General features: G+C 63.3%; 50 protein-coding genes, 1 tRNA gene and 1 riboswitch (2 of these 52 running past the window's edge). Of the genes, 23 read left to right on the top strand and 28 right to left on the bottom strand.

The features are described 5' to 3' along the window. Together HMPREF3166_RS09850 and HMPREF3166_RS09845 are read right to left on the bottom strand one after the other, a co-directional pair. Positions 1 to 236: the beginning of a hypothetical protein gene (locus tag HMPREF3166_RS09850; RefSeq protein WP_070489170.1), read on the bottom strand. 379 nt of this gene lie to the left of the window's left edge; 236 of the gene's 615 nt are visible here — the first part of the coding sequence; the start codon lies at positions 234 to 236; its stop codon lies beyond the left edge, outside the window. A 33-nt stretch (positions 237 to 269) separates the two neighbouring features. Continuing rightward, positions 270 to 1,844 (bottom strand): VWA domain-containing protein, encoded by a 1,575-nt coding sequence (locus HMPREF3166_RS09845; protein ID WP_246816989.1) that lies wholly within the window; start codon positions 1,842 to 1,844, stop codon positions 270 to 272. Between the two features lie 191 nt (positions 1,845 to 2,035). Continuing rightward, positions 2,036 to 2,149: riboswitch (TPP riboswitch) on the top strand. Here HMPREF3166_RS09845 and thiC point away from each other — a divergent pair. The 6 genes from thiC (at position 2,149) to HMPREF3166_RS09815 (ending at position 8,218) form a co-directional block, all read left to right on the top strand. Then, positions 2,149 to 4,074: a phosphomethylpyrimidine synthase ThiC gene (gene thiC / locus HMPREF3166_RS09840; protein WP_070489164.1), complete on the top strand. Its 1,926-nt coding sequence runs from the start codon at positions 2,149 to 2,151 to the stop codon at positions 4,072 to 4,074. It overlaps the preceding riboswitch by 1 nt. Then, the gene (locus HMPREF3166_RS09835; protein ID WP_070489161.1) at positions 4,064 to 4,708 is read left to right on the top strand and encodes a thiamine phosphate synthase; all 645 of its coding nucleotides are present in this window, start codon (positions 4,064 to 4,066) and stop codon (positions 4,706 to 4,708) included. Before thiC ends, HMPREF3166_RS09835 begins: the two co-directional genes overlap by 11 nt. Before the next feature lie 40 nt (positions 4,709 to 4,748). Further along, on the top strand, positions 4,749 to 5,921 hold the full coding sequence (gene thiO / locus HMPREF3166_RS09830; RefSeq protein ID WP_083293869.1) for a glycine oxidase ThiO: 1,173 nt from the start codon (positions 4,749 to 4,751) through the stop codon (positions 5,919 to 5,921). Positions 5,922 to 5,960: 39 nt separating this feature from the next. Further along, entirely contained in the window at positions 5,961 to 6,179 is a 219-nt protein-coding gene (gene thiS / locus HMPREF3166_RS09825) for a sulfur carrier protein ThiS (protein ID WP_035005721.1), read from the top strand. 21 nt (positions 6,180 to 6,200) lie between these two features. Next, a complete protein-coding gene (locus HMPREF3166_RS09820) occupies positions 6,201 to 7,004 on the top strand; it encodes a thiazole synthase (RefSeq protein WP_070489158.1) in 804 nt (267 codons plus the stop codon). Beyond that, a complete protein-coding gene (locus HMPREF3166_RS09815; protein ID WP_070489155.1) occupies positions 7,004 to 8,218 on the top strand; it encodes a ThiF family adenylyltransferase in 1,215 nt (404 codons plus the stop codon). The genes HMPREF3166_RS09820 and HMPREF3166_RS09815 overlap by 1 nt, the downstream gene beginning before the upstream one ends. Before the next feature lie 12 nt (positions 8,219 to 8,230). Here the strand turns inward: HMPREF3166_RS09815 and argH are convergent, their stop codons facing one another. The 15 genes from argH to infC form a co-directional block, all read right to left on the bottom strand. Beyond that, positions 8,231 to 9,670 carry an argininosuccinate lyase gene (gene argH / locus HMPREF3166_RS09810; protein ID WP_070489152.1) on the bottom strand — a complete coding sequence of 480 codons (1,440 nt, stop codon included), beginning with the start codon at positions 9,668 to 9,670 and terminating at the stop codon, positions 8,231 to 8,233. Between the two features lie 53 nt (positions 9,671 to 9,723). Beyond that, positions 9,724 to 10,920, bottom strand: a complete 1,197-nt coding sequence (locus HMPREF3166_RS09805; protein WP_049049364.1) for an argininosuccinate synthase — start codon at positions 10,918 to 10,920, stop codon at positions 9,724 to 9,726. Between the two features lie 60 nt (positions 10,921 to 10,980). Beyond that, positions 10,981 to 11,445, bottom strand: coding sequence for an arginine repressor (argR, locus tag HMPREF3166_RS09800; protein ID WP_011273446.1), 465 nt, complete (start codon positions 11,443 to 11,445; stop codon positions 10,981 to 10,983). After that, the gene (gene argF / locus HMPREF3166_RS09795; protein WP_370642215.1) at positions 11,430 to 12,356 is read right to left on the bottom strand and encodes an ornithine carbamoyltransferase; all 927 of its coding nucleotides are present in this window, start codon (positions 12,354 to 12,356) and stop codon (positions 11,430 to 11,432) included. The genes argR and argF overlap by 16 nt, the downstream gene beginning before the upstream one ends. A gap of 43 nt (positions 12,357 to 12,399) precedes the next feature. Beyond that, positions 12,400 to 13,611: an acetylornithine transaminase gene (locus tag HMPREF3166_RS09790; protein ID WP_070489149.1), complete on the bottom strand. Its 1,212-nt coding sequence runs from the start codon at positions 13,609 to 13,611 to the stop codon at positions 12,400 to 12,402. Further along, positions 13,608 to 14,561, bottom strand: a complete 954-nt coding sequence (argB, locus tag HMPREF3166_RS09785; protein ID WP_035005705.1) for an acetylglutamate kinase — start codon at positions 14,559 to 14,561, stop codon at positions 13,608 to 13,610. The genes HMPREF3166_RS09790 and argB overlap by 4 nt, the downstream gene beginning before the upstream one ends. 65 nt (positions 14,562 to 14,626) lie before the next feature. Then, a complete protein-coding gene (gene argJ, locus HMPREF3166_RS09780) occupies positions 14,627 to 15,844 on the bottom strand; it encodes a bifunctional glutamate N-acetyltransferase/amino-acid acetyltransferase ArgJ (protein WP_070489146.1) in 1,218 nt (405 codons plus the stop codon). A gap of 9 nt (positions 15,845 to 15,853) precedes the next feature. Continuing rightward, entirely contained in the window at positions 15,854 to 16,879 is a 1,026-nt protein-coding gene (gene argC / locus HMPREF3166_RS09775) for an N-acetyl-gamma-glutamyl-phosphate reductase (protein WP_070489143.1), read from the bottom strand. A 63-nt stretch (positions 16,880 to 16,942) separates the two neighbouring features. Next, the gene (pheT, locus tag HMPREF3166_RS09770) at positions 16,943 to 19,501 is read right to left on the bottom strand and encodes a phenylalanine--tRNA ligase subunit beta (protein ID WP_070489141.1); all 2,559 of its coding nucleotides are present in this window, start codon (positions 19,499 to 19,501) and stop codon (positions 16,943 to 16,945) included. 75 nt (positions 19,502 to 19,576) lie between these two features. Next, positions 19,577 to 20,632, bottom strand: a complete 1,056-nt coding sequence (gene pheS, locus HMPREF3166_RS09765) for a phenylalanine--tRNA ligase subunit alpha (RefSeq protein WP_011273440.1) — start codon at positions 20,630 to 20,632, stop codon at positions 19,577 to 19,579. 84 nt (positions 20,633 to 20,716) lie between these two features. Continuing rightward, positions 20,717 to 21,562: a TrmH family RNA methyltransferase gene (locus tag HMPREF3166_RS09760; protein ID WP_070489138.1), complete on the bottom strand. Its 846-nt coding sequence runs from the start codon at positions 21,560 to 21,562 to the stop codon at positions 20,717 to 20,719. Between the two features lie 19 nt (positions 21,563 to 21,581). Next, complete coding sequence (locus tag HMPREF3166_RS09755) at positions 21,582 to 22,283, bottom strand: hypothetical protein (protein ID WP_070489202.1); 702 nt, start codon at positions 22,281 to 22,283, stop codon at positions 21,582 to 21,584. Between the two features lie 231 nt (positions 22,284 to 22,514). Next, positions 22,515 to 22,898 (bottom strand): 50S ribosomal protein L20, encoded by a 384-nt coding sequence (gene rplT, locus HMPREF3166_RS09750; protein ID WP_011273437.1) that lies wholly within the window; start codon positions 22,896 to 22,898, stop codon positions 22,515 to 22,517. Between the two features lie 112 nt (positions 22,899 to 23,010). Then, on the bottom strand, positions 23,011 to 23,205 hold the full coding sequence (gene rpmI / locus HMPREF3166_RS09745; RefSeq protein ID WP_005295736.1) for a 50S ribosomal protein L35: 195 nt from the start codon (positions 23,203 to 23,205) through the stop codon (positions 23,011 to 23,013). A 32-nt stretch (positions 23,206 to 23,237) separates the two neighbouring features. After that, positions 23,238 to 23,759: a translation initiation factor IF-3 gene (gene infC, locus HMPREF3166_RS09740; RefSeq protein WP_077536299.1), complete on the bottom strand. Its 522-nt coding sequence runs from the start codon at positions 23,757 to 23,759 to the stop codon at positions 23,238 to 23,240. Between the two features lie 380 nt (positions 23,760 to 24,139). Between infC and HMPREF3166_RS09735 the strand changes: the two genes are divergently transcribed. Then, on the top strand, positions 24,140 to 26,521 hold the full coding sequence (locus HMPREF3166_RS09735; protein WP_070489135.1) for a hypothetical protein: 2,382 nt from the start codon (positions 24,140 to 24,142) through the stop codon (positions 26,519 to 26,521). Here HMPREF3166_RS09735 and uvrA read toward each other — a convergent pair. Beyond that, positions 26,500 to 29,346, bottom strand: a complete 2,847-nt coding sequence (gene uvrA / locus HMPREF3166_RS09730) for an excinuclease ABC subunit UvrA (RefSeq protein WP_070489132.1) — start codon at positions 29,344 to 29,346, stop codon at positions 26,500 to 26,502. The genes HMPREF3166_RS09735 and uvrA overlap by 22 nt on opposite strands. Before the next feature lie 74 nt (positions 29,347 to 29,420). Between uvrA and HMPREF3166_RS09725 the strand changes: the two genes are divergently transcribed. The 3 genes from HMPREF3166_RS09725 to HMPREF3166_RS09715 all read left to right on the top strand — a co-directional run bounded on the left by HMPREF3166_RS09725 (position 29,421) and on the right by HMPREF3166_RS09715 (position 33,526). After that, positions 29,421 to 30,107, top strand: coding sequence for an MBL fold metallo-hydrolase (locus HMPREF3166_RS09725; protein ID WP_070489130.1), 687 nt, complete (start codon positions 29,421 to 29,423; stop codon positions 30,105 to 30,107). A 118-nt stretch (positions 30,108 to 30,225) separates the two neighbouring features. Further along, complete coding sequence (locus HMPREF3166_RS09720) at positions 30,226 to 31,077, top strand: DoxX family protein (protein WP_070489128.1); 852 nt, start codon at positions 30,226 to 30,228, stop codon at positions 31,075 to 31,077. 133 nt (positions 31,078 to 31,210) lie between these two features. Continuing rightward, positions 31,211 to 33,526, top strand: a complete 2,316-nt coding sequence (locus HMPREF3166_RS09715; RefSeq protein ID WP_070489125.1) for a HelD family protein — start codon at positions 31,211 to 31,213, stop codon at positions 33,524 to 33,526. A 26-nt stretch (positions 33,527 to 33,552) separates the two neighbouring features. Here the strand turns inward: HMPREF3166_RS09715 and HMPREF3166_RS09710 are convergent, their stop codons facing one another. Beyond that, positions 33,553 to 33,987 carry a universal stress protein gene (locus tag HMPREF3166_RS09710; RefSeq protein ID WP_070489122.1) on the bottom strand — a complete coding sequence of 145 codons (435 nt, stop codon included), beginning with the start codon at positions 33,985 to 33,987 and terminating at the stop codon, positions 33,553 to 33,555. Positions 33,988 to 33,997: 10 nt separating this feature from the next. Further along, a complete protein-coding gene (gene uvrB, locus HMPREF3166_RS09705; RefSeq protein ID WP_070489119.1) occupies positions 33,998 to 36,145 on the bottom strand; it encodes an excinuclease ABC subunit UvrB in 2,148 nt (715 codons plus the stop codon). Positions 36,146 to 36,232: 87 nt separating this feature from the next. Between uvrB and HMPREF3166_RS09700 the strand changes: the two genes are divergently transcribed. Then, complete coding sequence (locus HMPREF3166_RS09700) at positions 36,233 to 37,177, top strand: YdcF family protein (protein WP_070489116.1); 945 nt, start codon at positions 36,233 to 36,235, stop codon at positions 37,175 to 37,177. Between the two features lie 4 nt (positions 37,178 to 37,181). Here the strand turns inward: HMPREF3166_RS09700 and coaE are convergent, their stop codons facing one another. Continuing rightward, positions 37,182 to 37,766 carry a dephospho-CoA kinase gene (gene coaE / locus HMPREF3166_RS09695; RefSeq protein ID WP_070489113.1) on the bottom strand — a complete coding sequence of 195 codons (585 nt, stop codon included), beginning with the start codon at positions 37,764 to 37,766 and terminating at the stop codon, positions 37,182 to 37,184. Positions 37,767 to 37,782: 16 nt separating this feature from the next. Continuing rightward, the gene (locus HMPREF3166_RS10225) at positions 37,783 to 38,139 is read right to left on the bottom strand and encodes a hypothetical protein (RefSeq protein ID WP_070489111.1); all 357 of its coding nucleotides are present in this window, start codon (positions 38,137 to 38,139) and stop codon (positions 37,783 to 37,785) included. A 61-nt stretch (positions 38,140 to 38,200) separates the two neighbouring features. On the opposite strand from HMPREF3166_RS10225, the gene HMPREF3166_RS09685 reads away from it, so the two are divergent. Then, complete coding sequence (locus tag HMPREF3166_RS09685; RefSeq protein ID WP_070489108.1) at positions 38,201 to 39,457, top strand: DUF4185 domain-containing protein; 1,257 nt, start codon at positions 38,201 to 38,203, stop codon at positions 39,455 to 39,457. A 70-nt stretch (positions 39,458 to 39,527) separates the two neighbouring features. Here the strand turns inward: HMPREF3166_RS09685 and HMPREF3166_RS09680 are convergent, their stop codons facing one another. After that, on the bottom strand, positions 39,528 to 40,844 hold the full coding sequence (locus HMPREF3166_RS09680; protein ID WP_005295762.1) for an acetyl-CoA C-acetyltransferase: 1,317 nt from the start codon (positions 40,842 to 40,844) through the stop codon (positions 39,528 to 39,530). Positions 40,845 to 41,044: 200 nt separating this feature from the next. On the opposite strand from HMPREF3166_RS09680, the gene HMPREF3166_RS09675 reads away from it, so the two are divergent. Both HMPREF3166_RS09675 and HMPREF3166_RS09670 read left to right on the top strand, forming a co-directional pair. Beyond that, a complete protein-coding gene (locus HMPREF3166_RS09675; RefSeq protein ID WP_005295764.1) occupies positions 41,045 to 42,391 on the top strand; it encodes a 3-oxoacyl-ACP reductase in 1,347 nt (448 codons plus the stop codon). A 44-nt stretch (positions 42,392 to 42,435) separates the two neighbouring features. Beyond that, on the top strand, positions 42,436 to 43,365 hold the full coding sequence (locus tag HMPREF3166_RS09670) for a MaoC family dehydratase (RefSeq protein ID WP_005295766.1): 930 nt from the start codon (positions 42,436 to 42,438) through the stop codon (positions 43,363 to 43,365). Positions 43,366 to 43,537: 172 nt separating this feature from the next. Here HMPREF3166_RS09670 and rpsA read toward each other — a convergent pair whose 3' ends face one another. Then, complete coding sequence (gene rpsA / locus HMPREF3166_RS09665) at positions 43,538 to 45,004, bottom strand: 30S ribosomal protein S1 (RefSeq protein WP_005295768.1); 1,467 nt, start codon at positions 45,002 to 45,004, stop codon at positions 43,538 to 43,540. 262 nt (positions 45,005 to 45,266) lie between these two features. On the opposite strand from rpsA, the gene HMPREF3166_RS09660 reads away from it, so the two are divergent. Then, the gene (locus HMPREF3166_RS09660) at positions 45,267 to 46,172 is read left to right on the top strand and encodes a DUF368 domain-containing protein (protein ID WP_070489105.1); all 906 of its coding nucleotides are present in this window, start codon (positions 45,267 to 45,269) and stop codon (positions 46,170 to 46,172) included. A gap of 18 nt (positions 46,173 to 46,190) precedes the next feature. Here the strand turns inward: HMPREF3166_RS09660 and polA are convergent, their stop codons facing one another. Continuing rightward, on the bottom strand, positions 46,191 to 48,770 hold the full coding sequence (gene polA / locus HMPREF3166_RS09655) for a DNA polymerase I (protein ID WP_070489102.1): 2,580 nt from the start codon (positions 48,768 to 48,770) through the stop codon (positions 46,191 to 46,193). A gap of 75 nt (positions 48,771 to 48,845) precedes the next feature. Between polA and HMPREF3166_RS09650 the strand changes: the two genes are divergently transcribed. Next, positions 48,846 to 48,919, top strand: a tRNA-Leu gene (locus HMPREF3166_RS09650). Positions 48,920 to 49,301: 382 nt separating this feature from the next. Here HMPREF3166_RS09650 and HMPREF3166_RS09645 read toward each other — a convergent pair. From HMPREF3166_RS09645 to HMPREF3166_RS09635, 3 genes are all read right to left on the bottom strand, one after another. Then, the gene (locus HMPREF3166_RS09645) at positions 49,302 to 49,625 is read right to left on the bottom strand and encodes a hypothetical protein (protein WP_070489099.1); all 324 of its coding nucleotides are present in this window, start codon (positions 49,623 to 49,625) and stop codon (positions 49,302 to 49,304) included. A 79-nt stretch (positions 49,626 to 49,704) separates the two neighbouring features. Further along, a complete protein-coding gene (locus HMPREF3166_RS09640) occupies positions 49,705 to 50,319 on the bottom strand; it encodes a DUF4230 domain-containing protein (protein WP_070489096.1) in 615 nt (204 codons plus the stop codon). An 82-nt stretch (positions 50,320 to 50,401) separates the two neighbouring features. Next, positions 50,402 to 50,623, bottom strand: a complete 222-nt coding sequence (locus HMPREF3166_RS09635) for a hypothetical protein (RefSeq protein ID WP_035005506.1) — start codon at positions 50,621 to 50,623, stop codon at positions 50,402 to 50,404. Positions 50,624 to 50,902: 279 nt separating this feature from the next. On the opposite strand from HMPREF3166_RS09635, the gene HMPREF3166_RS09630 reads away from it, so the two are divergent. The 7 genes from HMPREF3166_RS09630 to HMPREF3166_RS09600 all read left to right on the top strand — a co-directional run. After that, positions 50,903 to 51,802, top strand: a complete 900-nt coding sequence (locus HMPREF3166_RS09630) for a hypothetical protein (RefSeq protein ID WP_070489093.1) — start codon at positions 50,903 to 50,905, stop codon at positions 51,800 to 51,802. Positions 51,803 to 51,928: 126 nt separating this feature from the next. Further along, positions 51,929 to 52,540 carry a TetR/AcrR family transcriptional regulator gene (locus tag HMPREF3166_RS09625; protein WP_070489090.1) on the top strand — a complete coding sequence of 204 codons (612 nt, stop codon included), beginning with the start codon at positions 51,929 to 51,931 and terminating at the stop codon, positions 52,538 to 52,540. Between the two features lie 69 nt (positions 52,541 to 52,609). Then, positions 52,610 to 54,004 carry a PepSY-associated TM helix domain-containing protein gene (locus HMPREF3166_RS09620; RefSeq protein WP_070489087.1) on the top strand — a complete coding sequence of 465 codons (1,395 nt, stop codon included), beginning with the start codon at positions 52,610 to 52,612 and terminating at the stop codon, positions 54,002 to 54,004. Between the two features lie 8 nt (positions 54,005 to 54,012). Beyond that, positions 54,013 to 54,969 (top strand): ABC transporter substrate-binding protein, encoded by a 957-nt coding sequence (locus HMPREF3166_RS09615; protein ID WP_035005407.1) that lies wholly within the window; start codon positions 54,013 to 54,015, stop codon positions 54,967 to 54,969. Next, positions 54,966 to 55,913 (top strand): amino acid ABC transporter permease, encoded by a 948-nt coding sequence (locus tag HMPREF3166_RS09610; protein WP_049049419.1) that lies wholly within the window; start codon positions 54,966 to 54,968, stop codon positions 55,911 to 55,913. Before HMPREF3166_RS09615 ends, HMPREF3166_RS09610 begins: the two co-directional genes overlap by 4 nt. Positions 55,914 to 55,921: 8 nt before the next feature. Further along, positions 55,922 to 56,695: an amino acid ABC transporter ATP-binding protein gene (locus tag HMPREF3166_RS09605; protein WP_070489085.1), complete on the top strand. Its 774-nt coding sequence runs from the start codon at positions 55,922 to 55,924 to the stop codon at positions 56,693 to 56,695. A 116-nt stretch (positions 56,696 to 56,811) separates the two neighbouring features. After that, a protein-coding gene (locus tag HMPREF3166_RS09600; protein WP_246816988.1) for an HNH endonuclease signature motif containing protein crosses the window boundary here: on the top strand, positions 56,812 to 56,937 show its beginning. The gene runs 972 nt beyond the window's last position; only the first 126 of its 1,098 coding nucleotides appear in the window; the start codon lies at positions 56,812 to 56,814; its stop codon lies off the right edge, out of view.

Here is a 56,937-nt window from a genome sequence, read left to right as displayed (position 1 = left end):
ATCCGGGTGCGCATTTCCTGCAGGGACTCGACAGGAGAAACAACGGCGCTGGGTTTCGGCGGCGCCTCCAGCGCCTCTTGCGGTTGCCGCTCGGGCGTCAGAACACCGGCGACACCGGCGAGGGCTCCCGCCGTGATTAGCCATAAAGAACCCAGACCCACCGCAGCGTGGGCGGCCACTACGGCGACGAACACGACAAGCGCGACGATGATCTTCAGGGAGTACTTAGAGTTCACGGCTTCTTTCTGCCTAGCGGCCTGTCTTCGTTTCTATTGGTAGCTGCGGATCTCTTCGAACGCCTTGGCGAGGTCACCGCCGCGGGCGTTGAAGACCTTGCCACCGGTGAAGTTCGCCAAGAAGTTCATCTCCTCCTCGCTGGCCTCACCGTACAGGATCACAAACACCGGGATCTTGTGGTTAGTCTCGGCCATCTTGTGAGTCATCTTTGTAATAAAGTCCTGGCGACTCGTGCCAGAGTTCGACTCGCCATCGGTCATCAGCACAATCGAATTCAGGGTACCGCCCTCGCCCGCACGATCGTAGGCGCGCAACACGGCGTCATAAATCGCGGTTTCACCGCGCGGCTGCAGGCCGTTCACGTAACCCCGCAGGTTCTGCTTCTGCTGTGCATTGTCCGGGTCGTAGTTCTCCTGCGTGTACCCGTCCGCAACCTTGCTACTGAAGGGCATGAGGGTAATCGTCTCTCGGCGGGTGAACCCCTTCGGGTTATTGCCTTCGCCGGCGGTGCCGTCGATGAGCTTATTCAAAATGTTCTTTAGATCCGCCAAACGGTTGCCCCGCATCGAACCAGAAGTATCTAGCAGGAAGTTACTATCCGCTGGTCGGCGCAGTTGATCCCGATACAGGCTAACGAGGGAGACAAGCTGGTCCTCGGACTTCGGGTATTCGTAGTAGCGCTGTATGCCCTTGTTCTCTGCATCCTCGCCCCAGACGTTCAGGTGGGTCTTCTCCCCTACCTCCACGCTGTGCTCCCTAAACCAATCTGCCAGGGCCTCGACTTTCGCCTGAGCATCCTCATCGGCCTTCTGATCTCCGGGGTTCCGAAGTGCCGAGATGGGGTAATCCGCAGCACCCGCGGCATTACCGGGGACGAATACCTCGATGTCGACGTTGTCGCTTTCTTTCATCGACTGCAGAACTGCCTGATAGTTGAAGATGCCGTCGGCCTTACCCGGGTTCTTCACGAAAGTGTCCCGTAGCCAGCCGGAAGACCCGGAGGTGATCGTCTGGCCGGAGAAAAAGTCCTCCATACGGCGCTCGTCCATGCTCACCTTCGAGGAATCGAAAGCCTGCCCAGGAGTGAAGTCGCTGAATTCCGCGGCTACCGAAAGGAGGGCAAGGAAACCGGAGTTGGATTCCTGCGGATCCGTCATGCCGAAGGTCAGGTCGCCACGGGCTGCGGCATCCGCGATGTCCGCCCACCTAATGTCTTTATTGCGCCACCCCAGGCGATCCACCACGTCCTGCTTGAGCCCCAGAGCTACCGGCGAACGGGCAATGCTGTGATCTTCACCCTGCGATTTTATGCCCTGGGCTTTGGCAAAGGCGTTGGTTGCAAACCAAGTGGCGTCATACTTATCCCTATATGCACCATCATTCAGGTTACGAGTGTTGACGAGTGTGCCGCTGTCGTACTCCATTTCAATGTCGAACCCCAGGTCCGCGGAGGCCTGATGGACAAACGGCTCCATGTCCGTCAGCTCCGTGGCAGCGACGATCTTCAGTGGCTTGCTGGTATCGAAGGACTTCCCGCCCAGCTTTTTGAAGCTGTCGAGGAAATCCCCCGAGCCGACTACGTATGCACCCGCTGCAATCAACAGCAAGATGACAACAAGAAGGAACTTTATGGGGCTCTTTTTCTTACCAGTGCTGTTCAAGCTACTGGGATACGGGGTCGCCATAGGGCTGATCATATTGCACACACAGCTGCTTTTCAGGGCAAATCCAATAAGTGAAGCGGAAACTATTCAGGGCAGAACTACACGGTTGTGAGAGGTGCGTTACAGTGGGGAGCACAACCGAACACGGGCACCCGAGGTATCGGGCTGAGATCGCGCTGCATCCCGCGCGAGTACCGCTAGAACCTGTCTGGTTAGAACCAGCGAAGGAAGAATCAGGAGAGTTTTTATGACGGATACGTCTACCCAAAACACCGCCACCCCTACCGACGAGTACGGCGCGGAGATCCACCCGAAGCACAGCTTCTCCCCCATCGAGAAGACCGTGGAATCCTTCGGCAAGACCTTCACACTGCAGGTGCCGGAGACGGAGATCCAGCTGGACGACTCCCCGACCGGCCCGAACGAGCCGGTGCGCATCTACCGCACTCGTGGCCCGTGGGCCGAGCCGACCAAGGGGCTGGAGGGCCTGCGCAGCGAGTGGATCGAAGCCCGCGACGACGTAGAGGCTTACGAAGGCCGCCGCCGTAACCTGCTGGACGACGGCAACCGCGCGGTCAAGCGCGGCGAGGCCAGTGAGGAGTGGAAGGGTTCCACCCGCCCGACTCTGCGCGCCAAGGAGGGCAAACGCGTCACCCAGATGCACTATGCCCGCCAGGGCGTCATCACTCCGGAGATGGAGTACGTAGCACTGCGCGAGCACTGCGACGTGGAGAAGGTTCGCGAGCAGGTAGCCTCCGGCAAGGCCATCATCCCGAACAACATCAACCACCCGGAGTCCGAGCCGATGATCATCGGCAACGCCTTCACCACGAAGATCAACGCCAACATCGGTAACTCCGCCGTCACTTCCTCCATCCGCGAGGAAGTGGACAAGCTGCGCTGGGCTACCCGCTGGGGCGCGGACACCGTGATGGATCTGTCCACCGGTAACGACATTCACACCACCCGCGAGTGGATCCTGCGCAACTCTCCGGTGCCAATCGGCACTGTGCCGATCTACCAGGCTCTGGAGAAGGTCGATGGTGTGGCCGAGGACCTGACCTGGGAGATCTTCCGCGATACCGTTATTGAGCAGTGCGAGCAGGGCGTGGACTACATGACCATCCACGCAGGCGTGCGCCTGCCTTTCGTGCCGCTGACCACCAAGCGCGTCACCGGCATCGTCTCCCGCGGCGGCTCCATCATGGCCGGCTGGTGCCTGGCGCACCACAAGGAATCCTTCCTCTACGAGAACTTCGACGAACTGTGCGAGATCTTCACCAAGTACGACGTCGCGTTCTCCCTGGGCGACGGCCTGCGCCCCGGCTCCATCGCGGACGCCAACGACGCAGCCCAGTTCGCAGAGCTGAAGACCATCGGCGAGCTGACCCACCGGGCCTGGGAGTACGACGTGCAGGTCATGGTGGAAGGCCCTGGCCACGTGCCGCTGAACATGGTGCAGGTCAACAACGAAAAGGAGCAGGAATGGTGCGGCGGTGCACCGTTCTACACGCTGGGGCCGCTGGTCACGGACATCGCTCCGGGCTACGACCACATCACCTCCGCCATCGGTGCGGCGAACATCGCCATGGGCGGCACCGCAATGCTGTGCTACGTCACCCCGAAGGAGCACCTGGGTTTGCCGAACAAGGACGACGTGAAGACCGGTGTGATCACTTACAAGGTCTCCGCCCACGCCGCCGATGTTGCCAAGGGCCACCCGGGCGCCCACGAATGGGACGACGCCATGAGTAAGGCCCGCTTCGAGTTCCGCTGGCACGATCAGTTCGCCCTCTCCCTGGACCCGGACACCGCGCAGGCGTATCACGACGAAACGCTGCCTGCGGAGCCCGCGAAGACCGCGCACTTCTGCTCCATGTGTGGCCCGAAGTTCTGCTCCATGCGCATCAGCCAGGACATCCGCGATGCCTTCGGCGACGAGATCGACGAGGCGCTGGCCACCGACCAGAAGCAGTCGCTGGTCAAGGACCTGGGCTTGCCGGGCTTCGGCCGACAGAGTGTAGACGGCGTAGACGGCCTCAACGCTGCGGGCGAGGAGGAAATGGCTGAGGAGTTCCGCCGCGCGGGCTCCCAGCTGTACCTGAACCGCGACGAGGCGAAGGAAGTCGCCGAGGATCTGCAGAAGGAGGCGGCAGCGCACAGTGAGCGCTAACTTGGATCTGCGCTGCTACCTGGTCACGGGCGCCCCTCACGAGAAGGTCGTGGACGTGGCCGCAGCCGCGGCCGCCGGGGGTGCGGGCGTGGTACAGGTGCGCAGCAAACCGATCAGCGTGCGCGACCTCACGGCACTGGCCATCGAGGTCGCCGCCGCGGTGCAGCAGGCCAACCCGGCTACCAAGGTGTTGATTGACGACCGCGTGGACGTTGCCGCCGCCCTCATGCCGGAGCACAACATCCACGGCGTGCACATCGGCCAGGACGACCTGGACCCACGCTTGGCTCGTCAGGTTTTGGGCAAGGATGCCATTATCGGGCTGACCACCGGCACTCTGCCCCTGGTGCAGCAGGCCAACGAGTATGCGGATGTGATCGACTACATCGGCGCCGGGCCTTTCCGCCCCACCCCCACCAAGGATTCCGGCCGCGAGCCGCTGGGGCTAGAGGGTTATCCCGCGCTGGTAGAGGCCTCGCGCGTGCCGGTGGTCGCTATCGGCGACGTGCGCGCGGAAGATGCCGCCGACCTGGCCGCCACGGGAGTCGCGGGAGTTGCGATCGTTCGCGGGTTCATGAACTCGGCCGACCCGCGCGCCACGGCTCGGCAGGTGCTCACTGGTTTTTCTTCGTGACGCCCACCGCTTGCAACCCGCCCAAAGGAAGTGAATAAAAGTGACTAATCCCAACCCCGCAAATTCCCAGCACTATGACCACATTGTGGTGGGCGCGGGGATCGTGGGCCTATCCACCGCCTTTAAGCTGGTGGATCTCGGGGCGGATCCGGCCACCGTGGCGGTGATCGACCCCGCCCCGGTGAGCGGAGCCTCCTTCGTCGCGGGCGGCATGCTGGCCCCGGTCGCAGAGGTGCAGTATAAGCAGGAGCCTTTGTACCCGCTGATGGTGGCGTCCAAAAACTTGTACGACGACCTGCTGCAACGGCTGGGCGAAAAAACCTCCCTCAGCACCGGCCATAGAACAGAATCGACCTTCGTGGTGGGGGCGGACCGGGCGGACGCGCGGCACCTCACCGAGCTGACCGAGCACCAGCACGGCCACGGTATGGAGGTGCAGCGACTACCGCTGCGCCAAGCGCGCAAGGCCGAGTGGGGGCTCAGTCCGCAGCTATCCGGCGTGGTCGAAATCCCCGGCGACCACCAGGTGAACCCTCGTATGTACTGCGCGGCGCTGCTAGATGCGCTGCGGAACATGGGGGTGGCGATCATCGACGAACGGGTGAACCGCATCGAGGATGGCGCGGTGACGACCGACGCGGCGACGCACACGGGCGACATGGTGTACCTGTGCAACGGGCTGGGCGCCGGGCAGGTACGCGGCTGGTACGAGGGCGAGCAGTCACCGCTGAAGCTGCGCCCCGTGCGCGGCGATATGCTGCGGCTACGAGTGCCGGAGGGGATGGAGGCGCCCGTGGGGCGCGTCATCCGGGCGTTTGTGGAGGACCGGCCGGTGTACATCATCCCGCGTACCGACGGCACGATCGCCGTGGGCGCGACCAGCCGCGAGGACTCGCGACGCGGCCCCGCCGTGGATGGGGTGTACACGCTGCTGCGCGACGCGATCCGGATTGTGCCGGGCATCCAGGAGTGCGAATTTATCGAGGCGATCACCGGCGAGCGGCCTGGCACGCCGGATGATCTCCCCTACCTGGGGAAAGTCGGCGAGAAGCTGGTGGTTTCCACGGGCTACTTCCGCCACGGGATTTTGCTGTCTGCGCTGGGGGCTACAGTGGGGGCAGCGCTGGGAATGGGCAAGCCGGTGTCTGCGTTGGAAGCGGAGATAGACCCAGAGATGAACCTAGCCAGCTGCGCGCCACTGCGGCATGCCTAAAGCTGCGGGGCATACGCACAAACGATCTAAGGAGGATCGATGAACTACACGGTGAATGAAGAGCCACGGTCGGCTGACAAGGCACCGAGCGTGGCGGAGGTCGTGGCTGCGGAGACGGGCCGCGAGGTTTCCGAGAACGAGGGCGCGAAGGGAGTCGCGGTGGCGGTGAACCGCTCTGTGGTGCCGGCAAGCGACTGGGGGCGTGCGCTGGAGGACGGCGACGCGGTGGACATCCTGATCGCCGTCCAGGGCGGCTAAAGACGGCTAGAGGACAAGATCATGCTGAAGATCGCGGATAAGGAATTCGATTCACACCTGGTCATGGGCACCGGCGGAGCCAGCAGCCAATCGCTGCTGGAGGACGCGCTGGTGGCCAGCGGCACGCAGCTGACCACGGTGGCGATGCGCCGCCACAGCGCCAAGACCACCGGCGGCGGCGAGAGCGTGTTCGAGCTGCTGAACCGCCTGGGCGTCGACGTGCTGCCGAACACCGCCGGGTGCCAAACCGCCCGCGATGCGATGCTGACGGCTCAGCTGGCGCGCGAGGCGCTGGGAACCAACTGGGTGAAGGTGGAGGTCATCGCCGACGACCACACGCTACTGCCCGACGTGGTGGAGCTGGTGGATGCCTGCGAGATGCTGGTGGCCGAGGGCTTCGTAGTGTTGGCCTACACCAGCGACGACCCGGTTGTCGCCCGCCGGCTGGAGGACGTGGGCGTGCACGCGGTCATGCCGCTGGGCTCCCCCATCGGCACGGGCCTAGGGATCCTGAACCCGCACAACATCGAGCTGATCTGCTCGCGCGCCCAGGTTCCGGTGCTGCTGGACGCAGGCGTGGGTACGGCCTCCGACGCGGCACTGGCGATGGAGCTGGGCTGCGACGGCGTGCTACTGGCCAGCGCGGTGAACCGCTGCCAGGACCCGGTGGCGATGGCGCACGCCATGAAGGCGGCTGTGGAGGCCGGCCGACTGGCGCGCGAGGCGGGGCGCATCCCGCAGCGCACGCACGCCCAGGGCGCGTTAGCCTCCTCCAGCTTCGACGGCCTGGCCAGTTGGGATGGCTGGGCCGACGAGGTGTTGTGATGGTCGGCGACTACACCTCCGACTACACCACGCTGCCCGCCGAGGAGCTGAAGCGCGTCGCCCGGCAGACGATCCTGCCGGGTCATGGACTGCGGGAGCAGGAGCGGCTGCACGAGGCACACGTGCTGGTGATCGGCGCTGGCGGGCTCGGCTGCCCCTTGATGCAAGCCCTGGCCGCGGCGGGGGTCGGCGAGATTTCCGTCATAGATGACGACACGGTGGACATCACGAACATCCACCGGCAGATTCTCTTCGGTGCCAGCGACGTCGGCCGCCCCAAGGTGGAAGTCACTGGAGAACGTCTGCGGGAGCTGCAACCCGGGCTGATCTTCCACGGCATACACGGTCGCTTCAGCGCCGACAACGCCGCCGAACTGCTAGAAGGCGTGGACGTGCTCATCGACGGCTCGGATACATTCGCCACGAAGTTCTTGGCCGCCGATGCCGCCGAGGCCACCGGCACTCCCCTGGTCTGGGGTTCCGTCCTGCGCTACCGCGGCGACGTGGCCGTCTGGTGGTCCGGCGAGAGTGCCGAGCCGCATGGCCGGGGCGTCGGCATGCGCGACCTTTACCCCTCACAGCCGGACCCCGACAGTGTGCCAGACTGCGCCACCGCTGGAGTGCTGGGCGTGACGACCTCCGTGGTCGCCGGACTGATGGCTACGGAGACCATTAAGTTCCTGCGAGCCCCGGACACTCGCGCGCAGCAGGTGGGGCGATTGCTTATTTATGACGCCCTCACGGCCAACATCCAGCACTTCAACGTGGCCGCCGATCCCCAGCGGCAGCCGGTTACCGAGATCGTGGAGGAGGACCTGTCGAGCTGCGCGGTGGATGCCGCTGAAACTCGCACGGCGGAAGAAGATACGGCCGCTTCCCTGCTGAGTAGCCTCGCCGACGGTACTGCGGTTGCCATCGACGTGCGCGAGCCGGGTGAGAAGGCTATCAAGGATCTGCCGTCCTTTGCTGAGCACCCGGGCTACCACCTGCCCACCACTGTGTGGAGCGAGCAGCCGGAGCTGGCCGAGCAGCTGATTGAGAGTCTTGGCTCCGAGGTCAGCACTGCAGCGGGAGCCGTGGACGTGGTGGTGTACTGCGCGTCCGGCAAGCGCTCTGCGAGCTTTGTCGACCGCTTTGCACAGCACGCCGCCGGGCAGGGAGTGCGTTTGCACAACCTGCCCGGCGGGGCGAATGAGCACGGGGTCGGGATCTAAGCCCGCTGACTTTTAGACCAGGCGGGTTTTCTCCGCCCACTTGCGGTCGGCGGCAGCCGCCTCACGGACCCGCTCCTTCTGCTCGGCGACGCGCACGCCGGCAGTTCCGCCGCGGGTAGCACGGGAGGCAACTGCGCCGTCGATGGTCAGCACCTCGCGCACCTGCGGGGTCAGGGCCTCGTGCACGCTCGCCAGCTCCTCATCGGTGAGGTCCACCAGGTCCACTCCACGCGATTCCGCAATGCGGACGCAAGAGCCGGAGGCCTCGTGGGCCACGCGGAACGGCACGCCCTGGCGAACCATCCACTCCGCCAGGTCGGTGGCAAGTGTAAAGCCTGCGGGGGCGAGCTCGCGCAGACGCTCCGGGTGGAATGTCAAGGTACCGACCAGCCCGGCCATCGCCGGGAGCAGCAGATTCAACTGTGCGACGGAATCCGCGATGGGTTCCTTATCCTCCTGCAGGTCGCGGTTGTAGGCCAGAGGCATGGCCTTCAGGGTGGCCAGCAGGCCGGTGGCGTTGCCAATCAGGCGGCCGGTCTTGCCGCGCATCAGCTCGGCAACATCCGGGTTCTTCTTCTGCGGCATGATCGACGAGCCGGTGGACCACTCATCGGCCAACGTGACGTAGCCGAACTCCGGGGTCGACCAGGCGATGATCTCCTCAGCCAGGCGAGATAGATCCACCGCCACCTGGGCAAACACAAAGGCTGCCTCAGAGGCGAAGTCGCGGGAACTGGTGGCGTCAATAGAGTTATCCGCAGCAGAGTCAAAGCCGAGCTCCTCCGCGATGGCCTCCGGGTCGAGCGCCAGGGAGGAACCCGCGAGCGCGCCGGAACCATACGGGGACACCGCCAAGCGCTTATCCAGATCCTGGAAGCGCTGCACGTCGCGCAGCAGCGGCTGTGCGTGCGCCAGCAGCTGGTGGGCCAGCAGTACCGGCTGGGCGGCCTGGAAGTGCGTCTTACCCGGCATGATGGCCTCTGGGTGGCGGTCAGCCTGAGCCACCAGCGCGTCGACGACGTCGAGCACGCCCGCCGTGATGTCGCGGATCGCGTCGCGCACCCACATGCGGAACAGGGTGGCCACCTGGTCGTTGCGGGAACGGCCCGCGCGTAGGCGACCGCCGACCTCGGGGCCAACACGGTCAATCAGGCCGCGCTCCATTGCGCCGTGGACGTCCTCGTCGCTGGGTTCGGGGCCGAAGGATCCGTCGGCCACGTCCTCGCCCAGCTTCTGCAGGCCGGCGATGAGCGTGTCGAAGTCCTCGTCGCTCAGCAGATTGGCCTTGTGCAGCACCCGCGCGTGAGCCTGCGAGGCCAGCACGTCGTAGGGGGCCAGAACCCAGTCGAAGTGCGTGGACTTCGACAGGGCGGCCATCGCCTCAGTTGGGCCGCCGGAGAATCGGCCGCCCCACAGGGCGCCCTCGTTCGTGCCGTGTGCCTCGGTGGTCATGTTTGGGTGTGCCTTTCTGCTCTATTTATCCAGTTGCCTAGTTAGCTGGTCACCTAGTTAGCCAGGTCGCGCTTAGCGGCGATCTTGGAGGACAGGCCGTGCAGCTCCACGAAACCGCGGGCCATGGACTGGTCGAAGGAGTCGCCCTCGTCGTAGGTAGCCAGGTTGAAGTCGTACAAGGACTTACCGGAGCGGCGGCCGTTGACGGTGATGGAGCCGGCGTGCAGCACCAGGCGGATGTCGCCGGTGACGTGGGTCTGAGTGGAGTCGATAAACGCATCCAGGGAGCGCTTCAGCGGGCTGAACCACAGGCCGTCGTAGACCTGGTTGGACCACTCGGCGTCGATGCCGCGCTTGTAGCGGGCCAGCTCGCGCTCGACGGTGACCGCCTCCAGAGCCTCGTGGGCACGGATCAGGGTAATGGCGCCCGGAGCCTCGTAGATCTCGCGGGACTTGATGCCCACCAGGCGGTCCTCAACCATGTCCAGGCGGCCGACGCCCTGCGCACCTGCGCGGCGGTTCAGCTCCTCGATAGCCTCCAGGACGGTGACCTTCTTGCCGTCGATGGCCACCGGCACACCGGACTCGAAGGAGATGATGACCTCGTCCGGTGCCTGGCCCAGGCCCGGATCCTCGGTGTAGGCGTAAACGTCCTTGGTCGGGGCGTTCCAGAGATCCTCCAGGAAGCCGGTCTCCACGGCTCGGCCCCACACGTTCTGGTCGATGGAGAACGGGGAGGACTTGGACTGCTCGATCGGGATGCCGTTTTCCTCGGCGAAGGCGATGGCCTTCTCGCGAGTCCAGGCGTAGTCGCGGACCGGGGCGATGATATCCAGGTCCGGGGCGGTGTTGGCAAAGCCAACCTCGAAACGGACCTGGTCGTTGCCCTTGCCGGTGCAGCCGTGGGCGACGGCGGTGCCGCCGTGCTCCTTGGCTGCATCCGCCATGTGCTTGACAATCAGCGGGCGGGAGATCGCGGAGACCAGCGGGTACTCCTTCATGTACATGCCGTTGGCCTTGATGGTCGGCAGGCAGTAGTCGTTGGCGAACTCGTCGCGGGCGTCCACGACGATGGACTCCACGGCGCCGGCACCGAGGGCGCGCTGGCGGACGGTCTCCATGTCCTCGCCGCCCTGACCCAGGTCGATGGAGACGCAGACGACCTCTGCGTTGCGCTCCTTGGCGATCCAGCTGATGGCCACGGTGGTATCCAGCCCGCCGGAGTATGCGAGTACTACGCGATCCTTCATTCTTTACGCTTCCCTTCGAAAGTCTTCTTGCGTTCTAGTTGTTGTATCCGTTATTTGATTTTAGCTATGTGCCAGCTGGAAGAAATACTCCCCCAGCTCCTTGCCGTTGAGCGGCTCCCGTGCCAGGACGAACACGGTATCGTCGCCGGCGATGGTGGCCACCACTCGGTTTACGTCCGAGCGGTCCAGGATGCTGGCCAGGTACTGCGCAGCGCCGGGTGGGGTGCGCAGTACGGCGATGTTTCCGGAGTGGTCGTGGTCGACCAGCAGCTCGGCCAGGACGCGCCGCAGCTTGTCCGGCCCATCCACGCGCACATCGTCGGACAGGGAGTAGTAAACCTCCCCGCCCACGCGCACCTTCTTCGCGCCGAGGTCCACCAGGTCGCGCGACAGGGTGGCCTGGGTGACGTCGATGCCGCGGTTCACCAGGATTCCCAGCAGCTCGCGCTGGCTGCCGACCTTCTCGGCACCGATGATCCGCCCGATCATGTCCTGCCGGGCGGTGCGAGTCAGCGAAGAAGCCATACCAGCAGCGCCTTCTGTGCGTGCAGGCGGTTTTCCGCCTCGTCGAAGACCACCGACTGCGGCCCGTCGATAACCTCCGGCGTCACCTCGCTGCCGCGGTAGGCCGGCAGGCAGTGCAGGAAGATCGCATCGTCCTTAGCGGTACCCATCAGCTTCTCGTCCACCTGGTAGGCTCGCAGCGCGCTGCGGTCTTCGGAGGCATCTTGGCCCATGGACAGCCAGGTGTCGGTGATCACCACGTCCGCCCCCGTGGCATCCACCTTGTCGGTGACGGTCACGGTCGCGCCGGTCAGCTCGGCGCGCTTCTTGGCGCGCTCCACGAACTTCGCCTCCGGTTGGAAACCCTCTGGTGCGGCGATGGTGATGTTCACTCCCGCCGTGGCGAATCCCAGCATGTAGCTGTTGGCCATGTTGTTCGCACCGTCGCCGAAGTACACTGCGTTCAGGCCCTTGAGCTCGCCCTTGTGCTCCTTGATGGTCACCAGGTCGGCGAGGATCTGGCAGGGGTGGAAGTCGTCGGACAGGGAGTTGACGATCGGCACGCCCGCGGTCTCCGCCATCTGGTGGAGGTTGTCGTGCGCGCCGGTGCGCCAGACAATCGCGGTGACGTAGCGGGACAGGACCGCGCCAGTGTCCTGGAAGGTCTCTCCCTTCCCCATCTGCGAACTTCCGCTGTCCACGACGATGGCGTTGCCGCCCAGCTCGGTGATGCCGGCGTCAAAAGAAAAGCGCGTGCGCGTAGAGGTCTTGTCGAACAGCACGGCAACGGAGCGGCGCTCCAGCAGGTTGCGGTAGCCGTTGCCGTAGCGGTTGTCCTTCAGCTCCTCGGCCAGCGCCAGCACTTCGGCCTGCTCTTCCGGGGTGAGGTCGTCGTCGGCCAGCATGTGGCGCAGCGGCCCCTTGTTCTGCAGGTGCAGGTTTGTCATGTGGTGTCTTCCGTTCTTTGTGCGGTTACTAGTTCTGCGCGCGGTTGTCGTCCAGCATCTGCCTAATCTTTGTGACGCCCCGCTGCACCTCATCCGTCGAAATATTCAGCGGCGGGACCAGGCGGATCACATCGGGCTGGGGCTTGTTGACGATCAGCCCGTAGTCCAGCGGATCCAGGTTAAGGGGCGCATCCAGGACGATACCGAGCATCAGCCCGCGGCCACGGATGCTCTGCACGCTCGGGTGATCGGCCAGGCCGTCGCGGATTGCCTGCGACTGGGTGGCTACGTTGTCCAGCAGGTCCTCGGACTCGATCGTGTCGATAACGGCATTCGCGGCCGCGCAGACGACAGGGTTTCCGCCGAAAGTGGTGCCGTGCATCCCCTTGGCCAGCAGCTGCGCCTTCGGCAGGGCGAGCGTGGCGCCGATCGGCAGGCCACCGCCCAGTCCCTTGGCCATGGTGATGACGTCCGGCAGCACACCGGCCTCGTGCTGGAAGCCGAACCACTGGCCGGTGCGGCCCATGCCGGCCTGTACCTCGTCGACGACCATGAGGATGTCGTGGGCATCGCACAGCTCGCGCACGGCGGCAAGAAAGCCGTCCGGGGCGGGGATCACGCCGGTTTCGCCCTGGATGGACTCCAGGAAGATCGCAGCAGTGTCGTCGTCAGCCATCTCCCGCAGGGCTTCGATGTCGCCGTAGGGGTAATACTCCACGCCACCGGGCAGGGGCTTGAAGGGCTCCTGCTTATCCGGCTGGCCGGTCAGGGCGAGGGCGCCCATGGTGCGGCCGTGGAAGCCACGCTCGGCGGCCAGGATCTTGGTCTTGCCGGTGGCGCGGGCGATCTTGAAGGCAGCCTCGTTGGCCTCGGCGCCGGAGTTGGAGAAGAACACGCGGGCACCGGCCACCGCCTTGGCGGCCTCCCCGTGCTGCTCTCCCAGCAGGCCTTTCAGCCGCTCGGCGAGCTTGATCACCTGCGGGTGGGCGAACAGGTTAGACGTGTGGCTGAGCGTAGCGATCTGATTCGTTACGGCGTCAACGATGGCAGGGTGAGCGTGCCCCAGAGCGTTCACGGCGATGCCGGACAGCAGGTCGAGGTACTCGTTGCCTTCCGCGTCGGAGACGATGGTGCCGCGGCCAGAGACCAGCTCGCGCGGCGGGGTGCCATAGGTTTCGAACAGCGCGGCATTCCAGTGGCCCTGCCAGTCGTTAGATGCGTTCTCTAGGTTCTGGGTCATGGGAGATCCTCCCGATAGTTGATGTCGGGGCTGGTGACGTCTTCCCAGCCCGCGGGGCAGATCATGGTGCCGATACCTCCGGTGGTCATCAGCTCCAAGATTACGGAGTGCGGAATACGGCCGTCGATGACGTGCGCGGCCTGCACGCCGCTACGCAGCGCGTCCAGGCAGGCCTCCATCTTCGGCACCATGCCGGAATCCAGGTTGGGCAGCAGGTCGGAGAGCTGCTCCGGGGTCAGGCTGGATACCAGCGATTCCTTGTTCGGCCAGTCGGTGTACAAGCCCTTGACGTTGGTGAGCATCACGAGCCTCTCGGCGCCCAGGGCACCTGCCAGCGCGCCGGCGGCGGTATCTGCGTTGATGTTGTAGATCCGCCCCTGGTCATCCGGTGCGACCGTGGAGACCACGGGGATGCGGCCAGCGTCGATGAGGTCGATCAGGCTTTCGGCGTCGACGTGCTCGATCTGCCCCACGCGGCCCAGGTCGACCTCTTCCCCATCGATCGTGACCTTGCGCTTAGAGGCGGTGAACAGGCCGGCATCCTCGCCCGAGGCGCCGACGGCGTAGGGGCCGTGCTCGTTGATCAGCCCGACCAGCTCACGGCCGACCTTGCCGAACAGCACCATGCGGACGTACTCCATGACCTCCGGGGTGGTCACGCGGAAGCCGCCCTTAAACTCGCCCTCCAGGCCGACGGTCTTCAGCATCTCGTTGATCTGCGGGCCGCCGCCGTGGACCACAACCGGGCGGGCGCCGATGGCGCGCAGGAAGACCATGTCGGCGGCGAAGGCGCGCTTCAGATCCTCGTCGATCATCGCGTTGCCGCCGTACTTCACCACCACGATCTTGTCGCGGTAGTGCAGCAGCCACGGCAGGGCCTCGGCCAGCACATGGCTGCGCATCTCGGGGGTCAGCCCGGTGGTATCGATGGGAGTGTGTTTGGGGTTCATTGGTGCGTTTCCTGGTAGATCCGTTGTGCGGGTGAGCTCTGGGCAAGCTGGGTGAGCTGGATGAACTAGGTGGAGTATTCCGAATTGATCTCCACGTAGGAGTACGACAGGTCGGTCGTCCATACCGTCGCGCGCCCCTCGCCTACGCCGAGGTCCACCTCGACGGCAATGTCGGCGCCCGAGAGATCCACGGTGCGGGCACCGGGCGCGCCCGTGGAGTTGATGCACACCGGGTGTCCGTTGAAGGACACGCTGATGGCCTCCGGGTTCATCTTCACCGGCGCCATTCCTACGGCAGCCAGCACGCGGCCCCAGTTCGGGTCGGAGCCGAACATCGCACACTTAAACAGGTTGTCGCGGCCGATGACGCGCGCTGCGGTCTGTGCGTCCGCGTCCGTTTCTGCGCCGCCGACGGTGATGGACACTCTCTTTGTGACGCCCTCAGCGTCCGCCTGTAGCTGCATCGCAATATCGAGGCACACCTGGTGGATCGCAGCGTTGAATTCCTCTGCGTCCGGGGTGATGCCGGAAGCGCCGGAGGCCATCAGCAGCACAGTGTCATTGGTAGAGGTCGCGCCGTCGATGTCGATGCAGTCGAAGGTTGTCGGAGTGGCGCCCGCCAGGGCCTCGTGGGCCATGTCGGCGTTGGGAAGGTGGGCGTCCGTAGTAATAAACACGAGCATCGTAGCCAGCGACGGGGCCATCATGCCGACACCCTTGCCCATGGCGCCGATGGACCAACCTTCGCCGTGGTAGACGGCCTCCTTAGCGACGAGGTCGGTGGTCATGATGGCGCGGGCAGCATCGTTGCCGGCGGTGATGGACTGGTCGAGCTCGCCGGCGAGTTCGCCGACTCCGGCGAGGACCTTATCCATCGGCAGCACATCGCCGATCAGGCCGGTGGAACACACGGCAACGTCGCTGGGCTGGCATCCCAGCAGCTCGGCGGCCTTCTCAGCGGTAACGCGCGCATCCTTGTCACCCTGGGCTCCGTTGCAGGCGTTGGCGTTGCCGGAGTTGACCACGACGGCGCGGAAGGTGCCGTCGTTGTTCGCCTTGGTGTAGCGAACGGGGGCGGCGGTGACCTGATTGCGGGTGAACATGGCGGCGGCGATGGCATCCGGCCCGTCGTTGCGGATCAGAGCCATATCCGACTTGCCGGAGGGCTTGATCCCCGCCGTCACAGCTGCGGCGCTAAAGCCCTTGGGAACGGTCACGCCGAGGTCCGCGGAGGAGCCTTGGGCAGTGCTGGTATCCGGGTTGTTCTTGTCTGCACTGGTCATAACTGAGAATCAGAGCCCCGTCTGCGGGAGTCCCGCGGTTTCTTCCCAACCGAACATCAGGTTGAGGCATTGGATGGCGGCACCTGCGGTGCCCTTTGTGAGGTTATCGATGGCGCTGGTGGCGATGACCATGCCGTCGGCGACCTCCACTTGGATGTGCACCATGTTGGAACCGACGACGCTCTTCACCTCCGGCTGCTGGCCCTCTGGCAGCAGATGCAGGAAGGGCTCGTTGGCGCAGAACTTCTCGTAGGCACGGCGGATATCGCTCGCCTGGCCACGCGCGGGGGCGGTGACGGTGGTGAGGATGCCGCGGGTCAGCGGGGCCAGCACCGGGGTGAAGGTCACGTGTACGTCGTCCGAGGAGTAGCCGGGAGCCAGCAGCTCCTCCACGCTCTGCTTGATCTCCGGGGCGTGGCGGTGGGTGCCCACGCCGTAGGCGCGCAGGTTACCCATGGTCTCCGAACCCAGCAGGTTCACGGCGGCCTTCTTGCCGGCTCCGGTGGTGCCGGTGACGGAAACCACGCTGATCTGCGGGGCCATCAGGCCGCTGGCGATAGCGGGCATGAGGGCCATCGTGGCGCCGGTCGGGAAGCAACCGGGGGCGGCGACGTAGTTGGTGGCCGCGATCTCTTCCCGGCGGCCCGGCATCTCCGGGATGCCGTAGGTGCGGGTGCCAGCGTGCGGGGTGCCGTAGAAGCGGGCCCAGTGGTTGGCATTCTTCAGGCGGTAGTCCGCGCCGCAGTCCACGACCTTCATGGATTCCGGCAGATCCAGGGCGGCGGACACCCCGTGCGGGAGGGCCAGGATTGCAGCATCGTGCCCGCGGAGAACATCCTCCGTCGTCTCTTCGAGAACGCGATCCGCTAGGGCGGGCAGCCCGGGGTTGAGTTCGCCGAATCGCGTGCCCGCGTTGGAACCGCCGGTCAGCGAACCGATTTCGAAGTCCACGCCGTAGCCGGGGTGATTCAATAGGAGGCGAAGAGCCTCGCCACCCGCGTACCCGCTGGCGCCTGCTACTGCAATTTTCAACATAGGACGATTCTGCCCTATTGGAACCCGAAATGCAAATTATTCAGGTTTATGGGAATTATGCAGTTAGGCGCGGAGCTGTGCGCCTACCTTCTCGGTGGCGGACTGCAAGGCGGCCTCGCGGGACTTGCTGGCCTCTTCCTCCGTTAGGGTGCGGTCGGGCGCACGGAAGCGCAGGCTGAAGGTCAGCGAGCGCTTACCCTCGCCCAGAGACTCGGAGTGGTAGACGTCGAACAGTCGGATCTTCTCCAAGAGCTCGCCAGCGCCAGCACGCAAGGCATCCTCAACATCCTGGGCCGGGGTAGCCTCGTCAACGACGACCGCGATGTCCTGCAGCACCGCCGGGAAAGCGGACAGCACCGGGCGCGGGAAGGTCTCCTCCAGCGGCAGCGCATCCAGGTTCATCTCCATGGCCACAGTGCGCGGCGGCAGCTCCGCGCGCTCGCAGACCTGCGGGTGCAGCTCGCCTGCGTGGCCAACGACCTTGTCGCCCACCAGGATCTCAGCGCAGCGGCCCGGGTGCCACGGCAGGTATTCCGCGTTGCGCACGGTGATCTCCACGCCGGCGGCCCGGGCGACCACGCGGGCGGACTCGATGGCGTCCGCCGCAGTGAAGGCCTCTGGCTCGCCCCAGGTGCCCTGCAGCTGACGGTTACCCGTTGCCACAACCGCTACGTGCAGCGGCTGGGCGGGCAGGGAATCCAGCAGCTCCTGCAGCTCCTCTGCCCCCGGGCGCTGCTTTACAGAAGGCATCGGCGAGAACGGCTTGGCCGACTTCGGTACGGAGACCTGCTCCACGCCGTAAAGGGCTGCATCGCGCTGGCCACGGGTGACGTTACGGCGCAGGGATTCAATCATGGACGGCAGCAGAGTGGTGCCGATGCAGGCGTAGTCGCTCTCCAGCGGGTTCTGTACCTTCACCGTCAGACGGCGCGGGTCATCCGCTGGCAGGTCCCAGACGTCGAATACGTCGTTGGCGATGAACGGGGTCGGCAGGATCTCTGCGTAACCCGCCCAGGCCAGAGCCTGGCTCACGTTGCGGCGCATCCGTTGGCGCGGGGTGTAGCCGCGGCCAGCCGGGGCGGTCGGGACGATAGAGGGAATGTCCTCCAGCCCCTCCAGGCGCAGAACCTCCTCCACCAGGTCGGCGGGCATCGTCAGATCCGGGCGCCAGGTCGGCGGGGTGACCTCGATCTCGCGGGCGCCGTTGTCGTCGCGGGAGCCGGTCTCGCGCACCTCACAGCCGACCTCCCGCAGGCGGGAAATGGTGGTGCCGTCCGGGTAGATCTTGCCCGCGGTCTTGCCCGGCAGGGAGGTGTGGATGGTGATCATCGGCATCTCCGGGACCGCACCGACCAGGGTGCGCCCCTCCTCCACCTGGCCACCAGCGATGTTCACCAGCAGTGCGACGGCGAAGTCCAGCGCGTCCTCGATAATGGCGGCGTCCGTGCCGCGCTCGAAGCGGCGGGAGGCCTCGGAGGAAAGCTTGTGGCGGCGGCACGTGCGGGCCACGGTGATCTGATCCCAGTGTGCGGCCTCGAACAGCACGTTGGTGGTCGCCTCGGAAATCTCGGAGGTCGAACCGCCCATCACGCCAGCCAGCGACTGGATACCGGACTCGTCGGAGATCACCACGTCCTCCGGGTCGAGGGTGCGCTCCACGTCATCCAGCGTGGTCAGCTTCTCCCCCTTCTTCGCCAGGCGGACGTGCAGCTCTCCGGTGACCTTATCCGCGTCGAAGGCGTGCATCGGCTGGCCCAGCAGGAACATCACGTAGTTCGTCACGTCCGTCGCCGGGTTCACTGGGCGCTGTCCGCACAGCATCAGCTCTCGCTGCAGCCATAGCGGGGACTCCGCCTGCGGATCGATGCCGGTGACCTTGCGCATGCCGAACTTGGAGCACTTCGTGTCCTCGTCGACCTTCAGCGCTTGCACCTCGCCGTCGGTGCCGGGCAGGCCGGCGAAAAGGTCGTTGCGCATCGCCGCTGCTGCCGGATCCTGCGCCGGGTCGCGGAACTGCAGGTCAAAACTGGACGCCAACTCGCGGGCGAGTCCCCTGGCCGACAGCGCGTAGCCGCGGTCCGGGGTGATGTTCACGTCGAAGATGGTGTCCTGCAAACCCAGCAGCCCACGCGCGTCGTCGCCTACCTTGAGGTTGGCGCTGGCCAAATCGGCGTCAGAAATAGTCATGATCCCCGCGTTCTGCTGGCTGGCCAGGCCCACCTCCATCGCAGAACAGATCATGCCCTCGGAGATCTTGCCGTAAGTCTTACGCGCAGAGATCTCGAACGGGCCGGGCAGCACCGTTCCGGGCAGGGCGATGACGACGTTGTCGCCCTCGGCGAAGTTCCGTGCGCCACAGATGATGTGCTGCAGCTCGCCGGTGCCGTTGGCCTGGCCGACGTTGACGTCGCAGTAACGGATCGGCTTCTTAAACTCGGTGAGCTCCTCGATCTTTTCGACGCGACCGATCACCAGCGGGCCGGTGGTTTCGGGGATCGCCTCGTACCCCTCGGTCTCGAAGCCAACGCGGACGAAGCCGGCGTCGAACTCCTCGGCGCTCACGCTCCACTGCGGGTTGGAGGTCTGCAGGATTCGGGTCAGCCACGACTGGGAAATAAGCATGATTTTCGAAAGATCCTTGGTTGGGGCTCTAAATGGGGTGCTCTGGGATGCTCTGGTGCTCTGGGGGAAATTGCTCTAGCGGCGAACGCCGAACGGCAGGGTGAAGCGCACATCGCCCTCCACCATGTCGCGCATGTCGGGCAGGCCGTTGCGGAACTGCAGGGTGCGCTCGATGCCCATGCCGAAGGCGAAGCCGGAGTACTCCTCCGGATCCACGCCCGCGGCGATCAGGACGTTCGGGTTGACCATGCCGCAACCGCCCCACTCGATCCAGCCAGCGCCGCCCTTCTTGTCGGCGAACCAGACGTCCACCTCGGCGGAGGGCTCAGTGAACGGGAAGTAGTTCGGGCGGATGCGGGTCTTGGCTTCCTCGCCGAACAGCGTCTTGGCCAGGTGATCCAGCGTGCCCTTCAGGTGCGCCATCGTCAGCCCCTTATCCACGGCCAGGCCTTCGACCTGGTGGAACACGGGGGTGTGGGTGGCGTCCAGCTCATCGGTGCGGAACACGCGGCCCGGGCAGGCAATGTAGATCGGCAGGTCGCGGGAGAGCATCGTGCGCATCTGCACCGGAGAGGTGTGGGTGCGCAGCACCTGGCCGGAGCCCTCCGGAGCGATGTGGAAGGTGTCCTGTAGCGTGCGCGCGGGGTGGTCTGGGATGAAGTTCAGGGAGTCGAAGTTGAAGTACTCTGCCTCGACCTCCGGGCCGTCGGCGATCTCCCAGCCCATGCCAACGAAGATGTCAGCGATCTGTTCGGACAGGATGGTGATCGGGTGCTGGGCGCCGCGCTGACCGCGGGTGGTCGGCTCGGTGACGTCTATGCGCTCGGCGCGCAGGACTTCCTCATTGCGCTTGCGCTCGAGCTCGGCCTTGACCTGGGCGAAGCGCTTTTCGACGCGACCCCGCGCCATGTTCACCAGGCGACCAGCATCCTTGCGCTGATCCTTCGGCAGGCTGCCCAGGCTACGGCGGGCGGCCGGAATGGGGGCATCGTCGCCCAGGTGCTCGCGGCGAGCGGCCGCCAGTTCCTCCAGATTTGCAGCCTCGGCAAAGGCCTTTTCGGCTGCGTCTGCTGCGGCGTTGAGCCCCTGCTCCGAAAGCTCTACCTGGGGAGTGTCCGCGGAATCCGTCACTTCAGTGCGCTCCTCTTTCTACGTGCACGGCTTAACCTCGTTAATAATACCCGGCTGCCCCACTGCCGCACCGAGTTGGGGCTATCAGTCTTCGGCTGCTCCCCCAGCAGCCTCCTGTGCCGCCGCCTGGATGCGGGACGATTCATACATGCAGATGGAGGCCGCAGTGGCAAGGTTGAGGGATTCCGCGCGCCCACGGATCGGGATGGAAACTCGCAGGTCCGCCTCGGCCAGCAGTTCCTCGCCCAGCCCGTGCGCCTCATTACCGAACAGCCACGCGGTGGGCTTGGTGAGGATCTCCCCGGCATCATCCAGGCTGACCTCACCGTCGGCCGCGGTGGCGAGAATCTGCAGCCCCTGGGCGCGCAGCTGGCCCAACACATCCTTCACGTTGGTGGAGCGGGCCACCGGCACGTGGAACAGTGAGCCCGCCGAAGCGCGAGCGGCCTTGCACGACTGCGGGTCAGCAGTCTCCCCGGCAAACACTACGGCATCCGCGCCCATGGCATCGGCCACTCGAATCAGGGTGCCTGCATTACCGGGGTCGTTAGTTTCCACTGGGACACTCACCAGTTGAGGCTGGGGCGTCAATACCTTACCGACAGACCACAGCACCGGCTTGCACACAGCAAACAAACCTGTAGTCGTGGCGGTATCAGAAAGGTGCTTAGCGGCCTTGTCCGTGATGTAGTGCACGTAGATATTGAGGTAGCCGGCGGTGCGGATAATCGGCTCGAAACGCTCCGCGGCAGCCAGCGTGACGTACACGTCCGTGGCACTTCCGGTGGCAATGGCGGCCTCTACGCTGTTCTCCCCCTCCACAAGGAAAACCCCCGCCTTCTTACGCGCAGCCGCCCGGTGAAGCTTGGCTGCGTTGACAATGCGAGGGGTTCTTTCGGTGAAAAGCTCTTGGGCATCCTGCGGGTTCATACCCCACAGCTTAATTGACCTAGTTTTCGAACAGGGTCATCTGCTCCTTCTCCGTCGTGGTAACGCCGTTCTTGGAATGAGTACGAGTCATCATCCCGTCCTTGGCTTCGTGCGCAATGTCGATGAGGTACTGGCCATGAATGCGAAGCTGGCCGCCGTCCACGACAACGGCAAGGGGCTCCTGCTGACTCGCCTCGATGCCATGCATGTGCATTTCGAGGGAACCCATCGGGAACTCCACCTTCGTACGAGCACTATCGACCTTTGCCTTCTCAGGATGCGCTGTCACCTCCATCGCGCCGTGGCCACCAAAAAACCGCCAGACACCGTCGAGGCTGTGGTTCAGGCCAACAACTACCGCACCGCGGTCTTCATCGCCCATGTCATCAACCCCCGCGATGAAGTGACGCACGTTGTACACCTTGTCGGCTACTTCGAAGAGTTCATCCTTCTCTTCGTCGGAGAGCTTCTCGACGTTAGCCACCGTGTTGGCCCGCTTGAGCAACTCTTTATCCTCGCCGGGGAGCCTTTCGATTGTCTTGACCAAAGAGGAATCAAAGTTGGTTTGAATGAAATCCTCGACGGTCTTTGCGGCCTTCGCTGCGAAGTCCTCCTCCGACATATCGGCATAGGAGAGATCCTCATCACCGGCCCTTTCCGAGCCACCTGGGCCTTCCGAGGCTTCCTGCATAGCCCGTTCCGCGTCTTCGTTGGTGCTCATGTTGCATGATGCTAGGGAACCGCCGAGAGACAAAGCCAGGACTGCTGCCAGTGCGGCGCGCGTGTAGGTCTTCAATGCGGATTCTCCTTAGCTTTAACGGACTTCTGCCCGGCTATATCCGGGGCTGCCCCTCCAATCTATCGGGAATCGCCGCGTACATACGGCCCCATACGAGAAAACCCCACCCTGGGTGTCCAGGATGGGGTGCGCGTTACGCGTTTAGGGCTGGCTTTAGGAAGCAGCCGGTGCGTTAACGTCCTCCGGCAGGGCAGCCTTGGCAGCCTCGCACAGAGCGGTGAATGCGTCGAAGTCGTTGACGGCCAGCTCGGCCAGGTTCTTGCGGTCGACCTCGATCTCGGCCAGGCGCAGGCCCTGGATCAGACGGTTGTAGGTCATGCCGTTCTGGCGAGCACCAGCGTTGATGCGCTGGATCCACAGCTTGCGGAACTCGTTCTTACGAGCCTTGCGATCGCGGAACTCGTAAGTCTTGGAGTGGAGCATCTGCTCCTTTGCCTTGCGGTACAGGCGGGAGCGCTGACCACGGTAGCCCTTGGCGGACTTCAGTACTTCGCGACGCTTCTTCTTGGCGTTCACTGAGCGCTTGACACGTGCCACGGTGATACTTCCTTTTCTTTAAGAGTGCGCGCCTCGAACCAGCACTTTCTCAAGCGCTGAATCCACTCGATGACGCGGTTGGGTGAATAGGGGTGGAAAAGTGGGCTTTAAGTTATGCCTTGCCCAGCAGACGCTTCATGCGCTTGACATCGGCCGGAGCGACGTCCTCGGTGCCCTTCAGGCGACGGGTGCGCTTGGAGGGCTTGCCCTCCAGCAGGTGGCGGCGGTTAGCCTGCTCGCGACGCAGCTTGCCGGAACCGGAGATCTTGATGCGCTTTGCGGCACCCTTGTGAGTCTTCTGCTTCATTGGTGAAAAACCTCTAACAACTAGTTCTGTTACTACTTCTTGCCCTTGCGGACCGGGCCCAGCACCATGGTCATGTTGCGACCGTCTTGCTTGGCGCGGGTCTCAACTACGCCGTACTCCTCGACGTCGTTTGCCAGTCGCTCAAGCAACCGGAACCCAAGCTCCGGGCGAGACTGCTCACGCCCGCGGAACATGATCGTGACCTTGACCTTGGAGCCCTTCTCCAGGAAACGAATGACGTTGCCCTTCTTGGTCTCGTAGTCGTGGTCGTCGATCTTCGGACGGAACTTCTGTTCCTTCACCACGGTCTGCTGCTGGTTCTTACGAGCTTCGCGGGCCTTCTGGGCCTGCTCGTACTTGAACTTGCCGTAGTCCATGATCTTTGCCACGGGCGGCTTGGCGTTCGGTGCAACCTCTACAAGGTCGAGGTCAGCTTCATAGGCCAGCTTTCGCGCATCGTCTGTTTTGACGATACCGACCTGTTCGCCGCCTGGACCGACGAGTCGGACCTCAGGGACTCGAATACGGTCGTTGATGCGAGCTTCTGCGCTAATGTGAACTCCTCAGTAGCAGTTTTGGTTAATGTCTTACCGACCCCTGCAGTACTGAAGATCCCCTGTGTTCCCCCACAATCACAGCCACTTTGCGCCGGCGGGAACAACTGCCCTGCATCACGCATTACACTTCTGGATTCTCATGAACCCATCCGTGCCTGTGGCTACGACCCGAGCCCAACCTCTAAAGGCGGTCTCAAGGTGGGAGAAGGAATCTCCACTTGCAGCCCGTTTCCGTTTGTTTGAGACGAATTTGAGATTAAAGCGACTCAAACTGCCGGAACGAGACGGTAGTGCTTGGAAGTATAACAATCGTCCGAGCATTTACCAAAACCGATACTGCGCCCCTGGCGCGCCGAATAAGAATAAGCTTTTGAGCCATGAACAACTCTTCTAACGGATCCGCACAGCCCACCAACGACCTCATTAGGCGTATCGATGACCTTGCCCGCTCGCAGGTGCAGGCGCAAACGCAGATGATCGCCATTCTGCGGGAGGTCGCCCTAAATCAACAAAGGCTCTCGCAGGCACAACGAGCCGCTGCTCCTTCTTCTTCCTTAGTGACACCCCCAGCCTCACCTCCCCCGCGCTCCAAACCGGACTTACAAGCTCCGCCGCGTCAGGCTCCAAAAGCTCAGGTTCCACAGAAGCACTCCCCTGCTCCAGCTGAACGGTCGGCTGAACGCAAGATGGAGCAGACTCAAGCTCCCAAGCCTCAGCCTGCACAACCTAAATCCACGCCGGCTCAGCGTCAACAGCAGCCACAACAGGCGCAGCACCACCCGGCGCGCCCTGCACAACCGCCGCGCCACGAGTTCGCTCCGCCAAAGCAGCAAGCGCCAGCGCGTCCGCAGGCGTCGCGACCTCAGGCACCCCGTCCGCAGGCATCGCAACCTCAGGCTCCGCGTCCGCAGGCATCGCGACCAGCTGCCCCTAAGCCACAGCCCCAACCAGCAGCGAAGCAGCAGGAGCCAAAGGAGCCGAACAAGCTGCAACAGTGGTGGGAAAAGGAGGACCTGGTCACTCGCCTGCTGGCGATCATCGGCGGCTCCATCACGGTTGTCGGCCTCACCTTCCTGGCTCTATTGGCCTATGCTTCCGGAATCCTTACTCCGGAGGGAGCGGTCATTCTCGCTGCGGTGATCTGTGGCGGTTTGGCCGTGACGTCGACAATCGTGCACAAGAAGCAACCAGACGGAGTGAGCTCCTCGGCGCTATTGATAGTTGCCACACTGGGCGGTTTGGCGGACCTCTGGGTCGCGGTGTTCAACCTGGGATGGTTCGGTGAGGCGCTCGGTAGCGTGCTGACGGTGGTCATATGTGCCGGCGCATTGGCTCTGGCATATGCCTGGAAGAAGGAAGTCCTCGCGGTGGTCGTCACCGCCTTTGCGCCTCTATTCATCCTGCCGGCGGCAGCGAACTTCCTCTCTATGTTCCCCGCCGACCAGGAAGTGCAACGCGAAATTCACAATGGTTACTTCGCTGGCAGCTTGATCGCCGCCGCTATCTGCGGCTTCGCAGCCCGTTGGGGCCGCCCGTGGTTCAAGCTTCAGACCACCGCGACCATTACTTACATCTGCGCGATGCTGCTGAGTGCACCCTTCATACTTACGACGTTCCTGCTCGGCGTGGTGGGCTTCGCGCTCGTGACGATTATCAGCTTCGTCCCACCGTTTGCATCCCGTCAGCTTCACCTCAGCGGCGTAGTAGCCGTGGTGATCATTCCGTCGGTGTGCCTGTTGTCCAGCAATTCCTGGGCGGCTATTGTCTTTATTTCCCTAGTAACTGCGTGCGCATACATCATCGCTCGCGTCAACGGCGGCATCTTCCAAGCGGACTTCCAGATTCCAGGAACAGAACCGCTTCCACCACAGCTGGCCAACGCGTTCGCTTTCATAATCTCCGCCGGCACTTTCCCCATTGTCTTCATCATCCGCTTCTTCCAGTGGTACGCATTGGATTCTGAACTACGGCATTCCCCCGCTGAGGCCTCGGCGTTTGGCTACGGAAGCATCATCGTCGCTGTGGGTCTGCTGCTATACACCGCAGCCGTTGTATGGGGATTGCCGCGCATGCCTAAGAATGTCGCATGGATCTCGCTAATGTGCTCTTTCCTAGCGGTGTTCACCTACGCACCGCGCAGCTGGGTCGGGGCGGATAGCATGCGTGTTCCGGACTCGGCGATCGTCCTAGTAGTCAGCCTCGCGCTAGCGGTGGCGCTTCTGTATCGCCACCAATACCTCCTCGAGACCGGCCTGCGCGGAATCGCTGGACGCGAGATTCCGGGTAAGCAGTCCAACTCGGAAGTGACGATGTTGGTTATCGGCGTAGTCACCCTTGTGCTCGCCTCCTCCGCAATCCCCGCCGTCGCTATGGCTATCTCCACCACGAAGCTTTCATTCATGGTGGCGCACGTGCTGATCTCCGTCAGCTGGATGTTGGGCGCCGTGTACCTGCTGTACCGCAACAACTCCAAGCCCGGTCTTCTGCTGGCGATCATTGCCACCGCCAAGCTGGTCTTCTACGACCTGTCCGTACTCGGTGGGCTTGTGCAGGCCCTGGCGTTCCTCATTTGCGGCATGGTGCTACTGGTTGCCGCTATCACCCGCGAGAAGCCCAACAAGACTCCCCCGCAGTCGCGAATGCCGCAGCCTCAGCCACCGATGCCACAACAATCTCAACAACCACAGCCGTCGATGCAGCAACAGCCTCAGCAACCTCAGCAGCCCCGGATGCAGGATCAGAGCATGGACCGCAGGTAGCGGCCGGTGTGGGAGGCCTCCACCTCCGCAACCTGCTCCGGGGTTCCCTCGGCAACGACGGTGCCACCGCCGGAGCCGCCCTCCGGCCCCATGTCCACAATCCAGTCGGCAGCCTTAATGACGTCCAGGTTGTGCTCGATAATGAACACGCTATTGCCCTTGTCCACGAGCCCCTGGATCACCAGCATCAGCTTGCGGATGTCCTCGAAATGCAGGCCGGTGGTCGGCTCGTCGAGGATGTACACCGTCCGACCATTGGAACGCTTCTGCAGCTCGGCGGCTAGCTTCACGCGCTGTGCCTCACCGCCGGACAAGGTGGTGGCTGCCTGTCCCAGGCGGACGTACCCCAGGCCTACATCCACCAGGGTGTTCAGGTAGCGGGAAATTGACGTGACGGGCTCGAAGAACTCCGCTGCCTCGGAAATCGGCATGTCCAGCACCTCTGCGATGGACTTGCCCTTGTACTGGACCTCCAGCGTCTCGCGGTTGTAGCGAGCGCCCTCGCAGACTTCGCAGGGCACGTACACGTCGGGCAGGAAGTTCATCTCGATCTTCAGCGTGCCATCGCCGTGGCAGGCCTCGCAGCGCCCACCCTTGACGTTGAACGAGAACCGGCCCGCGGTGTAGCCGCGTACCTTCGCCTCCGTCGTCTCGGCGAACAGCTTACGGATCTTGTCGAACACGCCCGTGTACGTAGCCGGGTTGGATCGCGGAGTGCGGCCAATCGGGCTCTGATCCACCTGCACCAGCTTGTCCAAGTGCTCCGTGCCCGTGATTTTCTTGTGGTGCCCCGGCACCTGGCGCGCCTTGTTCAGGGTGTTGCTCAGAGACTTCGCCACGATGCCGTTGATCAGGGAAGACTTACCGGAGCCCGACACACCAGTGATCAGCGTCAGCACGCCCAGCGGCAGAGTGACGTCCACGTTCTTCAGGTTATTTTCCTGGGCGCCGTGTACCGTCAGCACCCGTTCCTTATCGATCGGGCGGCGCTTCTCCGGGACAGCCAGCACCCTTTCACCGGACAGGTACTGGCCGGTCAAGGAATCCTTCGCCTCGAGGATGCCCTTGGGCTCGCCCTGGTAGACAATCTCGCCGCCGTACTCGCCAGCTCGCGGACCGATATCCACCAGCCAGTCGGCCGTGCGGATCGTGTCCTCGTCGTGCTCCACCACGATCAGGGTGTTGCCCAGATCGCGCAGGTGCTGCAGAGTGCGGATCAGCCGCTCGTTATCGCGCTGGTGCAGGCCGATTGAAGGCTCATCCAGCACGTACAGCACGCCCGCCAGACCGGAACCAATTTGCGTAGCCAGGCGGATGCGCTGGGCCTCACCGCCGGAAAGCGTGCCCGCGGAGCGGGACATCGACAGGTAGTTCAGGCCAACGTCCAGCAGGAACTTCAGGCGCGCCTGGATCTCCCGCAGAACTGCCCCGGCAATCATCTCCTCGCGCTTGCTTAGAGAAAGGTTGTCGAGGAAGCTGCTGGCGTCCGCAATAGAAAGATCAGAGACCTCGGCGATGGACAGCTCCTGCTCGCCCGAGGCAATAGTTACGGCCAGAACCTCCGGCTTCAGGCGCGTGCCGTCGCACGTCGGGCAGGCGACCTCACGCATGTAGCTGCGGTAGCGCTCCTTGGACCAGTCGGAATCGGTCTGGTCGAGCTTGCGCTTCAGGAAGGGCATCACGCCCTCGAAGGGTGCGTTGTAGGTGCGCGAACGGCCGTAGCGGTTACGGTAGCTGACCTTGATCTGCGTCTTGTGGCCGTTCAGGATGGCCTTGCGGTGGGTGGCCTTCAGGTCCTTCCACGGGGACTTCGGGTCGAAGCTCATCGCCTCGCCCAGTGCGTTCACCAGCTTGGTGAAGTACTTGCTGTTCGGGCTAGACGACCACGGCGCGATCGCGTCGACCACGGCTGCGTCCTCGTCCGGGATCACCAGCTTCTCGTCGACCTCCAGGCGAGTCCCCAGGCCGTCACAGGCAGGGCAGGCACCGTAGGGCGAGTTGAAGGAGAACGTGCGTGGCTCCAGCTCGTCCAGCTGGATCGCGTGACCGTTCGGGCAGGCCATTTTCTCGGAGAATCGGCGCGTGCGGTGCGGATCGTCATCCGGCAGTCCCACGAAGTCCAGGACCACGATCCCGTCGGCCAGCTTCAGGGCGGTCTCGATCGAGTCTGTCAGGCGCTGCTTCTGGGATTCCTTTACCTGCAGACGGTCCACCACTACGTCGATGTCGTGCTTGACCTGCTTTTCTAGCGTCGGCGGGTTGGACAGCTGGTACACCGCACCGTCGACCTGCACGCGGGAGTAGCCCTGCGCGGCCAGGTCCTCGAAGAGGTCCACGAACTCGCCCTTGCGGGTGCGCACTACCGGCGCGAGCACCTGGAACTTCAGCCCCTGCTCCATCGCCAGAATCTGGTCCACAATCTCCTGCGGAGTCTGCCGCTGGATCACACCGCCACACTCCGGGCAGTGCGGTATGCCGGTGCGGGCATACAGCAGGCGCAGGTAGTCGAAGATCTCGGTAACCGTGCCGACGGTCGAGCGCGGGTTGCGGTTCGTGGACTTCTGGTCGATGGAAACTGCCGGGGACAGCCCCTCGATCAGCTCCACGTCCGGCTTATCCATGCGCCCGAGGAACATGCGCGCATAGGAGCTCAAAGATTCGACGTACCGGCGCTGGCCTTCTGCGAAAATGGTGTCGAAGGCCAGGGAGGATTTACCCGAGCCGGACAGCCCCGTAAACACGATCATCTTGTCGCGCGGCAGGTCGATATCCACGCCCTTGAGGTTGTGTTCGCTGGCTCCACGGACAATCAGCTGATCGGCCACTATTCACTCCTTATTTGTTGAAGCATCAACCCTGCTAGTCTACGCCATCGCCCGGACATCGCTAGTGTGGTGCCATGCAGCAAATTACTGAATTTAGCCATCTTTCCGCACCGCGCGACGTGCAGGTTCTTAGTTCTGACGCCCATACGTACGCAGTGACGACCGTAGGTTCTATGGACAACAACTGTTGGTTGCTGTGCTGGGGCGGCGAGGCGCTGCTGGTGGATGCCGCCGACGATGCAGAACACCTGCTGGGCCTGGCCGAACAGCTGGGTGTACGTATCACCGACGTGCTCACGACCCACCAGCACGCGGACCACACCCGCGCGCTGGCAGACGTCCTCAAGGCGACAGGCGCCCGCCACCACGGGCCACGCCTGGATGCCGAGGCGCTGCCCGTGGCGCCGGACCGGGTGTACGGAAACGACGAAGGTGAGCGGGAACCGCTGGATCTGGCCGGCGCACAACTTCCGGAGTTGGGGCTGCAAGTAGTCGAACTTCGGGGCCACACCCCGGGCGGCTTGGCAGTGCTGGATCTGGCCGACGGACGCGCGCCACGAGCGTGGGTGGGTGACAGTGTTTTCCCGGGTGGCGTCGGAAAAACAAATAGTCCCGAGCAGTTCCAACAGCTCCTGGGCGACGTGCGCGACAGGATCTTCACCCTTCCTGAAGAAACCCGAATCCACCCTGGTCACGGCGATTCCACCTCCGTTGGGGAGGAAAAGGGCAAGGTCGATGAGTGGGCCGCGCGAGGCTGGTAGATGACCCCGGGTTCCCGCTCCGGGTGGGATTGATTCAGGTAACCTGGGAGATTGTTCGAGCACGACTAAACGCAGTCAAGGGTCGTGCCACCAACTAATGAGGAGTGTGTAGACCCAAATGTTCCGTACCCTTGCCCGCCCGCTGCTGGCTTCCGCTTTCGCCGTTGACGGCGCCCAGATGCTGCTGAACAGCAACGAGTACGCAGAAGATGCAAAGGCTATCAACGGCACCCTGCGTTCCGTACTGCCGCAGGATAAGGCCGGCCTGATTCCCGACGATGCCGAGACCACCGTGCGCGTGGTCGGCACCACCAAGGTCGTCGCCTCCGCCCTGCTGGCCACCGGTAAGGCTCCGCGCCTGGCCGCCGCTACTCTGGCTGCCGTGCAGATCCCGACCGCGCTGTCCCGCCACGCATTCTGGAATGCGTCCAATGGTGCGGAGCGTAAGGAGGAGATCCGCGGCCTGGTCACCGACCTGGCGCTGCTGGGTGGCCTGGTCATCACCTCTGCAGATACCGCCGGCAAGCCGGGCCTGAAGTGGCGTGCGCAGCAGGCAATGCCGGGCAAGACTGAGCAGCAGAAGATGCTGGAGAATGCTCAGACCCAGTCCAAGGCTTTCGCCGCTAACGCTTCCGACCAGGCCCAGGGCTTCTTCGCCAAGACGAAGGAGGTTGCTGGCCAGGTGCAGGATAAGGTTGCCGACTACGTTGACGAGCACCAGGATGAGTGGAAGGAAGCAGCCGAGAACCTGCGCGAGCGCGCAGCTGAGTTCGGCGACCAGGCTTCCGACTACGCACAGTCCGCTGCTGCCAAGGCGCAGGATGCATGGGACGACTTTGACGCCGAGGACCTGAAGAAGGACGTTCAGAAGGCCACCAAGAGGTCCCGCAAGCGCGCCCAGAAGGCGCAGAAGCAGGCCCAGAAGCGAGCAAAGAAGGCTCAGAAGCAGGCGCAAAAGCGCTTCAAGTAAGAGCTAAAAGCACTACGAGCCCCTGGTTAGTTCAACTACCAGGGGTTCTTTGCTATCGAAAGCATCGCGGAGGGAGTAAACTAGCGTGCTCTATACCTAACACCCCACACGCAGAAGGGAATCCCCACCCACCTTGTCGCCCACCGACGACATCGCTGCCGAGCAGCACTACCTCGACGACCTCCTAGAACGGGTAGACCAGGCCCGCGAGAAGCTGGAACAGCGGCTCAAGGCTGTCCGCCTGGAGGCCGATATCGACGACCCACAGGGTTTGATGGTGCGCGACCGCGAGGCACGCGACATTGCTCAGCGCCTGGATTCCTACTCCGCGGCAGAGGTTGGCCTGATGTTCGGGCGCATCGACGTGGAGGATGCGGAGGCGGAGAACCCCGTCCCCGGAAACGAACACCTGGATCGCCGATACATCGGGCGCATCGGCCTGCACGATGACGACGAGCAGATGCGGACCCTGCTGATGGACTGGCGTGCTCCCCTGGCCCGCCCCTTCTACCTGGCCACCACCCTACGCCCCGACGGGGTACACACGCGGCGGCACATCACCACCCGTGGTCGGACGGTGCGCAGCGTGGCAGACGAACAGCTATCCACCACGGCAGGACCGACCGATGCGGTAGGTACTGGGCCGCGAGGTGGCGTCGCCAAAGAAGAAGCGCTACTCGATGCCGTCAATAGGGCGCGCACCGCGTATATGCAGGACATCGTAGAGACGATCGCGGCGGAGCAGGACGCAATCATTCGCGCGGCCCACCGTGGCGTGACCGTGGTTCAGGGAGCGCCTGGAACCGGCAAGACGGCCGTGGCGCTGCACCGGGCAGCGTACCTGCTGTACACATGGCGCGAGCAACTCGATAACACAGGTGTGCTGATCATCGGCCCTAACGACCGCTTCCTTTCCTACATTTCGCAGGTTCTGCCTTCGCTGGGCGAAACCGGCGTGGTGCTGGCAACCCCCGGCACCCTGCTGCCGAACTTGCACACCGTGCCGGAAACGAACCTGCTGGCGCGCGAGGTCAAGGGGTCTGCGGAAATGCTGACGATCCTGGCTGATGCGATCAAGACCTACCAGACCGTGCCGGAAGACAGCATCGACATCAGCATCGACGGGCTCAACGTGCAGCTCACGCCGAAGATGGTGCGGGCGGCCAGGACTCGCGCGCGCCGCTCCCGCAAGCCGCACAACCATGCGAGGGCGGCCTTCCTGGACCACGGGCTGAATTCGCTGGCGGAGGCTCTGGGCGAGAGCATCGGCGCCGACCCGCTGGGAGGCGAGAACCTGCTGGGCAAGGGCGACATCGCCACCCTGCGCGAGGAACTCGGTGCGGATCCGGCAGTCGTGGACGCACTCGGGCAATTCTGGCCCGAGCTGCGCCCCACCCAGGTGCTGGAGCGGCTATACGCGGACCCGGCTAGCATCGCCGTCGACTACGACGAGGACACCTGCCGCGGCCTGGCCGCCCACCCCAGCGGCGAATGGACCGACGCCGACGCGCCGCTCATCGACGAACTGATCGACATGCTGGGCTACGTCTCCGACGAGGAAACCGCCGCCGAGGAGCGAGAGCAGTGGCTGGAGAAGATCACCGAGGCGCAGGAGGCTCTGGACATCCTGACCGGCTCGGCCAGCCAGGATCTAGACGATGGGTTCGCGCCCGAAGTGCTGATGGCCTACGACGTTATCGACGCCGAAACGCTGGCCGCCCGCCAGCGAGTCCGCGACCACCGCACCACCGCTGAGCGCGCGGCAGCCGATAGCCGGTGGGCGTTCGGGCACGTGATTGTGGACGAGGCGCAGGAGCTCAGCGAGATGGCCTGGCGGATGGTGTTCCGCCGCTCGCCGAATAAGTGGATGACTTTGGTGGGCGACCCGGCGCAGACCGGCAATCCAGGCGGGGTGGATAGCTGGACGGAGGCGCTCTCCCCCTTCGTGGCCGACCGCTGGCAGCTGCACCAGCTGACGGTGAACTACCGCACCCCGAAGGACATTGCGGACCTAGCCGCGCCACTGTTGCACGAGATCGACCCCTCCCAGCCTTCTCCCCTGGCCCTGCGCGAATCGGGCACCGGGGTGCGGTACATGCCGGTTGAGGGCGCAGATCTGGGTTCAAAGGTTCAGGCCGCGGTCGAGCAGGCCCGGGAACTCACGGGTGAAGCTGGCCTGATCGGTGTGATTACTGCGGACCCTGCGCGCCTAGAGGACGTTGTGACGGAGCAGGCAGCGGAGCAGTCCATGACGGACAAAGCGGGCGCGGAGGTTGTGCTTGTGGATACCGCCGCCGCGAAGGGGCTGGAGTTCGACGAGGTGATCTTGGTCGAGCCGACGGACATTGTAGAGAGCTCCCCCCAGGGGCTCAACGACCTCTACGTGGCCATGACTCGCGCCACCCAGGGCCTGACGGTCGTGCATGCCCGACCGTTGCCCTGGGATTAGGCGGGTCTAACGCGGATCAGGAAGGGCTAGTCCCTGGTGCCGACGGTGTGGACGATCATCACGTCGCACTCCGCCTGGCGCGCCGCATCGGCAGGCACGCTGCCCAGGAGGCGCCCGGTCAGCGAGTTAATGCCACGGTTGCCGACGACCAGCAGGTCCGCCTCCTCGCTCTTGACGATGCTCATCAGCGCCTCCACCGGGTCGCCTTCCTTCAGCGCCGCGCGGACCTTCTTCGCGCCCTCGCCTTCGGCCTCTTTTCGTGCGGACGCCAACACCTCAGCCGCAGACATCTCCCCGTCCACCGCAGTGGTCTGCTTAGTCGCGGTATCCGCGTGCTCCCCCACATACGCGCTGGCCAGGACGAGCTCCGCGTCCATGGCGGCGGCTACGCCCGCGGCGCGTCGCACTGCTAGAAAAGAAGATTCCGACCCATCGGTTCCGACCACGACTGTGTTGTACATAACTCTAATATTACAACCCAGCTTCGATCATGCCCCGGAGTTCCTTTTTTAGGTCCGCGATTTCGTCGCGGAGGCGGCCGGCGAGCTCGAACTTCAGCTCCTTCGCCGCGGACTTCATCTGCTCTGTCATCTCCTGGATCAGCTTCTCCAGCTGCGGGCGTGCCATGGGTTCGTCGCTGGAACCGCGCACCAGCGCCCAGTCGGCCTCGGGCGATTCACCTCGCCCGCCGGAACTGGAGTCGGCGCCGGCGCCGCCTGCGGCGTCCGCACCAGACTCCGCTTCGAGCTCCGCGACCTGGTCCAAGATATCGGCGATCTTCTTGCGCAAAGGCTGCGGGTCAATGCCGTGCTCTTCGTTGTAGGCGATCTGCTTGGCGCGGCGGCGCTCGGTCTCGTCGATGGCGTACTGCATCGAGTCGGTGACCTTGTCGGCGTACATGATGACCTCGCCGGAGACGTTACGGGCTGCACGGCCGATGGTCTGGATCAGCGAGCGTTCGGAGCGCAGGAAGCCCTCCTTGTCCGCATCCAGGATCGCCACCAGCGAGACCTCCGGCAGGTCAAGGCCTTCACGCAGCAGGTTGATGCCCACGAGCACGTCGAACTCGCCCAGGCGCAGCTGGCGGAGCAGCTCCACGCGCTTGAGGGTATCGATGTCGGAGTGCATGTAGCGGACCTTCACGCCGTGCTCCAGCAGGTAGTCGGTGAGGTCCTCGGCCATGCGCTTGGTCAGGGTGGTGACCAGCACTCGCTCGTTCTTCTCGGTGCGCTGGCGGATCTGTTCGATCAGGTCGTCGATCTGGCCTTCGGTCGGGCGTACCTCCACCTTCGGATCTACCAGGCCGGTCGGGCGAATGACCTGTTCGACGTACTCGCCCTGGGCTGCGGCGATCTCGTAATCGCCGGGAGTGGCGGACATGTAGACGCACTGGCCCTTGCGGTCGTCGAACTCCTCCCACGTCAGCGGGCGGTTATCCAGCGCGCTCGGTAGGCGGAAGCCGTGCTCCACCAGGTTGCGCTTGCGAGACATATCGCCTTCGAACATGCCGCCGATCTGCGGGACAGTCACGTGGGACTCGTCGATGATGGTGAGGAAGTCCTCGGGAAAGTAATCGATCAGGGTGGCGGGCGCGGAACCGGCGGCGCGGCCGTCGATGTGGCGGGAGTAGTTCTCGATGCCACTGGTGAAGCCCACCTGCTGGATCATCTCCAGGTCATATTCGGTGCGCATGCGCAGGCGTTGGGCCTCCAGCAGTTTGCCGCGGTTTTCCAGCTCCTCCAGACGCTGTGCCAGTTCTTCCTTGATGGCCTGCATCGCCTTTTCCATGCGCTCCGGGCCGGCCACATAGTGGGTGGCCGGGAAAATGCGCAGTTCGTCGACCTGGCGAATCACGTCGCCAGTCAGCGGGTGGATGTAGTACAGCGCATCGATGTCATCGCCGAAGAACTCCACGCGCACCGCCAGCTCCTCGTAGGCCGGAATGATGTCCACCGTGTCGCCCTTCACGCGGAACGTGCCGCGGGTAAAGGCGACGTCGTTGCGGGAGTATTGGATATCCACCAGCAGACGCAGGAACCGATCGCGCTCGACCTCCTCGTCGACCTTCAAGACCACAGAACGGTCCAGGTAGGACTGCGGAGTGCCGAGGCCGTAGATGCAGGAGACCGAGGACACAACCACCACGTCCCGGCGCGACAGCAGCGCGGAGGTCGCGGAGTGGCGCAGGCGCTCCACGTCTTCGTTGATCGACGAGTCCTTCTCGATGTACGTATCCGTCTGCGCGATATACGCCTCCGGTTGGTAGTAGTCGTAGTAGGAGACGAAGTACTCCACCGCGTTGTTCGGCAGCAGGCTGCGCAGTTCGTTGGCCAGCTGGGCGGCCAGCGTCTTATTCGGCGCCATCACGAGGGTGGGGCGCTGTTCCTTCTCGATCAGCCAGGCGGCCGTCGCAGACTTACCCGTACCGGTGGCACCCATCAGCACCACGTCGCGTTCGCCGCGGTTAAGGCGCTGGTGCAGCTCTTCGATCGCCTTCGGCTGGTCGCCGGCGGGCTTGTAGTCGCTGATGACTTCGAACTTCGCATTCGAGCGTTCGACCTCCCCCACGGGGCGGAACTCGGAGTACGACAATTCGGGACGTTCTGCTGCAAAGGCCATGCGCACCAGTCTACTTGCCGCCCCGGACAACCCCCCTTCGCCCCGGCTGCCCAGCGCCTTTGCCGGTGCCGCTCTAAGGTAAGTCACATGAAGCTTTCCTCCCGCACTCGCGCCGCTATCGCCCCTGTCATCGCTCTTTCACTCTTGGCTACCCCCTCTGCCGTCGCCGCACCTGCACCGTCTGTGCCCGCCGTCCCGCCGATCGTTGCCGGTTCTGCGCCGATCGGCCCCAACACCGTCGTTATTCCTGGCGAGCTGTTGCCGGTAGGCCCCAGCGGTGCGCGTACTGCTCGTACTGTTGATGACGCCTACTCCGCGGCCGCCATCGCTGCCCAGTATCTGAACCAGAATCCACGCCCGGCGTTGGATCGGCTCTCCCCCGCCCGGCGCACCGAGGTCAGCCACATCCTGAAGGTCTTGGAGGCTCCTGTGAAGGCTCCTTGCAAGGCCACCAGCCCGCGTGCAACCGTAGTGGTGCTGGGTAACGGGCTAAACGCGGATGGTTCCGTGCACCCCAACCTGCAGCGCCGCTTGGAGGTTGCCCGCGATTATGCGTTGAAGCACCCAGCCAGCCCGATCATCACCTCCGGCGGCAAGACCGAGCACGGGCACGTGGAGGCCGAATCGATGAAGCGGTGGCTTGTCCGCGCCGGAATCTCCCCGCAGCGCATCCACGTGGAGGGCAACTCCTGGTCCACCATCAGCAATGCGTGGCACAGCGCGAAGGTGTTCGGAAAGATGAACGAGCAGGCCAAGAACGCTCCCCACGGCAATCCGCTGCCGCGCGAGCTGGTGATCGCCACTACTGATAGCCACCTGCACCGTGGCGTAAGCGACTACCGCATTGCTTTCGGACCGCGCACCACTGTCTACGGCCTGGCCTCCAAGTCCGATCCCGTGCAGCAGCGAAACCTGGCCAAGGAGCGCACCTCCCGTTACCGCGACGCGGTGGGGCTATTCATTTTCCCGGAGACAGTTGTGGCTGACGGTCTGCCGCCGATCTTCGGCGCTGGCATCCCCCGCTTCTGGTAGGGCTCTAGAGGCCGGCCCAGAAGTCGTCGACCTGCTCGAGTAGCTGTTCCACGGTTCCGGAGTTATCCAGAACCGTGTCCGCCACATTGAGGCGGGTCGCGCGGTCGATCTGGGCGGCAATTCGGCGGCGGGCGTCATCCTCGTCCAAACCACGGTGCTGCACTAACCGGTCGATGCGCAGCTCGTCGGGAGCATCCACCACCAACACGTGATCGACCTTGTCCACCTCACCGTTTTCGATGAGCAGCGGCATGTCGTAGACGAGCACCTGCGCGCCGGACTCCCTCCCCTGCTTAAACAGTTCCTCGGTGCGGGCGCGGATGCGCGGGTGGGTGATCGCGTTCAGCTTCTCCGTCGCCTCCGGCGTGGCAAAGGCCTGCCGGGCCAGCTCCGCCCGGTTTAACGTGCCGTCGGGGTTCAGCACCCCGTCAAAGGCCTCCGCCAGCTCGGCCAATGCTGGCTGACCTGGTTCGACGATCTCGCGCGCCACCAGGTCGGCGTCAACAATAAAAGCACCGAGCTCCGCCAACCGCGAAGAGACGGTTGACTTGCCCGATCCGATTCCACCAGTCAGCCCAATTGTGATCATGAGGCCATGCTAGCGCCTAGAGCGAGCCGACCAGAGTGTTTCCGGCCAGGCGGCACTGGTAGTAGCTGGCGGCAAGGTTGCCGAACTCCATGCGCAGGCCGTTGGCCTTGTAGATATCCTGCTCGGCGACTGCTTCGTCCCACTGCTTACGGACCTCTTCGATTTGCTGGTCCAGCTTCTGGCAGGCCTTCGGCACGCGCGAAGAGCTGCCCAGGCCGCTCGACGCAGGAGCCTTGGGGGTCTCAACGGTCGGCAGAGGCTGGAGGGTCTCGGGTGCGGAATCAGCGTCCGCGGCGCCAGCGATACCCGCAGCGCTGGACAGAGTAAGAACAGCAGCGACGGCGATGGAAGCAATGCGAGAGGAATTAGCCATAGCCGAGAATATAGCGGAGCTCGGCGGGCGCCGCAGGGCACTGTATGCAAATATAACTTGCATGCATAAGATTCCCGCCTCTCGCCGCTCGCTTGCCGCTACCCTGACCGCCGGTTCGATCCTGGCCACCGCCACCGCCGTGACCGCCCTGTCTACGGGGCACGCCGCGGCGGATCCATGCTGGACCTACGCTCCCACCACCAGCGATGGGTTGGCCGCCAGCAGCACCGGGTCGCTAGCCGGTAGCCTTGGCCAACCACAGTGGCTGACCGGCAAGCCCGAGGGCATGCCGAAGGTCACCGGTAATACCGAGGCAATGCACATGCTCACCGGCCGCTTCAGCCCCGACCGCACCGACAAGACGGGTTTGAGCTCCACAGACCTGGGCATCATGTGGGATTCCGGCGATGGGCGCGTACTGGCAGCGTTCGGTGATTCCTTCCGCTGCGGTGCCGGAAACAACGGCTGGCACTCCAATGCTCTGTACGAAACCGACGATATGGATCCCTCCAACGGCATCCACTTGGGTGGTCCTGCTACGGGGGCGGACTCCGAGGAGTTCCTGCCTGAATCTCTAAAGATCGACGGTGTGGAAAAGACCATCATCCCGACCGCAGGCATCGAGGTAAATGGTGCGCAGTACGTGGACTTCATGTCCGTGCGCGACTGGGGGCGCCCGGGACAGTGGCGTACGAACTACGCCGCGACGGCGAAATCCACAGATGGCGGGAAGACTTTCTCCGTGGTGCCGGACTCCTACCGCACCAGCTCCGTGGCTTCTAAGGACAGCCGCCTGCCGGACTTGCCAGCACACAGCCGTGGCAACGACTACTTCCAGATGACCGCCTTCGCCAAGGCACCGGAGGGCTCCGCTGCGGGCGACGACGGCTACGTGTACGTCTACGGCACCCCGTCGGGGCGCTCCGGCCAGGCGCGCTTGGCACGCATTAGCGAGGCAGAGTTCCCCGATTTCAGCTCTGCAGAGTACTGGGACGGCAGCGGCTGGACCTCCCGCATGGACGCCGCAAAGCCGGTGCTCGACGGGCGGGTCTCCGAGCTATCCGTGCAGTACAACGAGCACCTCGGCAAGTGGTTGGCACTGTACGAATCCACTCAAGGAATGGTGCTGCGCCAGGCCGATAGCCCAGAAGGGCCCTGGAGCAGCGCGAAAACGCTGATCTCCAGGGCCCAGGTGCCGGATATCTACGGCGGGTATATGTACCCACACCAGACCGATGGGGACTTGTACTGGGTGGCCACCTCGTGGCACAGCTACAACGCGGTGGTGTACAAGACCGATCTGTCGAAGGTGTTCTAGCGGCCGGCGGCTCGCGGCCGCTGGCCGCTAGAAGCTAGCAGCTAACTAGCAGCTAGCGGCTAGCGGCGCTTTAGCGCTCGACGATGGCGACGATGCCCTGACCACCTGCAGCACAGATGGAAACCAGGGTGCGTCCGCCGCCGTTTTCCTCCAGCACCTTCGCAGCGGTGGCGATGATGCGGCCGCCGGTAGCGGCGAACGGGTGGCCAGCAGCCAGGGAGGAGCCCTTAACGTTCAGCTTCGCGCGGTCGATGGCGCCCAGGGCGCCATCCAGGCCCAGGCGCTCGCGGCAGTACTCGTCGGACTCCCAAGCCTTCAGGGTGGCGCAGGTCTGGGAGGCGAAGGCCTCGTGGATCTCGTAGAAGTCGAAGTCCTGCAGGGTGAGGTTGTTGCGCTTCAGCAGGCGCGCAACCGCGTAGGTCGGGGACATCAGCAGGCCGTCCGGGGTCATGCCGTCGCGGCCGTTGATGAAGTCCACAGAAGCAACCTCGGAGTCCACCAGGTATGCCTTGACCGGGATGTTGTGCTCTGCGGCCCACTCCTCGGAGGAGATCAGGACTGCGGAAGCACCGTCGGTCAGCGGGGTGGAGTTACCGGCGGTCATGGTGGCCTTGGTGCCGTGCTGCTCGGCATCCTTCTTGCCGAAGACCGGCTTCAGCTTGGCCAGCTTCTCCACGTTGGAGTCCGGGCGCAGGTTGGTATCGCGCTGCACGCCCAGGTACGGGGTGATGAGGTCCTCGAAGAAGCCCTCGTCGTATGCCTTGGCCAGCTTCTGGTGGGACTCGGCTGCCAGCTGGTCCTGCTCCTCGCGGGTCAGGCCGAATTCGCGGGCGGTGATGGCCGCGTGGTCACCCATGGAAAGGCCGGTGCGGGGCTCGCCGTTGTTCGGCTGCTCCGGGGCTAGCTGAGAGGGGCGGATCTGGCCGACGAGCTTCAGGCGGTCGGTGGTGGTCTTCGCGTTGTTCAGCTTGATCAGGGTCTTGCGCAGCTGATCGTTAACGGCCAGCGGTGCGTCGGAGGTGGTGTCCACGCCGCCGCCGATGCCGGACTCGATGCGGCCCAGGGCGATTGCGTCTGCAACCTGTACAAGGGCAGCCAGGCCGGTGCCGCAGGCCATCTGCAGGTCGAAGGCCGGGGTGGTGGAGGACAGTGCGGAACCGAGGACGGTCTCGCGAGTCAGGTTGAAGTCGCGGGAGTGCTTCAGAACGGCGCCGGCGACGACCTGGCCCAGCTCCTCGCCCTGCAGGCCGTAGCGTGCGACCAGGCCATCGATGGCGGCGGTCAGCATGTCTTGGTTAGACGCGTTCGCGTACTCCTTGTTGGAACGGGCGAACGGGATGCGGTTGCCGCCCAGGATGGCGACCTTGCGGGGTGCTCCGTTAGTCATATTTTTGTGTCACTCCATCGAAGAATGTGAATTGAAAGAACGTATTCCTACACGGTGTGCTCGGTCACACCGTATGGTTATACATGAGAACATACATTGTCTCGGCAACGCGCGTGTGCGTATCGCCAACAAGACTTGTATATTTCGCGCCGAATTGCCACCCACTGTGGCGAAAATATAGACATGAGGAGTTAAAGCTAGTGCCTGAAAACCAGGATGCATACCTGAAGTTCATCAACTCGGACCTCGGCAAGAAGATCTCCAAGCAGGCTGGCCTGCCGGTACCGACGAAGCTGCGTCGTTACAAGGAGGGCGAGCCCGCACTGGACGGCCGTGTTCTGCTGGGCGGTTCCGGTCGCCTGGTTGGCCGCATCGAGGAGCTGCTCGCCGACGACTACAAGGTCTCTACCTCCGCTGGCGATAACAAGTACGCCGGTCTGGTTTTTGACGCCACCGGCATCACCAAGCCGGAAGACCTCCGCCAGCTGTACGACTTCTTCCACCCGGTCATGCGCCAGCTGCAGCCCTGCGCCCGCCTGCTGGTCATCGGCACCACCCCGGAGCTGATTGACAACGCTGACGAGCGCATCGCTCAGCGTGCCCTGGAGGGCTTCACCCGCTCCGTCGGTAAGGAGCTGCTGCGCGGCGCCACGGTCCAGCTGGTGTACACCGCCCCGGACGCTTCCGCCGACCTCGCTGGCCTGGAGTCCACCCTGCGCTTCGTCCTGTCCGCCAAGTCGGCCTTCGTGGACGCTCAGGTTATTCGTGTTGACGCCCAGTCCGCGACCGCCCCGGCCAACTGGGATAAGCCTTCCGAGGGCAAGATCGCCGTGGTCACCGGCGCTGCCCGCGGCATCGGCGCCACCATCGCAGAGGTGCTGGCTCGCGACGGTGCGAAGGTCATCTGCGTGGACGTTCCGCAGGCTGGCGAGGGCCTGGCAGAGACCGCCAACAAGGTTGGCGGCACTGCCCTGCCGCTGGATGTCACCGCTGCCGACGCTGCGGAGAAGCTGAAGGAGCACGCGGAGGCTCGCCACGGCGGCCCGATTGACATCATCGTCCACAACGCCGGCATCACCCGCGATAAGCTGCTGGCCAACATGGATGAGGGCCGTTGGGATTCCGTCATCGCCGTCAACCTGGCTGCGCCGGTGCGCATCACCGAGAAGCTGCTGGATAACGGTGGCCTGGCCGACAACGGCCGTGTCATCGGCGTGGCTTCCATCGCCGGTATCGCCGGTAACCGTGGCCAGACCAACTACGGCGCCACCAAGGCCGGCGTGATCGGCTTCGTGGATTCCTTCTCCGAGAAGCTGGCTGACCGTGGCATCACCGTCAACGCTGTGGCTCCGGGCTTCATCGAGACCCAGATGACCGCCGCCATCCCGTTCGGCACCCGCGTCGGTGGCCGTCTGCTGTCCTCCCTGCAGCAGGGTGGCGAGACCGTGGACGTCGCCGAGACCATCGCCTACTTCGCAGCTCCGGCTTCCCAGGCTGTCACCGGCAACGTTGTTCGCGTGTGTGGCCAGGCAATGCTGGGCGCCTAAGACGAACCCCGTCAAGCGAACTGTAGAGAAAGGAGCCACGACCAGTGGTTGACTACAAGAAGCTGGATTCCATCCCAGTGCTGATGGACGAGTACCGCAATGCCGTCAAGGATGTTGTTCCGGGCGTGGGTAGCCCCCGCAGTGCCAAGGACAATCCGAAGACTGCGTTCAAGGTTGAGGGCGTCAAGATCAAGGTGCCGGAGCTGGCTGCCTACAACGCGGCAACGGGCCTGCGACTGCGCAACGAGCTGCCGATCACGTACCCGTACGTGCTGAGCTTCCCGATCGTCATGAAGATCCTGACTGCATCGGACTCCCCCGTTAATGCCGTGGGCCTGGTGCACCTGACCAACCGCATCGAGCAGACCCGCGACCTGACCGTGGACGACGTGCTGGACATCCGCGTGCACGCGGAGAACCTGCGTCCGCACACCAAGGGTGTGCTGCTGGATGTCGTCACCGTCGTCTCTGTGGACGGCGAGGACGTGTGGAAGCAGACCAGTGGCTTCCTGTCTAAGGGTGCGAAGCTTTCCAGCTCCTCGCCTTACAAGGACAAGCAGCCGACCGACGGCCGCATTCTGGAGCCGGTTGAGTTCGATGAGTACGACGCGACCCCGTCCGCGAAGTTCCGCGTAACCCCGGCGGACATCCAGGAGTACGCGCAGGCTTCGGGTGATAAGAACCCGATCCACGTCTCCAGCGTTGGCGCGAAGGCATTCGGCTTCCCGGCCGTCATTGCGCACGGCATGTGGTCCGCTGCCACGATGCTGCGCGGCCTGGAGGGCTTGCTGCCTTCCGCTGCACGTTTCAGCGTGGAGTTCGCCAAGCCCGTTACGCTGCCGACCACCGTGGCATTCTTCGCCGAGGCTGCGGGCGACAAGGCCTACCCGCGCCCCAGCGAGTGGGATCTGCAGCTGCGCAAGGCTTCTAAGCTAAAGACCCTGCACGCTGTGGGCAAGGTCGAGGCGCTGTAAAGCACGCCTAGCGCTACACGCCTAGATCAAGGGCGCGCCACCGGAGAGCAACCGGGAGCGCGCCCTTTCTTTGTGTCCGCTCCAAAAAACAGAATCAACCCCCGGCCTCCCAGCAAAGGGAAGTCGGGGGTTAGTCGCTTAAAGCTCTACCGAACTAGCGGTGTCGAGTGGTTTACTCGCCGCCGGCCAGCTTCTCGCGCAGAGCAGCCAGCTGCTCGTCGGAAGCCAGGGTGCCAGCATCCTGAGCCGGTGCCTCAGAGGAAGCCGGTGCGGACTCGGTCTGAGTCTCGGAGGAGTAGCCACCCTCGCCGTTTGCAGCGGCCTCGGCAGCTGCGGCGCGGTTGCGCTCGATCTGAGCGGTGTGCAGGCGGTGGCGACGCTCGGACTCTGCGTAGCGCTCCTCCCATGCCTGACGCTGCTCGTCGTAGCCCTCGAGCCACTCGTTGGTCTCCGGGTCGAAGCCCTCCGGGAAGATGTAGTTGCCCTGCTCGTCGTAGGAGTCGGCCATGCCGTACTTGGACGGGTCGAACTCCTCGGTGTAGTCCTCATCAGCCTGCTTCAGGGACAGGGAGATGCGACGACGCTCCAGGTCGATGTCGATGACCTTGACCATTGCGTCCTGGCCAACGCCAACAACCTGATCCGGAACCTCGACGTGGCGCTCAGCCAGCTCGGAGATGTGAACCAGGCCCTCGATGCCCTCCTCGACGCGGACGAATGCGCCGAACGGAACCAGCTTGGTGACCTTGCCCGGCACGATCTGGCCGATGGCGTGGGTGCGTGCGAATACGCGCCACGGGTCCTCCTGGGTTGCCTTCAGGGACAGGGACACGCGCTCGCGGTCCAGATCCACATCCAGAACCTCGACGGTGACCTCGTCGCCGACTGCGACAACCTCAGACGGGTGATCGATGTGCTTCCAGGACAGCTGGGAGACGTGAACCAGGCCGTCGACACCGCCGAGATCGACGAATGCGCCGAAGTTGACGATGGAGGAGACAACACCCTTGCGGACCTGACCCTTCTGCAGCTGGTGCAGGAACTCGGAGCGGACCTCGGACTGGGTCTGCTCGAGCCATGCGCGGCGGGACAGCACAACGTTGTTGCGGTGCTTGTCCAGCTCGATGATCTTGGCCTCGATCTCCTGGCCGATGTAGGGCTGCAGGTCGCGGACGCGACGCATCTCCACCAGGGAGGCGGGCAGGAAGCCGCGCAGGCCGATGTCCAGAATCAGGCCGCCCTTGACGACCTCGATGACGGTACCGGTGACCGGCTCCTCGTTCTTCTTGAGCTCCTCGATCGTGCCCCAAGCGCGCTCGTACTGTGCACGCTTCTTGGACAGGATCAGGCGGCCTTCCTTGTCTTCCTTGGTGAGAACCAGAGCGTCGATCTCGTCGCCGACCTCAACAACCTCACCCGGGTCAACGTCGTGCTTGATCGACAGCTCGCGGGAAGGGATGACACCCTCCGTCTTGTATCCGATGTCCAGCAGGACCTCGTCGTGATCGACCTTGACGACGGTGCCCTCGACAATGTCACCATCGTTGAAGTACTTGATGGTGGAGTCGACGGCAGCGAGGAAATCCTCAGCGGAGCCAATGTCGTTAATGGCTACCTGAGGGACGTTGTTGGTGGGCATATGTTGAATGTCTTTCGAAACGAATAGAAATAGAAGATGGACAGTTACTCTAGTTCTGCAAACCCTGCTTTTTGACGCCACCACCAGCGTCAATTACCTGGCGGTTAGCCTCTAGTAGCTCCACGTGGGGGCGTCCTAAAGAATCAAAAAGGGGGCGCACAACGGGCATAACGCTACACGACCACAGTGAACAGCGCAAACATGGACTTTCGGCCGCGAGTTGAGGCGGGGTTGTCGGGGGCGTGCAGTACGATAGTGCGCGATGAAGATACTGCAAATACTAGTGAATATGGTCCGCGGCGGGTTGATTGGCATGGCCGAGCTCGTCCCGGGCGTTTCCGGCGGCACGATCGCGTTGGTTACCGGCGTGTACGAGCGCGTCTTGCACCAGGCGAACCTTTTCCTGGATGCCACGAAGAAGCTGCCGAAGGATCGCAAGGCTGCGTTTGCCCAGTACAAAACACTGGACTGGTTGCTGTTGCTGCCGATGGTGGTCGGCATGGCGGCCGTGGTGCTCTCGCTGGCTGGCGTGATGGAAAGCTTCGTGACGGACAAGCCGGTGCACTCGCGCGCGCTGTTCTTCGGCATGGTGCTGCTCTCCCTGGCCGTGCCGATTGGCATGACGGATAAGGAGGACGCACGCCGGCGGCTGCCGATGGCGATCCTCGGCTTGGTTGTAGCGGCAACGGCCACGTTCTTCCTGACCGGCGTTACCAGTGCCCCGCAGTCCGACCCGAACCTGCTGTGGGTTTTCGCGGCTGCGGCGATTGCAGTGTGTGCGCTAGTGCTGCCGGGCGTATCCGGCTCCTTCTTCCTGCTGGCCGTGGGCCTATACTCCGCGACGATGGCGGCGGTGGACGATAGGAACCTGGTCTACCTCGGCGTGTTCTTCCTGGGCGCGATCACCGGAATCGTGTGCTTTGTGCGCCTGCTGGAATACCTGCTTAACAACCACCGCACCATCACTTTGTTCGTAATGACGGGCCTGATGCTGGGCTCCCTGCGTGCGCTGTGGCCGTGGCAGGACGGGGATGCGAACCTGCAGGCGCCGGGCGAACACCTGGGCGCCGCGATCGGCCTGTTCCTGCTGGGCGCGGTGATCGTCGTGGCGATGCTGGCGGCCGAGAGGGCCTCGAACGCGAAGACCACGCAGGCAGACGCCAGCTAACGCGGCTGGCGCGCGTGGCTAGTGCGCTGCCAGGTCCCAGTTATCGCCCGTGCCGGCGGAGACATCCAGCGGTACGCGCAACTGGGCGGCGGCATCCATCTCGCGCTCGACTAGCTCGGTGATCTGCTCCAGCTCGCCGGGCGCGACCTCTACCACGAGTTCATCGTGAACCTGCAACAGCACGCGGGAAGCCAGCTGGTGACGGGTGATCTCCCGATCCACGCGCAGCATGGCCAGCTTGATGATATCCGCGGCCGTGCCCTGGATCGGCGCATTGAGGGCGGCGCGCTCGGCATTCTCCCTGGCCACACGATTGGAGGAGTTCAGCTCCGGCAGGTAGCGGCGGCGGCCGTAGAGAGTCTCCGTGTAGCCGGTTTCCTTGGCAACCTCCACCACGTGGTCGAGGTAGCGCTTCACACCTCCGAAACGCTCGAAGTAGTTGTCCATGATCTTCTTGGCCTCCCCCGCGCTGATCTTCAGCTGCTGGGATAGGCCAAAGGCGGACAGGCCGTAGACCAGGCCATAGCTCAGCGCCTTCACCCGGCGGCGCAGTTCCGGGGTGACCTCATCGACCGGGACATCGAACACGCGCGAGCCGACGTAGTTGTGCAGGTCCTCGCCGCTGGCGTAGGCCTCGATCAGGCCCGCGTCCTCCGACAGGTGCGCCATCACGCGCATCTCGATCTGGGAATAGTCGGCGGTCAGCAGAGTCTCGTAGCCCTCCCCGACCGTGAATGCGGCGCGGATCTTGCGGCCGGCGTCGGTGCGCACGGGGATGTTCTGCAGGTTCGGGTCGGAGGAAGACAGACGGCCCGTCGCCGCGCCCTTCTGGTTGAAGGTGGTGTGGATGCGTCCGTCGTCGCCCACAGCCTCGATAAGTCCGTCGATGGTGGACTTCATCTTCTGATACTCGCGGTGGGCCATGAGGTGCCCCAGGAACGGGTGGTTGGACTGGGCGGCCAGCTTCTCCAGTTCTGCGGCAGCGGTGGAATACCCGGTCTTGGTCTTCTTCGTCTTCGGCAGGTCGAAGGTCTCGAACAGGACCTTCTGCAGCTGCTTCGGGGAGGAAAGGTTGAGCTCCGGCTCCCCCGCCAGCTCGCGGGCGGCGGCGATCTCCTCGTTAAGGCGCGCGCCGTAGTCGTCGGAGAGTTCCTGCAGCGCTGCGTCATCCACAGCAATGCCGGCGTGCTCCATGGCCGCCAGGATCAGGGCCAGCGGGACTTCCAGGTCGAAGTACAGCTCGGACTGGCCGGCAGCCTCGATCTCTGGAGTAAGGGCCTTCACCAGTTCGGCGACAGCCTGAGCACGTTCGGGGCCGGTGGCATTGTCCGACAGTTCGTGGCCCACGTGGCGCTGCACGACGTCCGCCAGGCCGAGCGTACGCACGTCGGGGCGCAGCAGATACGCCGCCAGGGACGTGTCATGTTCCACCCCGTCAAGCTTTAAGCCTTGATTCTGTAGCGTGTGATACGTCTGCTTGGAGTCGTGCAGCCACTTTGTGGCCTGCGGGTTGGCCAGCCACTCCGCCAGCGCCTTCTCATCCTTCGGGTCCACGTCGGCGAGGTCCTGAACGATGGCAACGTTGTCGCGGTCCAGCAGGGTCAGCTGCTCGCCATCCACGTCCACCACCGTGCCGCGGGTGCGCTTCTTCAGCCACGCCCCCAGCTTCCCTGGCCGCGGCTCCTCCACCGTGACGGGGATAGCGGCACTGTCGGCGAACTCCACGCCCATGATCTTGAATGCCCTATTGCGCAGTCCCGTGCCAAACTGCAGCTCCTCGAACATGCCGAGTGCCTCGTTGGGATCGATTTCGTGGGGACTGAGGGCGTCCAAATCATCAACGAGCTTAAGGCCCCGCACCATTTCCGTAATGTCGCGCGCGAGCACCACATTGTCGATGTTTTCGCGCAGGTTGGCGCCGACCTTCCCGCCGATGTCATCCATGTTGTCGATCACGCCCTGCAGGCTGCCGTACTTGGCGATCCACTTCTGCGCGGTCTTCGGACCCACACCGGGCACGCCGGGCATGTTGTCGGAGGTATCGCCGCGCAGCGCCGCGAGGTCCGGGTACTGGGTGGGGGTCACGCCGTATTTCTCTTCGACGGCCTGCGGGGTGAAACGATGCAGCTCAGAGACACCCTTGAGCGTATACAGCACCGTCACATCCTCGGTGACCAGCTGCAACGAATCGCGGTCGCCGGTGCAGATCAGCACGTCCATGCCATCCTTCGCACCCTCGGTGGCTAGGGTCGCGATGATGTCGTCGGCCTCGTAGGACTCTTTATCTAGGGTCGTGACGCCCAACGCTTCGAGAGTGCGACGAATCAGCTCGATCTGGCCCTTGAACTCCTCGGGCGTACTCGGGCGCTGCGCCTTGTACTCCGGGAATGATTCCTCGCGGAATGTGGGGCCGGAAAGGTCAAACGCGGCGGCCACATGGGTGGGCTGTTCCTTATCCATGAGGGTGAGGAACATGCCGAGGAAGCCATATACCGCGTTGGTGTGCTGGCCACCAACGGTGGAGAAGTTGGCTGCGGGCAGGGCGTAGAAGGCGCGGAACGCCAACGAGTGCCCATCGAGGAGAAGGAGTTTAGCCATGCGCTCAACTCTAACGGAGTGCGGTTTTGGTTGGCTGAATGGCCGTGGCGTATTATGCTCCGGTAAGCACTTTTCGCCCCAGTAGCCCAATTGGCAGAGGCAACGGATTCAAAACCCGTCCAGTGTGAGTTCGAGTCTCACCTGGGGCACGATTTCGCCCCCGTCCCCGACCAGCGTAAATGCTATTCAGGCGGGGGTTTGCTTTGTCTACCACCCCCGCTCGTTAAGTCTCTTCAAGCCTGGTTTAGTCCCTTATGTCGTGGGATTGTCGTGGCGAAAACGTGCCACACAAACACAAAATGTCCCCACCGGGGAGCGGTGCTATCCGAGCCGCAGCAAGAACGCTCTCTTGCTTTTCCGCTTCTAGGGCGGCTATGCGTTCCTGTGCTTTCTGCAGTTCACTCTTGCCTGCTTCCTCGGCTTCCTTAGCTCGCTCCGCTAGTGGGCGGAGTTCCTTGTTTTCGGTGCGGTACCGTTCGGACACGCGAAAATCCCGAACCACCGAAGCAGAGCGAGGCTCTCTCAAACGAATTAGTCGTCCGGCCAGAGGAGCATTGGAGCTTTTGCCCCGGCAGGGCGACTCAGAGACTTATACGGGAAATCAGATTCTTCATCCAATCCGTCCCAGTCGAGAGTCAAGGCCCAGTCTGTTTGCGCAATCATCCTTTTGAATAACGCGTTGAATTGATCCAAATACTCATCGGCGAGACTATGCAGGGTGAACTTTCGCTCTCCATCCACGAGCTCCTCAAGCTTAAAGAACCCCTGCGATTCAATTACCGGCGGTAGAAAGCTGGCAAATTCCGCAGTAGAAACATCTGTCTGCAAGAGATTAATCTCTGGGTAGCAACTCATGACGCCTCCCAAAACCCAAAAGTCCTATGGTGCCGCTCTTTTCTCTTGAACCTTGGTGGTCATGACTAGTCACGACCAGCTATTTGGCAGCAGTTTGGAACTCGAACTCTATCTTTGCTTCGGTGTCGATAGCGCGGATGATGCCTTCGTAGAAAGTCTTGGCCTGTTCCTTCAATAGTTCATGGTTCAGCTGGATGTGTTCCTTACGCTTTCCCTCATTCAGGACCTCGTTGATACCCTCCGCGGTATCAATATCCGCCGTAGCGAAGCTCAAAACCTGACCATGCTGGTGCACAGTTTTGAATTCCGGATCAGAGAAGCCAATAAATTTAAAGGGAGGAATGGTGAGCTTGAAGTGACCGGGAGCTGTTTCCTCGACCTTTACTTTCTTGCCATCGAGCCCCAGTTTGGCGGTGAACTTGTACTGCAGGATATTCGTCTTCCGACTTCCGGGGACACCCCACTTGAAGAGTTTCGCAGTGTTTTGCGTGGTGTAGATCCCCTGGGTAGAGGTGGAGAGCAGCACAACCTCTTCACGGCGTTGCACCGCGAGGATAACCTCCGAGTTGTCTGTCTCAGTGACGGTTTCTACCGGAGAATTGAGGATAGTTGACTTCCCCCACAGGAACCCGCCGCCCAGCAAAGCGAGAACCAGGATAAACCCACCAGCGGCGAACGTGATTTTCTTGGCCATAATTAAGTAACTATATACCGACTAATCAGAAAAACAGATTCGCGCGGATACCAGCCTATCCCCAGACAACAGCGCCCCAAAACTACTCCAAGAGGTAATCCGCCTCTTCCCTACTGAGCTTTCCCAGTGCCTGTGCGATGGTCACGTCCTCGAAGATTGACGGTGGCGTCCACTTCACATCGTTCAAATCTGGCTGCCTGTAGGGTGGCTGTTCCTTGCGCATGCCTACCCTCTGGCGCGCAACCTCGGCCTTCACATCCTCCGCAGTCGCCTTACCCGCGAGATAGTCGTGCAAAACACTCATGGTGTTTTCCTTTCCGAGCAGCATTACAGCACTTCCCGTGATTATATTCCACAGGCTGATGCAAGATTAGGAAACTTAGGCAGCCCGCCCTGAATACGTGAGATGACTTTTCGTTCGTTGGAATATAGGCGTCAATAAGAAAAGGGCAGCACCCCCGACATGCCGCGACCATCACCAAACCCGTCGGGCTCGAAGGTTGTCCGTTAATATAAGTCGCGAAGAAATCACGCAGCCCTTTCTTAAGGGGTGCTAAGACAGATTCTTGACGCGAGGAGAACCATGACGGACGAGAACTTCGGTTCCAACGACCCGGCCAACAACGGCAACAACGGTGCACCGCAACAGCCGCAGGGCCAGGACTGGAACCAGAACCCCTACGGCCAGCAGAACCCGGCACCGCAGCAGCAAGGCCAGAATGCATATGGCGCTCCGCAGCAGGGTGCACAGAACGGCTACGGCCAGAACAACTTCCAGAACCAGCAGGGCTTCAACGGCCAGAACCAGCAGAACGGCCAGGGCGCACAGTTCGACATCAAGCAGTACCTGGACTTCTCCAACAAGTCCGTAATCTGGCTGCTCTGCGCCGCAGGTGCCGCTCTGATCAGCTTCATCGGCAGCTTCATGCCATGGGGCAAGGTCTCGGTTCCCTTCTACGGCACCATCACGGTCTCCGGCACCGACGGTGACGGCATTATCACCATGTTCCTGTCCCTGATCATCATCGGCGGAATCGCTGCCTACCTGTTCGTAGAGCAGCTGGCCCAGAAGTGGTGGCGCGCCATTCCAGTGATCGCCATCGGCGCCATCCTTCTGCTGATCTCCATCATCGACTGGGCCAGCATCGGCTCTAAGGCCGGTGATTTTGACGAGGACGTTGTAAACGTAAGCGTCGGCGCAGGCCTGATCCTGATTCTGCTGGCCTCCATCGCCATCATCGCCTTCGGCGTGCTCGCACTGCTCAACGACCGCAAGAACAACCCGCAAGCTCCGAAGCAGGCTTTCGCGCAGCAGGGGTACGGCCAGCAGAACTTCGGCCAGCAGAACTTTGGTCAGCAGGGCTACGGCCAGCAGCCGCAGAACAACTTTGACCAGAACAACTACGGTCAGAACAACTACGGCCAGCAGCCGAACCAGGGCTGGCAGGGCAACGCTCCGCAGAACCCGCAGAACCCGCAGTAGTCTAAACGGCTAAAACGGCACTACAACCGCCCCTGTTCTTTAACATTTAAAGAGCAGGGGTAATTGCTTTTCTTTCCGGGGGCACCTGTTAGCAATATAAATAAAAAATGAACTAATGTTCACTGCATGTCCACCCCGCTTCCCTCAGAAGGAAAACGCCCTCACCGCAAGACCGGCCCGAAGCCCACCTTCGACCGCGAAGACGTCATCAACCAGGCACTCGCAATCGGTCTTGATAAATTCACCATGTCTGAGGTCGCCAAAGGCCTGGGAGTGGCCACGTCCGCGCTGTACCGAATCTACAGCCGCGACACGCTCCTGACCGCCTGCATCGAGCACATCACCGATAGCCCACGGGAGTACCCCGATGGCGATTGGAAGGAACTGCTCCGCGACTACGCCTACTACCTATCGCGGATGTGCTCCACCTACCCGGGCCTCGCACAAGCCCTGCTGAGCCACCCGAACAGCCTTTTCGCCTACCGAAAGCACGTCACGAATCTTCTGGAAAGGCTTAATGACGCCGGCTTCAGCCGCGGACAGGCCCTATTCGCCATCGACGTTGTAACGAACTTCGTCTTCAGCTCCGGGCCTTTCAGACACTCCTTCGAGCTTTTCGCAATGACGGACTCGCTGCCCGCCGACCGCGAGGACGACGAGGAGATGGCGCTGCGAATCCTCGACAAGAAGCTGGACTTCGTTTTCCAGGCGCTAGAGACGAACCGCCCCTCCTACTAGATCCCCCCGGGCGCTACCCCGTTCTTCACTATTGGGAACCGATCCCGCCAAGCATGCGACTAATGGAGCATGTCTCGCAGAATTATTCGCAGAGTCCACACCCTCGCTGGGCTCTTCATCGCACCCCTCATCCTTGTAGCCGCTTTCTCCGGCTTCTTCTACGCACTCGCCCCCACCATCGAAACGTGGGTCTACAAGTCTGAGCTGACTGCCACCTCAAGCAGTCCAGCGCAGCCGGTAGCCAAGCAAATAGAGGCCGCAAAGCGCATCCACCCCGACCTCGATGTTGCTAAGGTGCAGATCCCAGACGAAGAGGGCAAGACCACTCGCGTGCTCTTCACCGACCCGTCACTGTCCTCGGAAAGCTACAGCCGCGCAGTGTTCGTGGATCCGGGCGACCTGCACATCACCGGAGAGCTAACTCAGTACGGTAGCGCCGCTTCCCTGCCGTTCCGCGCCTGGCTATCCGAAGGCCACCGCAACCTATGGCTGGGTGAGCCCGGCCGCATCTACTCCGAAACCGCCGCCACGTGGCTAGGCCCCATGGCCGTCACCGGCGTGGCCATGTGGTGGTTCATGCGCAAGCAGAAAAACCCGCGCAAGCCCAAGAAGAAGTCCCGCCGCCAGGCCATGCAGCGACACACTCTCATAGGGCTGATAGCCGCACCGGGGCTGGTCTTCCTCTGCGTCTCCGGCCTGACTTGGTCCCACTTCGCAGGCGACAACATCGCGACTGTCCGCGAAGAACTGAACTGGATGGCGCCCGAACCGAACACGAACATCAGCGGCGAACAGTCTGCGCAAATCGGCGGCTCTGGTCACGCCGGCCACGGCGAGCACGCAGGGCACGCGGGTCACAGCGGAAATGCAGAGGTCGACTTGGCACAGGCCGATACGGCCCTCCAGGTTGGCCGTAACGAGGGATTGACCGGCACCCTGCAGCTGGCTCCCCCGAGCGAAACCGGCCAGGCGTGGACCGTCAGCGAACCGCGCCAGGCGTACAAGATGCACAACGACGCAATCACGGTGAATGGCGACAACGGCGACGTTATCGACCGCCTGCCGTTTAGCTCCTGGCCCATCGCAGCCCAGCTGACCAGCTGGATCATCCAGCTGCACATGGGAACCCTGTTCGGGCTGGTCAGCCAAATCGCACTGGCACTGCTGGCACTGGGCATCGGCGCGCTCGTGATCTACGGATACATCATGTGGTGGCGCAGGCGCGGCGGCAAGAACAACGGCGCCCGCGTGGATCTTCGGGAACTCACCTGGAAGCACTGGACAGCGCTGGTGATCCTGCTCGGTGGATACAGCGTGATCGCTCCCCTGTTTGCTGTTAGTGGTGCCATCCTGTTCGTCATTGCCCTAGCTCTCGACTTGCGCGGCGGAAACAAGGTCGGCAGGACCAACGCGGAGGCAGAGGGCACAAAAGCCATTAAAGAATATTCACATACTCCGATATAATCCACGGTATGAAACATAGCCACCCACGCTCTGTGGCCCGTACCGTGGCCAAGGGCACCCTTGCGATCCTGCTTTCAGCATCGCTGGCGGGGTGTGTGACCAACGAAGAACTCGGCAACCCGGAAGGCTGGGAGGAAATCCTCCCGGCGAAGAACCCGCAGCTCGCCGCCCTTGTGCCCCCGGACGTCCAGGCCAAGGGAAAAATTACCGTCGGCACCAACCCGCCCTACGCACCCAACGAGTTTAAAGACTCCGACGGAAACATCATCGGCTTCGAAATGGACCTCATCCGCGCCGCCGGTGCCATGATGGGCCTCGACGTCGAAGTCAACCAAATGGACTTCAACCTGATCCTGCCGGCCATCAGCGCCGGATCCGTCGACGTCGGAGCCAGCGCCTTCACAGACACCGAAGAGCGGCAGAAAAACTACGACTTCGTCGACTTCTACAGCGCCGGGATCTCCTGGGCCACCCAGCCCGGCAACGAGGACAACATCGACCCCGACAACGCCTGCGGCCTAAAGGTCGCCGTGCAGAAAGGCACCTACTCCGACACGGACGAAGTGCAGGGACGCTCCGACGAGTGCGAAGCCCAGGGCAAGGAGCCGATTGAGAAGCTGGTCTACGAAAAGGCCGACGCCGCCGCCACCGCCACCATTCTGAAGAAGGCAAACGCCTACAGCTCCGACTCGCCGGTGATCGACTTCGCCATCGCCCGCTCTGACGGCAAATTGGTGCGGGTTGGCGAACCTTTCGATACCGCCCCGTTCGGTATGGGCGTCAAAAAGAACAACCCGCTTGGAAAAGCCCTGGCCGCAACGATGCAGACCATGATGAACGACGGCACCTACGAGGCCATCCTCAAACAATGGGAACTCGAAGATGGCGGGTTAGACGCAGTGACGTTCAACCTCAAGCCCTACCAACTGCCCCACACGCTCGAACCGAAAGAAGGCACCAAGTGAGCACCCCAAACGCCTCCTCCGCAACGCAGCGTAGGCGCCCCACCGAGAACAAAGCGATCCCGCTACGCCACCCCGGCCGCTGGATCGCGGCGGTCATCCTCGCGGCCCTCGTGGTGTGGTTCATCATCTCCGCAGCCCAAAACGAGGCCTACCACTGGGACACTTACTTCCAGTACCTGCTGGATACCCGCATCGTAAAGGCGGCGATGCACACCATCGCGCTGACGATTCTGGCGATGATCATCGGCGTGGTCATCGGTGCGATCGTCGCGGTTCTGCGCATGTCGCCGAACCCCGTGCTGCAGGGTGTGGCGTGGCTGTTCCTGTGGGTCTTCCGCGGCACGCCCGTGTACGTGCAGCTGGTGTTCTGGGGCCTGCTGAGCTCCCTCTACCAGTCCGTGAGCGTGGGCTTCGCCGAAATCGACCTCGAGCAGGTACTGCAGAACGCCTTCATCCTGGCCGTGCTGGGCCTCGGCCTGAACGAAGCCGCCTACATGGCCGAAATCGTCCGCGCCGGCATCCAGGCCGTTCCCGAAGGACAGTCCGAAGCCTCGAAGGCACTGGGCATGACCTGGGGACAGAACATGCGCCGCACCGTGATGCCGCAGGCCATGCGCATCATCATTCCGCCGACGGGCAACGAGTTCATCTCGCTGCTGAAGACCACCTCGCTGGTTATTGCCGTGCCCTATACCGCTGAGCTTTACGGCCGCGCCACCGACATCTCTAACTCACTGTTCCAGCCCGTTCCGCTGCTGCTCGTCGCCGCCACGTGGTACCTGGTGATCACCAGCATTCTGATGGTTGGGCAGTTCTACGTTGAGCGCTACTTCTCTCGCGGATCGTCGCGCCAGCTCACGCAGCGCCAACTCGCCGCCCTTGCTGACGCCGAAGGCGTACCCCCACGCAATATCACCGTCGGGCCGAACGAAAAGAAGGACTAGTAACCACCATGTCTGAAACCAACGCACCGATGATTGCCATCAAGAACGTGTGGAAGCGCTACGGCCGGCTCGACGTTCTGAAAGGCATCGACCTGGAAGTCCCCCGCGGCGGCGTGACCTGCCTGATCGGTCCCTCCGGCTCCGGCAAGTCCACCCTGCTACGCTGCGTGAACCACCTGGAGAAGGTCACCTCCGGACGGATTGAAGTAGACGGCGAGCTGATCGGCTACCGCGAGAAGAACGGCAACCTCTACGAGCTGACGCCGAAGCAGGCAGCGGCGCAGCGCGTGGACATCGGAATGGTGTTCCAGCACTTCAACCTGTTCACCCACCGCACCGTGCTGGAGAACATCATCGAAGCGCCCGTGCAGGTGCGCGGAGAGAACAAGGACGAGGCAATCGAGCATGCGCGCAAGCTGCTGGACCAGGTGGGGCTCGCCCACAAGGCCGACGCCTACCCCGTGCAGCTCTCCGGCGGACAGCAGCAGCGCGTGGCCATCGCCCGCGCACTGGCAATGCGGCCGAAGCTGATGCTCTTCGACGAGCCGACCTCCGCGCTGGACCCCGAGCTGGTCGGCGAGGTGCTGAACGTGATGCGCCGCCTGGCCGATGACGGCATGACGATGCTGGTCGTGACCCACGAGATGGGATTCGCACGCGAAGTCGCCGACGAGGTTGCTTTCATGGACGGCGGCGTGATCGTCGAGCACGGCCCGGCCGCGGAAGTCATTGGAAATCCGCAGCACGAACGCACCCAAGAGTTCCTATCGAGCCTGCTCTAGGGGTGAAAATGAGGGGGCGTCACTAAGAAGGGCGAGGGGTTGTCCGGGGCCGTGTGTAAGGTAAGCGGCGCTCGGACAAGAAGGGGGCAAAAATGGATGCCGACGAGATGCGGCGGATGTGCAACAGGGTCGACGCGGCGTATGCCTACAGCGTGATCGACGCCCCGACCGTGGCGCGGATACAAGCGCTGCGGAAGGCGGGGACGGCGGATGCGATAGTGTTCTCGCACGCGGCGCAGATA

This window comes from Corynebacterium sp. HMSC08A12, from assembly GCF_001807485.1.
GTDB classification, from domain to species: domain Bacteria; phylum Actinomycetota; class Actinomycetes; order Mycobacteriales; family Mycobacteriaceae; genus Corynebacterium; species Corynebacterium evansiae.
Note: the sequence above shows the minus strand (reverse complement) of the source record. Positions and strands in the feature narration are given on the sequence as shown.

Bases quoted from the DNA above. Each gene is read 5' to 3' on its own strand.
- thiC (WP_070489164.1), top strand. From the start codon at position 2,149: ATGACGGATACGTCTACCCAAAACACCGCCACCCCTACCGACGAGTAC.
- thiS (WP_035005721.1), top strand. From the start codon at position 5,961: ATGAACTACACGGTGAATGAAGAGCCACGGTCGGCTGACAAGGCACCG.
- HMPREF3166_RS09820 (WP_070489158.1), top strand. From the start codon at position 6,201: ATGCTGAAGATCGCGGATAAGGAATTCGATTCACACCTGGTCATGGGC.
- HMPREF3166_RS09815 (WP_070489155.1), top strand. From the start codon at position 7,004: ATGGTCGGCGACTACACCTCCGACTACACCACGCTGCCCGCCGAGGAG.
- argH (WP_070489152.1), bottom strand. From the start codon at position 9,670: ATGACCACCGAGGCACACGGCACGAACGAGGGCGCCCTGTGGGGCGGC.
- HMPREF3166_RS09805 (WP_049049364.1), bottom strand. From the start codon at position 10,920: ATGAAGGATCGCGTAGTACTCGCATACTCCGGCGGGCTGGATACCACC.
- argR (WP_011273446.1), bottom strand. From the start codon at position 11,445: ATGGCTTCTTCGCTGACTCGCACCGCCCGGCAGGACATGATCGGGCGG.
- HMPREF3166_RS09790 (WP_070489149.1), bottom strand. From the start codon at position 13,611: ATGACCCAGAACCTAGAGAACGCATCTAACGACTGGCAGGGCCACTGG.
- argB (WP_035005705.1), bottom strand. From the start codon at position 14,561: ATGAACCCCAAACACACTCCCATCGATACCACCGGGCTGACCCCCGAG.
- argJ (WP_070489146.1), bottom strand. From the start codon at position 15,844: ATGACCAGTGCAGACAAGAACAACCCGGATACCAGCACTGCCCAAGGC.
- argC (WP_070489143.1), bottom strand. From the start codon at position 16,879: ATGTTGAAAATTGCAGTAGCAGGCGCCAGCGGGTACGCGGGTGGCGAG.
- pheT (WP_070489141.1), bottom strand. From the start codon at position 19,501: ATGCTTATTTCCCAGTCGTGGCTGACCCGAATCCTGCAGACCTCCAAC.
- HMPREF3166_RS09760 (WP_070489138.1), bottom strand. From the start codon at position 21,562: ATGAACCCGCAGGATGCCCAAGAGCTTTTCACCGAAAGAACCCCTCGC.
- HMPREF3166_RS09755 (WP_070489202.1), bottom strand. From the start codon at position 22,283: ATGAGCACCAACGAAGACGCGGAACGGGCTATGCAGGAAGCCTCGGAA.
- rpmI (WP_005295736.1), bottom strand. From the start codon at position 23,205: ATGAAGCAGAAGACTCACAAGGGTGCCGCAAAGCGCATCAAGATCTCC.
- HMPREF3166_RS09735 (WP_070489135.1), top strand. From the start codon at position 24,140: ATGAACAACTCTTCTAACGGATCCGCACAGCCCACCAACGACCTCATT.
- HMPREF3166_RS09725 (WP_070489130.1), top strand. From the start codon at position 29,421: ATGCAGCAAATTACTGAATTTAGCCATCTTTCCGCACCGCGCGACGTG.
- HMPREF3166_RS09720 (WP_070489128.1), top strand. From the start codon at position 30,226: ATGTTCCGTACCCTTGCCCGCCCGCTGCTGGCTTCCGCTTTCGCCGTT.
- HMPREF3166_RS09710 (WP_070489122.1), bottom strand. From the start codon at position 33,987: ATGTACAACACAGTCGTGGTCGGAACCGATGGGTCGGAATCTTCTTTT.
- uvrB (WP_070489119.1), bottom strand. From the start codon at position 36,145: ATGGCCTTTGCAGCAGAACGTCCCGAATTGTCGTACTCCGAGTTCCGC.
- HMPREF3166_RS09700 (WP_070489116.1), top strand. From the start codon at position 36,233: ATGAAGCTTTCCTCCCGCACTCGCGCCGCTATCGCCCCTGTCATCGCT.
- coaE (WP_070489113.1), bottom strand. From the start codon at position 37,766: ATGATCACAATTGGGCTGACTGGTGGAATCGGATCGGGCAAGTCAACC.
- HMPREF3166_RS10225 (WP_070489111.1), bottom strand. From the start codon at position 38,139: ATGGCTAATTCCTCTCGCATTGCTTCCATCGCCGTCGCTGCTGTTCTT.
- HMPREF3166_RS09685 (WP_070489108.1), top strand. From the start codon at position 38,201: ATGCATAAGATTCCCGCCTCTCGCCGCTCGCTTGCCGCTACCCTGACC.
- HMPREF3166_RS09680 (WP_005295762.1), bottom strand. From the start codon at position 40,844: ATGACTAACGGAGCACCCCGCAAGGTCGCCATCCTGGGCGGCAACCGC.
- rpsA (WP_005295768.1), bottom strand. From the start codon at position 45,004: ATGCCCACCAACAACGTCCCTCAGGTAGCCATTAACGACATTGGCTCC.
- HMPREF3166_RS09660 (WP_070489105.1), top strand. From the start codon at position 45,267: ATGAAGATACTGCAAATACTAGTGAATATGGTCCGCGGCGGGTTGATT.
- polA (WP_070489102.1), bottom strand. From the start codon at position 48,770: ATGGCTAAACTCCTTCTCCTCGATGGGCACTCGTTGGCGTTCCGCGCC.
- HMPREF3166_RS09645 (WP_070489099.1), bottom strand. From the start codon at position 49,625: ATGAGTTGCTACCCAGAGATTAATCTCTTGCAGACAGATGTTTCTACT.
- HMPREF3166_RS09640 (WP_070489096.1), bottom strand. From the start codon at position 50,319: ATGGCCAAGAAAATCACGTTCGCCGCTGGTGGGTTTATCCTGGTTCTC.
- HMPREF3166_RS09635 (WP_035005506.1), bottom strand. From the start codon at position 50,623: ATGAGTGTTTTGCACGACTATCTCGCGGGTAAGGCGACTGCGGAGGAT.
- HMPREF3166_RS09630 (WP_070489093.1), top strand. From the start codon at position 50,903: ATGACGGACGAGAACTTCGGTTCCAACGACCCGGCCAACAACGGCAAC.
- HMPREF3166_RS09625 (WP_070489090.1), top strand. From the start codon at position 51,929: ATGTCCACCCCGCTTCCCTCAGAAGGAAAACGCCCTCACCGCAAGACC.
- HMPREF3166_RS09620 (WP_070489087.1), top strand. From the start codon at position 52,610: ATGTCTCGCAGAATTATTCGCAGAGTCCACACCCTCGCTGGGCTCTTC.
- HMPREF3166_RS09615 (WP_035005407.1), top strand. From the start codon at position 54,013: ATGAAACATAGCCACCCACGCTCTGTGGCCCGTACCGTGGCCAAGGGC.
- HMPREF3166_RS09605 (WP_070489085.1), top strand. From the start codon at position 55,922: ATGTCTGAAACCAACGCACCGATGATTGCCATCAAGAACGTGTGGAAG.